Origin of the sequence: Candidatus Kuenenia sp., from assembly GCF_039794105.1 — a bacterium.
Classification (GTDB): domain Bacteria; phylum Planctomycetota; class Brocadiia; order Brocadiales; family Brocadiaceae; genus Kuenenia.
In genome coordinates, this window is sequence record NZ_JBDIWA010000008.1 from 1 (window position 1) to 57,671 (window position 57,671).

Here is a 57,671-nt window from a genome sequence, read left to right on the forward strand (position 1 = left end):
GAGATTTAAGATTCAAAATTAAAAATGAAGCGGCTCTCTTTGTCTTTACAACCGTGACTAAACATAATTTCAAAGAACAGAGTAAAAATTATGCTTACGCAAAAACCTAACCGGACAATGCTGAAAAATACCCAAAAAAACGTTTCCTTGCCTGTAAACTATTTTTTTAGGTATAATCCTGAACGACGTTAAAAAATTATTTGAACCGGATAATTCTTAATCATGAAAACAGAAAATACCTTTACTTACAGGATACGATTTCACGGAAGAGGCGGCCAGGGCGCAAAAGTTGCCAGCAGAATACTGGGGACAACAGCCTTTTTGGGAGGATTTTATGCGCAGGACTTTCCGCTTTACGGGGCGGAACGCAGGGGCGCACCGATACTCGCCTGTACACGTATTTCTTCAGAACCAATACTGGAACGGGGAGTAGTAAGCGACCCCGATGGTATCATAATAATGGATGAGACCCTTTTGGACGATACCGCAGCAAATCCTTTATCAGGATTAAAAAATGGCGGCATTGTTTTTATCAATACCACCCACACCCCTGATGAAATAAAAACAAAATACCATCTTGCCGGACAAACAATAACGCTTGACATTACAAAAATCAGCCTTGAAATGCTGGGGAAACCCATTCTAAGCACACTGGCTGGGGGTGTTGCGGCAAAGATTACCAGGATGGAAGAAGGTTTCTTAAGACAAGCCGTCGAAAAGGAAGTGTCTGAAATAATACAGGATAAGGGCCTAATCGAAAAAAATATCAAGGCCTCTCTTTATTGTTTCCATACCATTTCTCCGGTAATGATCGATGCAAAGGAAATTGTTCATAAGGATAATCCCGTCTTCTCTGTTCCTTTTGAACCCGCAACTATTTCAAGCCCTGCGGTATATTCCGTAGCAAACACTCCCCGGAGAAAAACCGGCAACTGGAGAATATTTAAACCCCAATGGAATTACGATGCCTGCACAAAATGTATGATATGCGTCAACAGATGCCCGGACGGCTGTATTTCCGTTAATGAAGAGGGTTTTCCCTTTGCCGATTATGACAACTGCAAAGGGTGTATGATCTGTGCGGAAGAATGCCCGGCAGCGGCGATAGAAAAAAAACGGGAGGTTCACGCTTGGTAAACAGCACCAAAGCCTCCCTTGCGGTAATTGGCGGCAGCCAGGCCTATGATTTGCTTCTTAACGGTTGCATTAAAGGCAAAAGGCTGGGGGAGATCAATACCCCTTACGGGCGGTCGCAGCCGGTATATTTCATCAGAGATGCTAATGCAGAAATGCTTTTTTTATCGCGTCATGGCGAAAAAGGATACAGCGTTACCGCACCCTTTGTTAACTACAGGGCAAATATCTACGCACTAAAAGAACTGGGCGCCAAACAAATAGTGTCGTGGTCAGGACCCGGCGCTATCAATGAAAACTACAAAATCGGCGAATACGTATTGATAGACGATATTATCGATGAAACGCATGGCAGGGAATCAACCTTTTATAAGCATCTGGGAATCGGATTTATACGCCAGTTTCCTGTTTTTTGCACCACCTTAAGGGAAAGTATCCTGCACACACTAAAATCTCTCGGTATTGGCGTTGCCGGCAAAGGCGTCTATGTATGCACCCAGGGGCCGCGGCTGGAAACACCCGCTGAAATAAGAAAATATAAGTTGTACGGCGGAGACCTTGTCGGCATGACGCTTGTTCCCGAAGTCTTTCTTGCCAAAGAACTAGAAATGTGTTACGCACCTATCTGTTACGTCACAAACTACGCGGAGGGAATCGCAAGCAGACCTTTTAAAGCGGGAGAATTGTTTGAGGGACTCGCAACTGACAGCGACCGCGAAGCGGTGAGAAATGCTGTCGCACTTTTTCCTCAAATTATAAAGAAAATAGCAGAAAATAGTAGCCAGCAAAAAATGATCTGCCAGTGCCAATCGTTAATGGAACGCTACAAACGCAGAGGAGATATCAGCCCTGATTGGCATAGCTGGGTAGCAATGCCTTAGTACTATCAGTAATTTCTTTGCATTTTTTGGCAAAATATTTAATAGTCCCTTTTGCAGTCTGCAATCTACAATCTACAGTCGGCAGTCGGCAAATTGCAAATTGCAGATTGTGGATTGCCGATTGTAGATTGTAGATTGCTACGGTATGACGGAAAATTCCGAGTCCCTTAACATGAACGTTAGGCACATACCTTCTGAAAGCATTTCGATTATCTTTTGCAATACAAAGCATATTATCCATGATAGTCATAAAGGCAAAATATCTTGTAAAAGACAATAACCACTACATTGAAAATGGCGCCATAGCTATCGAAGGCGCCAAAATACGTAAGGTGGGCACATTTGATGAAATCAGGAATCTGGCGGATAATGCGGCAATTATTGATTTGAAAAATACTGCGTTGTTGCCAGGGCTTATAAACGTACATACTCATCTTGACCTGACGGAAAGTAAAAACCTTATTGCCCCCACCAACAATTTCACACACTGGGTATTTCAACTAATCGCGCTAAAATCAAGGTGGAAAGCAGACGACGCCATTGCTTCAATAAAAAAAGGAATCGCATTGTGTATCGCCGGCGGCACAACTACCGTGGCAGATATTGCCAGTGCTGAACACTCGTTTTCCGTATTGGAAAAAAGCCCGATTCGCAAGGTTGTTTACAAAGAGATCATTGGCCTGAATCCTGCATATGCGCAAAAAATAATAGCAAAAACTTCCCTGGAATTGGCGAAAATAAACGCCACAGATCTTTACCATACAGGCATTTCTCCCCATGCCCCTTATTCTGTTTCGAAAGAACTGTATATGGCCGCTTCCCAACTTGCCAAAGAAAGAAACATCCTGATTTGTACCCACATAGCAGAAACAGAGGATGAAATTGAATTTCTCGCAAAAGGAACCGGGCATTTGCCTGTTTTGCTGCAAAAATTAAAGGCAATGCCCGACGGATGGCAACCTCCGGAACGTAAGCCCATACAATATTTATATGAAGCGGGGGTATTAAACGAAAAAACACTGCTCATTCATTGCAATTATCTTACAGAAGAGGAGATTCAATTACTACATGCATCAGGCGCCAGCGTAGCTTTTTGCCCAAAAAGCCACCACTTCTTCGGACACAAAAATCATCCGCTGCCAAAACTGCTGGAAAAAGGGATCAACGTAGGATTAGGCACGGACAGTTTGGCAAGTAATGATACATTAGACATACTGGAAGAGATGAAATTTTTACATACCCATTATTCATTATCGCCTAATGTACTATTTTCAATCGCCACAAAAAATGGCGCAAAGGCGCTGGGGATGGAAACAACTATCGGTCTGCTAAAAGAAGGCTTTGAAGCGGACATGTGCGGCGTCAGATTGCCCGACAACCCGACCGGCAGCGTCTATGATCAAATACTTGATTCATCGGCTAAAAATATTTTTACCATGATCGCAGGCGCTGTTTGTTATCATGCAAGTGAATGAAGAATGAGAAAGATGAAAGTATTTGGCGTAATGTTATAGAATATTTACCCTATTTATCGCAATTTAAAATGACCCCGACACGGTGTTTTCAATTTTCACTCAATATTTCTCCGGATGAATATCTGGCTTACTATAAAGGCACTGCTAAATACATACAGACAACCACCATGTCCGGCGAAACAATAAAATTCCCCGCATCGTCGTTAAAAAAATACCTCACTCACAATGGCATACATGGACATTTTGAAATAGAAATATGCGAAAACAATAAATTATTGAATATTAACAAGATAAACGTAAAATCAGATAAAAATGGCATATGGCTTTGATCTTTTATCATAAGGAAAACAGACAGACGGCTTCCCATGTATAATGATAACGGCACACAACAATTCAATCCCTCCTCATATGGATTTAAAACAACACAGGTACTCACCTGCACAGAAAGTGATTACCTGATTGAAAGCATTCGCGCAGAGATACGAAAAACCGTTCCTCCGGAACAATTTGACCAATGGTTTTCCCGCATGGAAATCTCCTCTATCACCGATAACAGCATTACGTTTGCCGTGCCAGGCGATTCCATAAAAAACCGGATATGCGGAGATTACCTGGAATTCATTTCGAATATAGTGTATAAACTGCTGCACCCCTCATTTGAAATCGACATTATTTCGGTGGAAAAACCTGCCATCACAACGCAAATGCAATTACACCCCAAAGATAATGACATCTCTCATGCAAATGCATCGTCTATGAATATTGTTTCTCCCTCATCAATAAATAAAAGATATGCCTTCGAAAACTTTGTTGTAGGCGCATGTAACCGTATGGCTCACGCAGCGGCAGTTTCGGTTGCCGGTTCTCCGGGATATGCATATAACCCTCTTTTTATCCATGGCGCCAGTGGATTGGGGAAAACGCACCTTATGCATGCCATTAATAATTTCATCATTCAGCAAGGCCGTTTGAAGACGTTCTATTTATCCTGTGAACATTTTGTAAACCACTACATTTCCGCAATACAATCCAACAACATGGAAGCATTTAGGAAGTTTTACCGGAATGTGGACGTGCTATTGATGGACGATATACAATTTTTTGAAAATTCCTGCGGAAGCAGGGAAGAGTTTTTTCATACCTTCAATGCCCTTTATAATGACGGAAAACAAATTGTAATCACAAGCGATTATCCCCCGGAATCTATTGCATACATGGAAGACCGTTTGGTATCCCGCTTTAAATGGGGGCTTGTATGCGGCATTAGTGCGCCTTCCCTTGAAACACGAGCCGCAATTGTTGAAAAAAGGGCTGCCGCCTGGAATATTAAGGTTTCCCATGAATCCGCCGTATACCTCGCGGAAAATATACCTGGCAATATCCGGGAACTGGAAGGCGCCATTGCGCGGCTGAGCAATGAAGCAAAGGCAACAAATAACGCCGTTTCTTTCGATTTCATCAGAAAGGTCTCCCGGGAAATATCGGGCAGTAAAAAAACCGTTAGTATTGAAGCGGTTCTCGGCGCTATCTCAAAAAAATTCAATGTGAGCGTTTCAGAGCTTTTATCGAAGCGCCGTACGCGTACCGTGGCGCTGCCAAGGCAAATAGCTATGCATCTTTCGAGGAAATTAACCAATATGTCCCTTTCAGAGATAGGGGGTTACCTTGGCGGGAGAGACCATTCAACCGTAATACATGGTGATGAAACTATCATCAAGAAGGCAGGGAATGATAAAAATCTTTCGTTTATTATACAAAAGCTGGAAGGTGAATTGTTGAAATAAGTAACACGTTAGTCTTTTGAAATTATTTCATATTTCGATATTCGCATTTCATATTTGGTTGCGGCCAAAGGCTGCGCCAAGTAGTCTGTTGTTTAAGTTTTTTTTACCGGCCAAAGGCTTCGCCTTACCGGCATGTGTATAGTAACAAACACGTGTTTACCCCTTTTTCACCTAAAAACCAGGAACCATAACAATGAAAATACTATTTTCAGGAGACGCTTTACATAAAGGTTTTAGCTTAACGGCAAGTGTTGTACCCTCTTCCGCCATGAAACAAATTCTGCAGGGTGTAAAGCTGGAGGTGGCGGACAACTGTGCCGAGTTAACCGCAACAGATCTGGAAGTGCTTGTTAAATACAGGATACCGGCAAAGGCATGCGAAGGCGAAGGCGGTATTGTGCTGCCTGCATCGAGGGCTAATAATATTTTTAGGGAATGGGCGGGCAACGAAGAAATTTCCGTATCGGTAGAAGCAGGCCATTGTACATTGCAATCAAAGGGGGGAAGTTTTAAGATTTTGGGGGACGACTGCCTTCAGTTCCCCAATATAACAAAAACAGACGTAACCTCATTTGTCGAAATAGACGGTGAAATACTTGGCAAGATGGTGGAAAAGGTTGCATATGCGGTATCTTCCATAAAAGCGCTCAGCATTTACAGCGGGATATCGGTTAAAATTTTTGGCGACACCATTATCATGGTAGGCTCCGATATGAACAGGCTGGCAGTGGTAAAACGAAAGGTCCGTAATCCGGAAAACGTTTCCATGTCGGGAATAGTGGGCGTAAAATGTCTGACTTTTTTGCAGCGTTTTGTATCGGAATGCAAAGGTACATTGATGGTCGGGTTGGGCGAATCACAAATACATTTCATCGGAGAAAAAGGAGAAGTAATATCGCAACTCATAGAGGGAAAATATCCAAACTATGAAGAGGTGATACCCAAAAATAACGATAAAAAGATTGAAGTAAACCGGGATGAACTATTATCCATAGTAAGAATGGCGTCATTTGTCACCAATGACGAATACCGGGTGGTCGAATTTTCATTAACAAAAAACAAACTGTCAATCTTTTCGAGCGCCGCAAATGTCGGGGAGGCTGCATTGGAAATTGCTGCGCAATATGACGGGCCTGATTATACTAATACCTTCAATCCCGATTACATTTTAGATTTTTTAAAGGCTTCAGATTGCGAAACGATCACCATTGAACTTGGCGAAATCGACGATGCAGCATTGTTTAAAACCGGGCATGAAGAAATAAACGTCATGATGCCCGTTGAATGGAAGTAATAAGTCGCATCACAAGCTTCAAACAAAAATGTTGAATTTCTAAGTTTAGTCATTGGTCAATTTAGGGTCGACCCTGCAACATTTATACAATTATGGATTTTTGCTTATGAAAGATGAATTGCGCGACCGATACTTTATTAACAAAAACAAGCCCAAACAGATTGGCGATTTACTAAAGGAACTCTTTCCTCCCAAAACCCTCTCCCGCACAAATTCCCTTCATAATAATATCAGTAACGCCTGGCGAAACATAGTCGGCGATGAAATATACCAGATCACCAGGATTGATGGGTTAAAGAACCGGATTTTGTATATAAATGTTGAATCCTCCGCCCTGATTCACCATTTGACTAACTTTGAACGGCATGCTATAATTCAAAAGATTAACGAGTTAATGGGGAAAAAATCTATAGATGACATTCGTTTTAAGGTGGGAAATATAAAATAATGACGAACAATGATATTTTGGACGCCGTTTTGGAAGCAGATGCCTATGATGCAACGTCAATAAAAACATTGGGGGGGATTGAAGCCGTCAGAAAGCGCCCGGCAATGTATATTGGAGATACCACCGCCAAGGGGTTGCACCACCTGGTTGAAGAAATCGTTTGCAACAGCGTTGATGAAGCCCTTGCCGGTTTCTGCGAAAACATTGCCGTAAAAATGAATACCGATGGCAGTGTAACCGTTGTTGATGACGGACGCGGCATCCCTGTTGACATACATAAGGAAACAAACAAATCTGCATTGGAAGTCGTTATGACAATGCTGCATGCCGGCGGTAAATTTGAACACAAGAGCTACAAGACATCAGGGGGATTACACGGCGTCGGGGTGTCTGTCGTAAATGCCTTAAGCGAGTGGCTTGAAGTGGAAGTAAAAAGGAATGATCATGTATATTTCCAGAGATATGAGAAGGGGGAAGTTATTACCCCGGTGGAAACAAGGGGTACAACTAAAAAACGGGGCACAAAAATTGTTTTTAAACCAGACCCTGAAATATTTGAAGACACCACATTTTGTTATGAGACGATCGCAAAGCGGTTGCGGGAATACGCATTTCTTAACAAAGGGCTAAAAATAACCTTTACCGACGAAAAAACGGATAAAAGCGAAACGTTTCAATACGAAGGCGGTATAAAGGCATTTGTAGAAGAACTGAATAGCGGCAAAGAAGTGATCCATAAGGATATCATCTATCTGGAAAAGGAAATTAATGATATCGTCGTGGAAGTGGCCTTTCAATACAATGAAAGCTACAACGAAAATATCTATTCGTTTGCGAACAACATAAATACGGTGGAAGGCGGCACTCATTTAAGTGGTTTCCGGGCAGCGCTCACCCGAACACTAAACAACTACCTTAAAAATAAGAAAATACAAAGCGAGGAGAGAGCCCCCACGGGAGATGATTACAAAGAGGGGCTTACGGCAGTAATCAGCATCAAATTACCCGAACCTCAATTTGAAGGGCAGACAAAAACAAAACTGGGGAACAGAGAGGTCCAGGGTATTGTAGAAACAATCATCGGGGAACAGCTTGGCATATATTTCGAGGAAACACCGGCAACGGCAAAGGCCATTATTAACAAGGGAATCGAAGCCGCAAGGGCAAGAGAAGCCGCAAAAAAAGCCAGGGACCTTACCCGAAGAAAGGGAGCGCTAAGCAGTTCTAACCTTCCCGGGAAACTGGCTGACTGCTCTTCCAGGGATTTTGAAACATCGGAGCTTTTTTTAGTGGAAGGCATCTCTGCGGGCGGTACCGCAAAGCAAGGGAGAGACAGGAGGTTTCAGGCAATCCTTCCGCTCAAGGGCGTCATATTAAATGTTGAAAAGGCGCGTATTGACAAAATGCTCAGCAATGAAGAAATCAGAACCCTCATATCCGCTTTAGGCACAGGCATCGGGATTGATGATTTCAACCTGAAAAATCTGAGATATGCAAAGATCATTATTATGACGGATGCAGATATTGACGGCGCTCATATCAGAACCCTTTTGCTCACCTTTTTTTTCCGCCAGATGATCGAATTGATAGACAAGGGACATGTTTACATAGCGCAGCCGCCGTTATTTAAAATAGTCAAAAACAAAAAACAGGAATATATCTATGACGATAAAGGACTGCAAAAAAAATTAATCACGTTCGGCATAGAAGGAACGGTAATGGAAATATGCAGTGATAAAAAAGAGACGCTCGACAGCCAAACGTTGGAAAAACTATTGCCACTCCTTGTACAGATGGAAGAGCACATTAAATTTTTAAGCAAAAAGGGTGTCTCTCTTAGAAAATTTTTGTCGCTGAGAAACAAGGAAACGGGAAGACTGCCTTATTATAAAGTAACATACAAAGACGAAATAACGTATCTTTCTTCGGAAGAGGATCTGGAAGCATACATAAAAGTGAAACAACAAAAAGAAGGAAAAGAATTGGAAATCCTGGAAGAAGATGATATGGCTGATGGGAAAGAAAAAGGAGAAGGCGGGGCAATCGAGGTAATTGAATATCACGAATGCAAGGAAATGGAAAAAACAATCAATATGATAGAGGGTTTTGGATTTACAATAGATGAATATTTTCGCGGACAAAATGATGAGAAACCAAAATTCAAATTAATAGCCGGCGAATTAGAGATTAATGCATTCTCTCTCAATGAAATACTGGAAAAAATAAGGGAAATCGCAAGAAAAGGCATGGAGATCCAGCGTTATAAAGGTTTGGGAGAAATGAACGCAGAAGAACTGGCGGAAACAACCATGAACTTCAATACAAGAACGTTGCTGAAAGTAAAAGTTGAGGATGCTGCAAAAGCAGATTCAATTTTCAGCACCTTAGCCGGCAAAGACGTTCAAAGAAGAAGGGAATTTATAGAAAAACATGCCCTGGAAGTACGAAATTTAGATATATAATATTTCATTTAGTCTCCTCCATTATTTCCCCCATTCTTTCCTCTTTACTCCCAGGAGCATGTCTGTGTATTCTCCATGCTTCCAGAATGGAGGGGCGGTATATTTGATTCCCAGCGTTTCTTCGATTTCTGCGAATCGTTTGAGTTTGCCTGCCTCGTCTTTTATCTGTACCAGCCATCTGTCCTGCGCCCATTCCCAATATCCGTAAATGGGACTATAATAGGCGTTGTGCGCCTTCGCCTTATAGATAGCACCAGTGATATCCACCAGCATCTCATATGTAAGCCTTTCAATGTTGGAGACGTTATACTTTCTCATTTCTCCTTTCCCCGGCAGGAGGCTGAAGATGTTATGTCCCCTCGAATCAGGCGCCAGGTCGCTGGGCATTGGGTCGATCAGATTGGCTTTGTAGAGCGCAATAACAATCGCCATTGCTTCCCGGTATTTTACAAAACTCAATTTCACCGCCTCGTCCATTGCCTCTAAATGGTCCCGTGCGAATCTTGGAGAATGGCAATCTTTACAAAGCACAATCCAGGCGTCTCGCGCCTCTTTATACCGGTATGTTCCCCGGTCAACCAGAGAGGTACCCATATAGGTATATACCGTTGACATGCTCCGCACATTATGGTTTCCTTCGGGCATATGGCAATACGCGCAGGTAGGTACGGTGTAGTTTTTCGCGTTAAGGGGTCTCGACCAATCCCATGTCTGTCCCTCGCCCTGATAAATCATCCCATGGAATGACTGCATGTACATTTCATACTCGTACTGTTCAGGCCCGGAATGGCATACCCCGCAGCTTGTTGGTTTCCTCGCCTCGGCGGCAGAAAACCTGTGGCGTGTATGGCAGCCATCACACCTGTTCTCCGCAATGGCATGGCAGGCAAGGCACGCGGCGGTTTCTTCCGCAGGTTTTTCCATCTGGCAGCCCTGATCAATCAACTCAAGGTGATAGGCATGGGCATGCGAACCCCTGCCTCCATCACGGTGTCCCTTCAGTTGTTTTTCATGGCATTCTCCGCATACAACATATGAGGGCATTATCAGTTTTTCGTGATTTTTCCCGTGACACCTGTCGCACCCGACAATCTCTCTTCCTTCAGAAGTAGCGGCATGTTTACTCTGCCGCCACTGGGTGACAAGCCCCGGATTTTCTAACGTATGGCAGATGATGCACTGTTCATTTTCGTATTCTCCGGTTACGGCACTGCCGGGATGAAACGCTTCGGTATTGAAGTAATAGTCAGGGTCATACCATCGTATTACCGGCAAAAATTTGTAAAAATCCTGAAGTTTCCCCTTTCCCGGAAAGAGTTTTTTAGGGCCGGTATAATAACCTGACAATCCCCCCGCATGATATACATCGCCGGAATCATCAGGCCCTACCTTTTCCCCCAAAAGCCCTGCCATTTCATGACGAAGCTGCATATTGCCCAATATTGGTTTCTTAGAAGCGGAAGTAATAATTCTCTGGCTTTTCTGGCTGGGTGGATTCAATTCGGGCACGAATGATTGCGCAAATATACGGCAGGGAACAAGCAGTAAGAAAAAGAAGAGGGCAAAAAGATACATCGGCCTTCGATAAAAAACAGGAAGATTCTTCATTATTTTACCTCCTAACATGGACAAGCCAGAACCAAACAAGCACAATTAAATATTTTAAGAAAAAGTGCATAGAAATAGGTTTTAAGGTACTAAATAACATTGCTGCAACATTTTATTTCCCGTGTAGGGTGGATTAAGGAGCGGCTTTTTCGCATCGAATCCACCAATAATAATGGAACTGTGTATTTTCTGTCACTTAATCCACATTACTGTCTAATGGATTTTACCCACACCTTATGAGTGAAAACCTATCATATTCTTGCGCAGGATGTAAGAATAAAATGTCGCTGTAGTGATAATTTGATCTATTCGCCTATCTAAAAATTCCCGACCTATGTTCTAAATGTACATTACATTGATTATATCGCTTTTGCCACAAAACGCATTTTTTGCGCCAATACCCTGAAAATGTTGCCCTCCTTAGAAACCCTTGTCTAATAATTAAGATAATGGCAAAATTTGCATCATTCATGTAACGCTCATTAAAATAAATACTTATATCATATTCATGGAGATTTTTGCCTGAAAAAAAGCGAAATTAACACCTTTTTTAAGGGGAAAAGCTTGATTCCCTCAAAAACAATCCTTAACGATTTTTATTAGCATCTCATAATAGCTTTTAAATACATAAATTGTTTTTTTGATGTACTTTATATCCCCACAGTTTCTAGTTTTTCCCGGGAAAAATGTATCCATTTTTCAACATACGCATATGAATACATTCTTCGGGCACTATAATTGCTAAAAGTGATATCAGAATTTTTATAAACATTCATCACCAATAGTTATTTAATTGAATAAAAGAGGAGTGAATTGTTCATGAAAAAATATAGCAAAAAAGATTGTTCTGTCTGCGTTGAATACCCTTATGGTTGCGATGATTGTTACAGTGAAATGAAAACTTTTATGACAACAAAAAACAAGCTGTTGCTTAATAAAAGGCAGCATACCTGCCTCACGAAAATACAAGGGGGATCGAAAATATCATCCCTGCGAAGGCAGGATTCCGGTAGTGTCAATCCATGAATTGCCGCTACACATTTCCGGATGCCCGATTACACGGGAATGAAAGATAAAGATGGTATCTTCAGTATGAAACAAACAAAAAGAATCAATGTATAATAACCAAAACAGTCAGATACTCTACTAATAATGAGTTATTTTACGGTACAGGGGTGTTTTAAAGCACATAAAGCCCCGCTAATTTCCCCATTAGATAAAGTGTGCAACTCTCCTTTGTTCAAGGAAAAAGATAAAAAGGTTTTTTGTTGATTATACGTATTAAATACTATAAAGTTTGCGGGAAATAATTTCAGGAGGGAGGAAACAATGATAGCAGAGAAAGAGTTGAAGCAGAAAATATTTGTGTGTCCTCATTGCAAAGGGACGAATTTTATTTTCCTTGGCATGCAAAGGCAAAAGGGATTATTTAAAGGCCGCGAATTGTGGAACTGCAAAACGTGCCACAGTACTTTTGCCAGAGAAGCTATCGATGTAGATAATTTGGAAGAAAATACCTCTTTTAACAGCAAGACCTTTCCATTCTATTACAAGGCGCGTTTTTCCTGCTGATGAAATCACCGGATATAATCTTTGAGACATTAGAAGTTGGCCCATTATCGGTTAATTGTTACATTATCGGTTCCAGGTCAGATAATACTGCCGCAGTAATAGATGCAGGCGGCAATGTGAAAGAAATTGTTAAAATCCTCAAAAAACAAAACCTTACCCTGAAATACATTATCAATACCCATGCGCATTTTGACCATGTGGGCGGGGTAAGCGAGCTTCATGCGCTAACAGGCGCACCGTTTTTACTTCATCAGGGAGACGTCCCGCTTCTTGACTTTCTTGACGAACAGTCAAATTATTTTGGATTACCCCCGATTCCCAAACCCAAAGTAGACCGCTACCTCATTGATAACGAAGAACTCCCCCTCGGAGATGAAATAATACGCATAATCCATACCCCCGGACATTCCCCCGGCTGCGTGTGTTTCCTTTTTAATAACGCAATTTTTGCAGGAGATACATTGTTTTCAGGTTCTGTGGGAAGGACAGACCTTTACGGAGGCTCTCACGATACGCTGATTAACTCAGTAAAAACCCGATTATTCACCTTGGAAGACCACGTATTGGTATACCCCGGACACGGCCCCGTTACCACAATTGGTAAAGAAAAGAAACATAATCCTTATTTTTAAATTCTTTGTATTTTAATTGATTCGTTGCATTTCCTTTACGATACAAACCTTGTCGTTCGTGAAATATACACGAAAGCAAGCAATGCCAGGCTTGCGGCATTCGACGCCGCCAGTATAAAACATGTGCCGTATAATCCAAGAAGCGGCAAAAAGAGCACCCCGGCCAGCATCGATCCCAAAAAGGCGCCAATATGGTCAGCGCCGTCAGTTACCCCAGCCGATACGGCAATGTTGTCATTACACTGAGCGCATATCTTATTGGCAATGGGGAATTCTATGCCGGTCAAAATGCCTGTAACCATTACCAGAAATACCAACACCGTTTCAGCAATAACGGAATAAGCAGATATTGCGGAAATCAGGAAAGGCACAATGATTGCATAACCGGCAATCATTCCTTCCATCATCATTAAGACCTTTATCCAGTCTGAATTCCTTTTCTGTATCATCTTATTCGCCGCATATCCTCCGCATGCCAGCCCTACCATGAAAAGAGCGATGATGACGCCAATCCTTTCATAAATATATCCATAAATATTCTGAAAGGCATAGAGAAGGACAATCTCAAGCGCTATGCCTGTAAAACCTGTTGTTGCAAGTGCGACAAGGGCATGGGTTTTGGTGTGAACGGTGTTGAACAACCGGCCATTCCGCCGTTTCTTTTTTGCGTACAGGAATAGTATTCTCCCGGCAAACGCAAAGACTATGGGAAGGAGAAAAAAAATCATACCGGCGTCTTTCAGTTTATAAAAGAAACCGTGCAGATACCCCCCGGCAAAGACGTCCCACAATACGAGATTAAGGAAATAGGTGACTGGTTTTGCATCGGTATTCATAACCAAATCCTTCCGCATTTGCAATTGTCTTTCAATAAACGCAACCTGTTCCGGCGGGAGTAGTGTGTAGAAAAGATATTCATTAAAATACTCTGACTGCACCCCCTGTTTTTTATATCGTTCCATAAGGGTTTCCAAATCAAGGGTAACTATGCCTTCTTTGTTGCATGCGAAATAGAAATTAGTTTGACCGGGCGTTACTTTTACCTCCCGAAAAGTTTCGTGAAGGGTTCTGTATAATGAGCCGGTGTAGCTCCCTACTTCTTTGCCGATATACGTAACCGCAGAACTTGCCGATGTTACCACTATGCCGTCAGGTTTCAGGATAGTTTGTATTTCTTCCAGAAAATTCCGGGTGTAAAACCGGTTTAGAAATGCGGTGGAAGGGTCAGGGACGTTTACAAAGACAATATCGCAACAGTGCCTTTCCGCAAGATGCTTTACGTAATATCGCCCATCCTGGTAAAAAATGTTTATTCTTTTATCAGACAATGTATTTATCTCCGTGGGAGATAAATATTGTGCGGCAATGTGCAAAAGTTCCTGATCAATTTCAACATAATCCAGCCCTTCAACGGGATAAAGAAGCATTTCCGTCAAAAGTCCCCCGAAACCGCCGCCGATTACCAATACCTTTTTTGGCGATGGATGCTGCGTCATCACCAAATGCGCAATTTGTGCGTAATCATATTCATTGGGAAAGGCGAAGGCATAGTGCCCATTGAGATAAACATTGTATTGTCCCGCCTGTTTGCCGATGTCAATATGCTGATATTTTGAATTCGCTGATGCAGTTAGTTCAATGTTATGGGCAAAGGTATTCCACCGCATTTTGGCTGACCATGCATCAATCCTTTCCGGAACCGGTGAAAACCAGAGTGTAATCATGCCCGCCGTTAATCCCAGCGCCAGAAAATAGAAAGTCACTCTTCTTCGAACCCTTTCTTTTTTTCGTTCGGCGCGCAGCATGAGGAACAAGACGAAAAACATCCCGGCATTCATCAGGACAACGATTTGCATCGAATGAAATTTTGAGACGAGATAAAAGGAAAACATCAAACCGCCAACAAGACTGCCCAGCGATTCGATTACGTAAACCGCTCCGATATCGGTAGCGGCGTCTTTGGTCGATCCCAAAACAACCTTTGCCGAAAACGGAAAGACGACGCCAATAATAAAACTAAAGGGCAAAACCATGCTTACGGTAATAAGGATAAGAGGCAAGAGGGATACATACTCGCCACTTCCGATGTTCATAAGCAAGCGCACTCCGCGTATTGCCACAATCTGGACGGGCAGGACAAGGCACATGGAGAACAAAAAGAGGATAAAAATTATCACAGGTTGTTTAAAAATGCGCTCCAGCTTTGCGCCGGAAAAGGTGCCTGAAGCTATTCCGAGGAACCATGCGCCAAATACAATGCCCAGGCAAAGCTCGTTACCGTAAAATATGTTCAGGAATTCACGCATCAATATTACCTGCGCGATGGCCGCATAACAGCCAATCGCCGCGATACACAGAAATGTTAAGAGAAATGAGTTTTTACTTTGCATGTTTTCGCTTGCAATGGAATACGAAAAAAGTAAACTGTTTCGTGTGGTGGCGATTTGGCGCATGGCTCATCGCTCATGACAATCAGCTATTAGCTATCAGCGCCTCTACAATTTATGTTTAGGACTTTCACTATTTTTGTAGAGACGCATGCAATGCGTCTCTACATTTTATACCGATACTACATAATGAAAACTACTCCTTATAATTCTACTTTGCTTTCAAACGAAGGCAAGAATATTGCCTGGTCGAAATATGACTGGTATGCCACCCTTACATTGTTGCTACTCACGTTGGCATATTTCCACAAGGTCGTTATTCCTTTCGATGCCGTTATTCTGAGTGACCAGAACACCGATACGCGGCACCAGCTCTTTTATTGGAGATATTTTGGTTTTAATACACTGGCAAAGGGTACACTGCCCCTTTGGAATCCTTATATCTACAGCGGATCACCCTTTGTTGGCGGCATACAGTCCGCACTGTTTTATCCGTTTAATCTTATTTTTCTCCTATTTCCCATTCATGTTGCAATTAATTACAGCATCATCCTGCACGTATTTTTGTCCGGAGTGTTTACCTATCTCTACATGAGATATCTTCGTTTTTCCGGAGCAGAAAGGCAGGGTGCATCTCCTTTGAAGAACAGAGAGGCAGGCGGGCTATCCCGGACCAGCTGCATAATTTCTGCCATTATCTTTATGTTTTGCGCTCCGCAGATATTCCACGTCTATCCCGGTCACCTGCCAAACCTGTGCACTATGATATGGCTGCCGCTTATTCTCTTGTTTTCTGAGTTTTTTATCCGAACCAGAAATCTTTTGTATGCCTTTGCCGGAGGCGTTGCCGTTGCCTGCAATATATTGGCAGGGCATCCCCAGTATTTCTTTTATACGGCAATTGCCGTATCGCTGTACTTTATCGTGCGTATTCTGCAGGAGTTTGCCGGACACAAAAACCGGAGGCTGGCGGGTTATTCACTTGCCGGCATTTTTGTCATTTATATTACAGGCGCCCTCCTTTCTTCGATACAGTTGCTTCCGGCCTTTGAAATGGTGAAGCACTCCACCAGGCAAACACTCACGTATGAATGGGTGGGGCAGTTTTCTTTTTTACCTGAAAACTTTATTACCCTCTTTATCCCCGATTTCTTTGGCGATTTGTTTAATGCGCCGTATTGGGGGCGATGCTATCTATGGGAAATGTCATTATATACAGGCATTCCTTCTCTAATATTATGCGGCGCAGCCTTACTTTGTTTTAAAAATAACTATACCAGGGTGTTTTTAATACTTGCACTGATAACCGCAATCCTCGCCCTGGGCAGATTTACCCCGCTTTTTAAAGCGCTTTACACTATTGTGCCTGGTTTTAACATGTTTAGGGGGAATTCCAAGTTTATATTCATCGTCGCCTTCTCTCTTTCTGCACTTGCCGGTTTCGGAATGGAACATTTACAAAACGCCCCATTTGTAAAAAAGAAGATAAAAACGTACCTCTTTATTCTCATTGGCATAGTTGCCGCAATAAGCATATTTTTCATCATATTCTTTTTATGTAATGTGGGGTTTGGCGAGTGGTATGGCATTATCCACAAAATCAACTCACTGGGCGACCGCTACACAACTCTGCCCGAACTGAACGACGCCGGTTTTCTGCAAACGACCTTTGCCGTAGCCGGCAAGAGCGCAATAAAAACCGTAATAATAGCAATACTCAGCCTGCTCATTATCGGAGTTTGGAGAAACGGAAGGGTACATAAAAAAGTGCTCATTCCCATGACTATCGCATTGCTATTCGGAGATTTGTGGATGTTTGGAAACCGCTATATGGTCACATTTGATCTTCAGGAGTGTTTTTGGAATAAAGAAGTAACCGATGTCTTGAAGAAAGACCCTCACCCGTCCCGCATAACAACGATCGGACATTTTGAGTTGAATCAGGGCATGGCGCACGATATCGCAAATATAGGAGGATACGACGCCAATGTGATAAAGGAGTACAGCGAGTTTGTTAATCTGCTAAGCGGAAAGCCCTTTGAACAGCCAAACATAGTAATGGAGGTATCTAACATTTCCAAACTGACCAACCTCCTAAATGTGAAATATCTGCTGCTTCCCTCAAACGTAAGAATAAATCATCCGGACTTTACATTATTATACACGGACACCAGATACGCCATTTTTGAAAACACCCATGCACTGCCGCGCGCTTTTATTGTCCGGAAGGCAAAGGAACTTCATAGCAGAGATGCAATATTTAAGGAACTTTCAGGCGATGCATTTCAACCGGAAGAATATATTATTGTAGAAGATCCATTGCCGCCTGTCCGCACTGCCGGGTTGCAAAACATACGAAACGAACCATTGCCGGAAATACTTGAATATACGCCAAACAGTGTAACAATTAAGGCGTCTCTTGCGGCAGATGGATACCTTGTCCTGGGCGATACTTATTATCCGGGATGGAATGCCTATGTGGACGGGAGGAAGAGCAGGATATATAAAACAAATTACGTGATACGGTCTGTCTTCCTTGAAAAAGGAGAACACATCGTCAGGTTTTTGTACGAACCAAAATCTTTTGTCATTGGCATGATAATTTCCCTCTCCGCGTTTATTCTCATAATCCCCTCATGCGTTTATTTAGCGGTATACCGAAAAAACCCTTGGGAAGTGTCCCCATATTTTATATTCCCCACAATGGTATGAAATTTTTGGAGATGTGGCTGGCTACTGTCCCCCGCTGGCGGGGGATCAAGGGGGTGGACTGGCAGAATTAGGAATTTTGGCAGGCACATAATCTGCATATCCATAACGAGCAACAGCAGCAAGCCGCCCTCAAGTGCCTCAAGTGATCCGAATCGCAAGAGAGAAAGCAAGGCGAAGGGTGAAAGGAAGGCAGGCGGGCAAAAGGGCCGTGATGGAGTAACGCTCAAAAAAGTAGACAATCCTGATGAGGTGGAAGTAATGAAAGTAGAATTGTAGCGTCATTTCCGGAAGGGGTAGCAAAGGCGGTGCAGTATGGTCCGGATTTGAAAGCGCATGCAGTCTATATGTCGCAGTATCAATTGATACCCTACAAGAGGATACAGGAGTATTTTGAAGGGCAGATTGGGATACCGGTGAGTGAAGGTTCTATTTACAACCTTAACAGGGAAGCCTACGAGTCTTTGGAACCCTTTGATGTGAGAGACAGAGAAGAACTTACAAAATCAGAGGTGATGCATGTGGATGAGGGTGATGTGCTGAGGTTTATGGACAATAAAAATGTCCCCTTTACGAACAATTTGGCAGAAAACGATATCAGGATGACGAAGGTTCAGCAGAAGATATCGGGCTGTTTTCGTTCTTTGGAGGGAGCAAAAATTTTCTGCCGCATTCGGAGTTATCTCTCGACCTGTCGAAAACAAGGGGTAAATTTGAGCCGGGCATTACAGATGCTATTCCGTGGTGAATTGCCTGCTTTTGCCAGCTCGTAGCGACAGTGGGTGAAAATACGCTGAATAGATACTCGCCCATGCTTTTTCAAAAAACTAACGCGTTACATTTCTATTCATTCCCGTACATTTCATGTAAATTAGTGTAAATTCGTGGCTAAACGCTATAAATAAATATGAAAATAGCAATCAATACAATGTCTGCCGTTGCCGGCGGAGGTGTTACTTATATAAAAAATCTTTTAACATATCTGTCAAAGTTAAATACACATCACCAATTTCTTATCCTTACAACACCCAAAGGAAAAGAAACATTTTATTTTCAACATCCGGATTTTAAATTCTTGTCTTTTAGAATACCCTCAAAAAGTTCGATACTACGCATCTTGTGGGAACAACTTATTCTCCCTTCCTTCCTGAAAAAAGAGAATGTTGATGTCCTTTTTTCTCCTGGGAATATATGTCCCCTTTTTTCAACAATACCAAATGTTGTTATGGTACAAAACGTTGAACCATTTAACAACGAGCTCGCAAAAGGGCAGGGTTTGATTCAAAAAATAAGATTGAAATTATTAAAATCATTAACAATACTATCGCTCAAGAGGGCACAGCGAATCATTTTCCCTTCTATGAAAGCATATGCTATTACAGAAAAATCCGGGACATTAGCCCGGCATGCGGAGGTCATTTATCACGGTATAGATAAAGAAGTATTTTATCCCCGTACTGAAGATAAAACATCTTATCTATTAAAGAAAAAATATGGTTTAGATAAGTTTATCCTTTATGTATCTCACATTCAGAGATACAAAAATTTCTTTGAGCTTATAAAGGCGTTTATACTACTGAAGGGTAAGATCGATGATGACGTTCAACTTGTGTTTGCGGGAAAGTGTTTTGATAGGGAATATTACGATGAAATGAAGGCTTTTATTGTAGAGCAAGGATATGAGACCCGAGTTGTATTTTTAGGCAATGTTCCCTATGAGGAATTGCCTTATCTCTATTCTAGCTGTGTGATTTTTGTTTATCCTTCAACCTGTGAATCATTTGGAATGACTTTGGTGGAGGCGATGGCTTGCGGTGCTCCGGTGCTTGCTTCTCAGATGGAACCTATGACAGAGATTTGTGCAGATGCTGCTATTTATTTTGATCCAATGAACCCGGTTGCAATTACGGATGCGATATTTAAGACACTAAATAATCAGGAGATGACCTCTGTCTTGTCAAGAAAAGCAATAGAAAGGGCAAAAGCTTTTTCATGGGAAAATAGTGTGCTCGGCGCAGTAAAGATTTTTGAAAGTAGTATTTAAAATTCTATAAATACTAGAATATCTTATTATTCTCCATATCATGCAAGTTTTCTCTACCAAATAATTATCTATCGATACGTGCGTTTTTGCCATAGATAACCTCTAAAAATTGATAAGGTCTTTCTACCAAAAATTTTTAAAATAAACTGCCTGGCTAAATAACGTGTGAAGCTGTTTGCACAAATACACGTTTCGTTAATGGTTGATGAAAGCGTGTAAGATCGGCGAATCGTCCAATCTTCGACGTTAAAGGTTGAACCACCCTTTCCACCGGCTCGCATGCGAACAAGTACATCATTGAGTATAATCCATGGAATATTGGCCTTGAGACATCTCAGCACAAAATCATAGTCAGCGCCTATTCGATAACGGGTATTAAAGAGTCCGACACGTTCATACACCTTACGTCGCACGAATGTAGCCGGGTGCTGTACAGTTAAACCTTTATGCAAATGAAGTAAGCTCGATTTTAAAATAACCTTAGCACCATCAGGAGAATCTTCCCACACTTCAATCGATCCGGAAACTATACCAACATCGGGATTACGTGAAAATGCGGATGCAACACGATCAAGTGTACCCGGCAACCATGCATCGTCACTGTTAAGAATGGCAATAATTTCACCATTTGCACGACCAATTCCTTTGTTCATGGCATCATATATGCCGTTGTCTGGTTCTGACTGCCAGCCTGTTAGAGCTGGTGGGTATTTTGCAACGATGGTTTTGGTGTCATCCGCAGATCCACCATCTTGTATAATAATTTGAAGATCAGGCCAATTCTGGCCTACGATGCTTTTAAGAGCATCTTCAATGGTCTTTGCGCTATTAAACGTTGGAATAATTACACTAATTTTCACAGGTAATTTATGCGGACCTCTCTGTCTTCTTTTAAACAATAATGTTTCATTTTATTCCTTACCGAGTCCTCAATTCCTTGCGTACTTTTCAGCTATATCATTATAATGCTGCTGGCACACAATGATTTTATTAATAAAAAACCTTTCTTTATTGATAGGCATATAGAGTATAATTTTTAAAACGTTTCAGCGGAGTAAGCATCTGCTGGACGGAATTTTGACAGATAAAAATAGTATTGTGTCCTTTTATTTGGCCTTGTTTTTCAAAACTTACGTTAAATACTTTATTTGGTAACAATGTAAGGGGAAATACCCCATCACAAAAAACAACATCATTGTTTTGAAAATTAGAAATGATATAGTTTACAATTTCATTTGGTTCATCGTAAAATTTTTCATTCGAACCCCATTTGTTCAACACGTGATAAACAAAGTCAACTTTCGACTGTTTACCTAGCAAATAATTGACATAACCAAATCTGCCAAGCTGTAAAACGCTATAGGCTATCATTAATACAGAAAAAAGACAAATTGCATACTTGTAAAGTGGTTTTTTCAAATCAACCAACAGATACAATAATAGAAGGTATGGCGGGAAAATACCAATAAGCGAACGTGCTTGTGGAATCTTTGATAACCAAATGAAATAATATAACAGAATAAACACAAAAACGAAAAAAAGAATCCTAATATGCCATAGGCGTTTTTTAACGATAAAATAGAACAAAATTGGGAAAAAAGAAAGATACAAAATACCAATATGGGCAGAACAACCTCCCTGACAATTCCGAGTCGATATTATAAATACGGCCTTTATTGGCGCTAAAAGACCAGTAAATTCATTTATTGGTATTTTACAGTCCGGTGTAAAAGGATAAAACAAATGACCCATAAAATAAGTTCTCACATAAAAAGGCAATGCATACATGAATGCCGATATGCCAGAAATAGAGATTAATGTAATATATTTTTTGTTTAATACGCTATAATTGCTAATAAACAGCGCTATAAAGAAAAAGCCTAATATGGCCAATCCTAAATGATTTACCGAAACAAGTGCCCCACCTACTAGGCTCACAAATAAAATATATAAATTGTCAGAATTTCTTTTATTGAAATTCAATAAAAGAAAATATAAAAGTGTTGTGCATAAATAACCAATAAGAATATATGGCCTTCCTGTGGAGATAATATAATTCATTAATGGATTGGCTAGAAAAATGCATAAAACCAGACAAAATGAATTAAAATTAATCCTACCTTGACTGAGAGCACTTAAGCACAACCCATACAGAGTCCCTACCATAAGAAGAACTAAATAGAAATTAAAAATCGAGGCAATATCTAAAGTTCCGAAATAAGCCAAAAAAGCGATGAGACTCGGGTACCATAAAGACTCACGGCCATGCGGAAGAAAATTCCCTGCTGAGAAATCTCCGCCCGATATATATAGCTTAGGCAGATAGAGGTACTGCCTCATTGAATCCTCATCAGCTATAGGAAAAACACACCGTATAAAATATATACTTAGTAAAAAAAATAGTATTACAAACTCCATGCAGAACAATTTATTAAAAGAACAAAGGAAGAATTGACTTCTTACCTTAAAAATAATAATTTTCTTTCGATTTATAATAGTAAACACTATTAAAGATATTAATAAGATTGCAAATATTGAACTTACCGTAAAAAAATTAATTCCAAAAACCAAGAATATGTTATAGATAGCGAACGATAAAATGGATATTCCAAATGCAATAGCAAATAGAAAATTTTTAAATACAAAACGACCCAAACCATAAGACACACCAAAAAAAAACAATAAAATAATATGATTTATAATATTTTCAAAAAGCATAGTAAATCCATTCAAAAATTGTTTTAACTTTAGTTCGGGCAGATATTAAAAACATAGATAATAAAGTTCCGTAGATCAATATAAATACAATATCAATAAACAAACTTTTTTTCTTCATCTTACATCTGCAATATCTTATAAATTTTATGAAAAGAATTCTCATCAAACAAAAATCACCGAATATATTTCTTCCAAAATATAGCTGGAATTGCCCTGTAGTAGGTTTCAATGCGTGAAAAAAACATCTCGTAGGGATGTATCAAAATCTGTTTTACAAAGGGAAGGCTTATATAAAATTTTCTGTAAGCTTTTTTTGCCATGGTCTCTAGTTCCTCTGTTAATAATTCAGGGTAATGCGGCATATTGTCCTTCAACCAGCCTTTTTCTTTTAATTCGTTATGAAACGGAGTTCCTGGGAATGGAATCATCAATTGAAATTGGGCGGTGTGCGGTCTTATCTTACAAGCCCATTTTATAGTTTCCAGAGCAGATTTTTTCGTTTCACCAGGAAAACCGATGGCAAAATCACCATGTATTCTGAGGCCGGCATTTTTTGCATCGATGGTAAATTTGGTCATTCTGTCTTTAGTCACTCCCTTTTTAATTTCTCTTAATATACCCTGATCAGCCGATTCAAAACCAACATGCAAGTTCAGGCAATTCGCTCTTTTCATTAATTTTAAGACATCGTACGACATATTACCCCTTGCATAGCACGACCACTTGAGTTTTATCCCAGCCCGCAGTTTGGCTTCAGAAAATTCCCTTGCCCTTTCTTCTGTAAATGTATCATCTTGAATCATAATAGACTTTATTTCAGACATTTCTTTTGTAATAAATTGCATTTCCTCAATAACATTCTCGATACTTCTGCAATTATAAACAGGGCCTTTAACATACGAATTTACCCACAAGCAATACGTACAATGTCCCCATTTACAACCCCTACCCGTCATAATATCCATAAAAGGGTAGGGTTCAGATATGGTTTTATACTTGTAGACATCCAGATGTTTTTTGAAAAACCGTGATAAAAAAGGGATTTGGTCTAACTGTTTAGTGTCAAGATAAGGCTTTTCTGGGTTTTGAATAATTTCATGCCCATCTTTGTACACCAAATTAGAGATCTCAGCATGTTTCTTTCCTTCGATAATCTCCTGCACAGGTAATTCGAATTCCCCAGTAATAAGATATTTTACTCTTTTTGCTTTTTTCAATGTCTCCTTTGGAAAGGTAGAAGCATACGGGCCGACAATAACTGTCTCACAACCAATTTGTTCTGTCAGCTTATCAGCGAATGCCACATCATTATCCTCACTTATTCTTCCTGTATAAACGATAAGCCATTCTGGTTTATAATCAATAACTAGCTTCTCAGTAGTTTGATGATCCAGGTTGTATGATGGGGCATCAACAAGTTTAACGTTATGTCCGCACTTCTCAAGCCATGCACCGCAATACCCTAATAAAAGCGGATACCATTGGGTTCCCGATAGAGAAACAAAATCACAACGTGCATTGCGCATGTAACCACGAAGAAATGGGGGAGAAAGCAATAAAACTTTCACGAAAACTCCTTTATTTAACAGCGAAAATCCGAACCAGGGGGGCATAGCCCCGTTTATAAGATCTTTTGCCAAACATTTTATCTGTCAACAGAGACAGTCCATACCAATGGTATTCATACCTAACATCCTTAAACCCTATGCGTTTTAGCGTTGTTTCAATCACTGGGGAAGGAATCCCGTTCTGGTGAAATTCGGAATAGTTATACATATCTTCTGATAATTGATTAAACTTTGCCATATAATCTCTGCTTGCATCATTTATTTTACGATAAATATTTAGTAACGGTTTAAAACGTCTGAAAAAGAAAGAATCCATATCATGATCTGAATAATAAATTCCACCCTTAGTCAAAACCCGATAAATTTCAGATAAAATTTTTTCATATGAATAGCAATGATGCAAAACTGCAAATGTAACAACACAGTTTAGTTTAGCATCTTTTATCGGAATCATATCTGTATCAGCGGTTACGCTATAAAGAGTTTTGTCTTCTATACTTTTGATAATTTTATGGGAAATATCCACAGCATACCTATGTTTAAAATAATCTTTTGCAATTCTGGATATAAATCCACCGCCACATCCCAGATCCAGGATTGAATTGGCATTCGTGTTATTTAATATTTTTTCAAATTGTATCTCGACATAACGAATTAAACGTTCTGATCTCCGGCCATCAATAGCTTCGTAGGAATGCCCAATAATATCATAGAAATCTTTATTGGCCCTTTTTACTTGCTGCTCTAAATCAATCATGTTTTTAGATTAAATTATTTTCCTTATAGTAATTAAATGCCTTTTGTACTGTTTCTTCAAAATTCTGTGAAGATTTCCAGCCTAATTCTTCTCTCGCCTTTTTTGAGGTAAAATATTTATATCCATAAGTCTCTTTTAAAATTTGGGGTGTCAGCAAATTGATTCCATTTCTGGTAAGAGACAAAAATGGTTCTACACACTTTATTGCTAATAAAACTGGAGAATACGTGAACTGGGGTAACTTAAAACGTACTTCTTTTAAATTTAAAGTTTTTGCGATTCTTTGAAAAAGTATTTTGTATTCCATATTTTCAGTGCAAAAAATATAACGCTCTCCAGCTTTACCTTTTTGTGCTAATAATAGCAAGCCATCTATCAGATCATCTACTGAGACGAAACTTGTTCCGCCCGGTGGGATGAGTCTCATTTTACCCTCATAAATGGATTTTATAATGGTTCCAGAATTTAAATTCCCATCTCCCTGCCCATATACTGTGGCAATATTTGCGATAGAAATATCTAACCCTTTCTGAACATATTTCTGAACCTTTTCTTCCGCTAATTTCTTGGTATATGCATAAACATTATCTTTGGTAATTTCTGGATTAGCGTTCTCGTTAATAACTTTATTTTTATCAGTAGAGAATCCAAGAACTGCACATGCACTTAGATGGACTACTTTTTTTACCCCGGTTTGATTTGCTGCTTCTAAAATATTCCTTGTCCCCTCAACATTAACCTCATAAGCTTGTTGAAAGTCTTTTTTCTTGAATGATATATAAGATGCACAGTGAAAGACGAGGTCACATTTATTCAAAACAGAAGTAAAGCTTGCAGGGTTAAGTATATCTCCCACAACAACCTCTATTCCTTTATCAAAATGCTCACCCGGTTTTCTTATAAGTGCAAATATTTTATTATTATTACTAAGACCCAGTTTGTTGACTAAATTTCTACCCACATAACCAGCAGCGCCTGTGATGAATATATTATTTTTTATATTTTTGTCCACCATTTGTCCCCAAACAAAATAATCACGCATAACTATGCTTATGTGTACTTAGGAACAAAATATCACATACTCTTCATTTTGTTTAGCATCTACAAAATAATAATTACAGATTATTCTTTAAAAATGTAATAACCGCGGACCTAAGACTTTTCATGTTCATGTTTGTTAAAATTTTTAGTGCTCTAATCGGATGTGAGATAAGAAACCCTCTATAAATACCCTTTCTTATTTTCATTAAGTTCCCATTGCTTTTATACGGTAATTTCTCACCATGTGGGTCATATAGATTCCAGTCTGTACTCATGCCACCACTTTCAACAAGCTTATCATGCATCTCTGTGCCTGGGAATGGTATAGCTATGTTGCATTGAAATGCGTCTGCTTCCAGCATATCCAGGACTAAAAGCATATTTCTTTTATACTCATTTTCATCTACATCCTGCCGCGGAAACAACATCGTAAAGGCAACTGTTGATATACCCGCCTCTTTGGTCCTTCGAAATGCATCAACGGTTAGTTCCTTTGTAGTCTTCTTCCCGGTATCTTCTAAGAGATCCTGGTCTTCTACCCCATAAAATATTCTGTTACATCCAGCTTTCTTCATAAGCCTAAGCATCTCTATTGATATAGGACTCACTCTCATGTTGCATGACCAACTTATTTGTAAATTATGACTTAATAATTCATTGCAGAAACTCTCCACCCGTTTTTTGGTGATGTTGAAAGTTGCATCAAGGAAATAGAACTCCCTTATCCCATATCTTTCGTAATCTTCTTTAATTTCAGCAACGATATTTCCCACACTTCTCAACCTGGATTTATTGCCAAAAAATACCGGATAAAGGCAATATGTACAAGAATAATGACAACCCCTGCTGCCAAGTAGTAATGTAAAAGGATTCCCTCGCTTTATATAGGGAGCGTAATACTTATGTAAGGTAAGAAGGTCTAAAGAGGGGAATGGCATGCTGTCCAGATCTTCCCAGTAACAAGGTTCTTTCCTCCTGGAATCGTATGTCAATACTCCTTGAGAGGATCCACCATTCATGTTGTTCTCTATAAGATTTAACACAGCGGCTTCAGGGTCTCCAATTAATATATAATCTACCCCTTTTTCAAAACATTCGTGGGATACTGACTGGGCATGCGTGCCGAAACATATACTCTTTATGTCATCAGGGGTATTTGCAATAATTTCATAATCATAATTTGCACTTGTTGTAGAAATGTTCAAGACAATATATTCGGGTTTGAAAACCTCAAGCTCTTTATGATATTCCTTTAAGGGATCTTTGTAACATCTTAAATCCGCAATTTTAACATCATGGTGTTTCTGCCTGATAGCAGAAGCAATACTTGCAATGTCCACCGGGGGAAGCAGGCTGCCTGCTGATGATGTCTCCTGGCAAACCCATACCTTAACCAGTTCTTTCCGTAATGAAGTAACAAGCAGAAACCTCATGGCAAGTCAGTTACCTCCAAATCTCAACCATTTTACTCTCGCCGAAAACAATCTTTTGATTATTGAAAAGTAAAACTTCCTTTCCCCTCTACTCCTAAAAAAGAATATCTCCATATACTTAAGAATATTTTTATAAAGGTTGAAAAAAAATTCTTTTAAAAGTTGTTTTTTTAATGCGATAATCTCCTTACTTGTCAAGTCTAATAATCTTAAAGGAGGTTTGTTCCCATAATATCCATAGTCATTGTAAGTAGTTATGTTGAGCATCTTGTTTTCTTTTGCATAATCGTGAAGGTCAGTGGATAAACAAGGGTTATTTTCATTTTTCTCTATATCTAATTTTTGAAAGTATTGTTTCCACTCTTGGAATAAATTTGTTTAAAGCAAAATATCTAAAAAATGAACTTCCTATGATTAAAGGCAGGCTCGGTTGATACATATTACAGCCCTTACAAAGAGCTATCTCGTGATACTTACCGGAGATATGCTTTTCTCTCAATCGAATCATTTTTTCTGAATTCCATAATTTTCCCAAAGAATTTTCTTTGATATTCCCAAGCGGGTATACCGCATTCACATCTTGGCAGCATGGCACTACTGTTCCATCCCACTTGATGTGAGGATCGCTCCATAGCCAGTAACAAGGACGTCCATTTAAACTATTTTCGAATTTATCTTTTCCGCTATAGGTAACCTGTCTTATCCTTATCCCATCAACCCCTTTAACTTTCCACATTTTAACAAAGTCGTTTATTTCACTTTCTGTATTCTCCATCTGAATACATTGTACAACTGTGAATATCCTTGTATTGCATGCCGTTTTATTAGCCAAAAAATCATTTATATTATTAGTTACCTTTTCAAAATTCGCCCCTTTTCTTATCTTTTCATACGTCTCTTTAGTCGCCCCGTCAAATGCAAATATTATGTAATCAAGCCCTGAATTTAATATATTTACTATTATATCATTGTTGAGAACTGTCGCATTGGTAGAGATTCCAGTCCTTAAGCCATGCCGCTTTGCGTATGCGATCATTTTGAAAATATTTTTATTTAGAAAAGGCTCTCCGTAATCTTGCAACCATATAAACTCTACTTTCCCCTTTATATCATTTATTATTTTCTTAAAAAGCTTTATATCCATATCCCCTGTTTGTCTTGTCATCTCCTGGCGGGGGCACATAATACAGTCAATATTGCATCTACTTGTAGTCTCTATTCCTATAACAGAAGGATAACTTAGACCTGTATTTTTACTTTTGAATAAATAATATTTCGCCAGTTTAATCCTTTCAACAATCATCGTCCTCTTAAACTCCAAAAAACGCCCTTCTAAGAATCAGATTTTTAAGTGATAGCCATATCAATCTAAAAAAATAACAAATTTTATCTATAGAGTTAACTTTTGGAAGGATTAACCTTTTAAAGCCATTTATACTTAAAAGTTGTCTTAATTTGATTTTCTGGAATTTTCTTGTAATTTCTATACGCATTTTATTAAGTTCTTTAGCAGTGAAGTTTAACGTATCATATTGAGTCTTCTCATAACCACTGGAACTTAGCATATCTTCTTTTAGAAGCCCTTCCTTAATGTAAATAGGATAAAGATCTGAACCTGCCAGTGGCTGACATATCAATAGTTTGACAAAATCAGGAGTACTTTTAAAAATAAACTCGGAGGTTTGTTCAATATCTTCCTTGGTTTCATAGGGAAAACCAATAATAAAGTTTGCGAAAGTGTATATTCCCAAACGATTACATTCGCCAATTATATTTAAAGCCTTATCCAAATTAATTCGTTTTCTAATAAATTTTTGTGTCCTCAAAGAAGCAGTCTCTATAGGAAAACCAACTCTATACATGCCACTCTTTTGCATCATTTCCAACATGCCGGGCTTGATTCCCAAAACCCTTACTCCTTGGGAAACCTGCCAGCTAATTATAATCTTTCTTTCTATTAAGCCCTTACAAATTGAATTAACTCTCTCTGGGTCAACCAGAAAACTGTCATCGTGAAAGTGGATTTCCTTTACACCATAATTTTTTATCAAAAATTCGATTTCATCTATACTCAATCAGACTGAAACCAATGGCTTCGGTTTGATTGAGTATAATCCCAATCTGAGCACAATTAAAAGGGCATGGAAGGTAATGAATGAGCACGTCAGAAACCCGTGATTCCAGTCTGATTGAGTATAGTACCTTTTCAGGAGAACGAGATCTGAACTTCTTGAAATTCTTTGTAGTGCTGCAAAATATACAATTATAGGCGCAACCACGACTTGTTATCATGTGCCCTATGGGAAAGTTCTTACTAAATGCAAAATTGTTTGATTTCTGTTTTAAATAAAGTTCCATCTTTAAAAGATGATAAGCAGGCATAGGGAGTTCATCAAGAACGCCAATTGGTTCCCTAAGCTCATTTTCTACTATAGAACTATCCTCTTTCTTCCACACAATACCTTTAATATTATTCAAAGGTTCCTTATTTGAAACAGCGTTAAGGAGTTCTTCAAACGTATATTCTCCTTCACCGCGAACAACCACATCAACAAAAGGCAATTTTATAATTTTAGGATACTCCATTGTCACATGAGCACCTCCCAAAACAAGCAGAACATCAGGAAATTTGTTCTTTATCAACTTTGATAAGGCTATCGCGTCTTTGTCATATAGTGTAAAGTTGTTTGAGATACCTACTACATTTGGCAGAAAATTTTGAACCTTTTTAATAATATCTTCTTCTGACAAGCCAATGCGCACATTATTTCCCATCTTTTTTCTGATATTAAAACCTTCTATCAGACAATCAACTATTTTTACTGAATGACCTGATTTTTCAAGCATAGCAGCAATATAAGCCAATCCAAGAGGGGGGGAAGGCTCCAAAACTACCTTCAAGATCTTTATCTACTGTAATAAGTGGCGCAAAAAGTAATAACTTCATCGCATTCCACTCTTATAATTCTTTGCAATATTAAATAACACACTAAGATTAAAAGAATACATAAGGTTAAATTCATTCTGACATGGAATATGACATGTATAACAAGGATGGTTGTTAACGTATTTAAACGCCTTTTTTATTCCATGTTCGAGACAATTTAAGGGCTTAATTACGTCAACAAGTGTTGGACAGGGATACACATCTCCATTTACATCAATTATACAAAAGAACTTGCCCGCATTACACTTTATATACTTAAAATCAGGTTTTTCCCCCATGAACTTTTCCTTTTGATAGCCCAATCTCCAGTTAAGCGCATATTCCAGGGATTTTTTCGAAAATAGAACCGGATAACCTTTCTCCTTCAATTCTATTAACCTTTTTAGTATCTGCTTATATTCATCATCTGTGGGCATATCCTGGGGCACGCTTTTCTTTCCATGAACAGTTTGGCTTATCAAAGTACTGAATCCTACTGAAAATCCGAGTTCTTTCCCCTTTTCAAGCACATATTCTATAGAATTCAGATTATTTTTTGTTATAACAGTTGCAACCTGGAAAGGAATATGATTTTCTTTGGCCAATTTTATAGCGCCTATCGCCATGTCATAAGATCCTTTGCCCCTGTTGGCATCATTCGCCTCTCTATTACCATCTAAACTTATACAGAGCAGATCAAGCTTTTTAACATCATTTATTTTTTTGGATACCATATATCCATTGCTTGTCATAACACACTCAATCCCTTTTGCTTTAATATGATCAATAATCTTTCCAATATCCTTTCTTAACAAGGGCTCTCCACCAACAAGATTAATCCTCTTGGTACCAATCTTTTTCAATTCATCTATAATATAGAAAAGATTGTCCGTAGTCAGTTCCTTGTGTGTTCTTTCAGGATAGTTTGCATAACAATAACTGCACTTCAAATTACAACGGTTAGTTACCGATAACTGCACTTGAAATGGTTTGTATTGTCCAGACATCTTTGCTTTTAAGACATCAATGCCAAAACTGATTTTGTTCCAAAATTCACTCATTTAATTACCTTTCGGCTAAACACCACCTTTTCATCAAGAGGAAGATTTTTACTTCCAAAAGTCTTCGAAAGATAAGTATCGATAAATTGTCTATCCTCAGCAACTAAACACTTGTCATGATAATTTCCAAGGTAAATATTCTCTAATGCCCTTTCTCGAATTTTTACAATTGGTTCATCAAGAACATTTCCAAAACTTATATGCATAAAGGGGCAGGCAAGAACATCACCAAAGGGGGTTATATAAAGGATCTCCTTTGCAGCACCACAACCCCAATGAACAAAATTTGCTTCAAAATCTGTCCTTATGTAAGGAGACTTTTTTGTTAATCCTTTTATATACTCCATATCTTCACCGGTAATCAAGATATCTAGATTATCCTGCCATTTCCCCGCAGGAACAGCAAGTATCAAATTGAGAATAATCCCTTTTTTAACTGTCATGTCAATGAGTTTTTGTATTCCTTCTGATCTCAAATTTGAATGCGATACAGTTGTTCCTATGGTAACATTGAATCTTTTTTTAAGCGCTGACTCTATTCCCTGCATTACCTTTGCAAAAGTTCCTTTTACACCGCGGAAGCGATCGTGTTCTTCCGGAATAGCGCTGTCTAAGCTTATTGTTAGTATATCTACACCAGTTTTTTTCAAGCGATCAAGGTTTTCGTCGGTAAGCATTGTTCCATTAGTAGTCACCGATATGATATTTTTCCATGGTTCACATGCAAGAATAATCTTTTCCCAATCCTTGTACAGGAAAAGTTCTCCGCCTTGAAATGAAAAATTTACTGCACCGAGATCCATGCATTCATTTGCTATCCGTTTGTAATCTCGTATAGAGAGCCTTCTTGTATCTTCTTTAGTTTCATCCTGTTCGAGACTTGTCTTAAAGCAGTGATTACATTTGAGGTTACAACGATAATCTATCGCAAAATCAACATATCTCAGCGGTTTCTTTTTTAATACAATAATTCCTAAAAATGTACCTATTAATCTTAAAATCAAGATTGGTTTCTTTAAATTAACTGCATACTTAAAATTAACAATGTTTTTTTTAATATATCGTTTTAAATTTATCATTAATCCATAAACCTGTATTTTATTAATGTGTATATAGCTGGGATTGCATCCCGCCATGTGATTTTTTTGCCCTCTTCATAAGTTCTCCCATAATAAGCAATGGGAACTTCAACAATACGAAGATATTTTTTTTTAAATATCTTTGCGGTTAACTCCGGTTCCACATTAAATCGATTCGATTTTATTTCAATATTTTCCAATGCCTTTTTTGTAAATATTTTATATCCTGTTTCCATATCAGAAAGCATCGTGTTATAAAGGATATTTGTTATCCACGTGAGTATTTTATTACCAAAATAGTGCCAGAACATAAAGACCCTGTGAACACCCAGGAATCTTGAACCGTAAACAACGTCTGCATAACCTTTTATGATAGGCTCAATTAAGGTGGGATATTGTTCTGGGGGATACTCTAAATCAGCATCCTGAATAATAACAACATCTCCAGTTGTTTGTTTTAAGCCGGTTCTTAACGCGGCACCTTTCCCCATGTTCTTTTCATGCAGGAAAAATTTTATAAGATTATTTTGATCAGTCTGATGCTTAATTATTTCCAGTATTAATTCTCTTGTATCGTCTGTTGAACCATCATCGACGACGATTATCTCTTTGGTCAACGAAAGGTCTGTCAGACATACCCTTTTTATTAAACTTGTGATAGTATTCCTTTCGTTATACACAGGTATGATAATGGATATTTTTGATATAGAAATGTTAATCATTGCACCTTAGAATAATTACTTGTTTGTGTGTAAAATGGATAGCTAATACCAGCTATGAAAAGGATTAAGTTGACTAATAAAAATATGGCTAGATTTGACCGTCTTTTATATCTTAAATCAATAAAATACGTGCGTCTCCTTTCAACGAGCAGATGACATACTAAGAAGGATAAGAAAAGAAATATTAATGCACCTATAACAAAATAAAAACCTATGCCAAGTTCGAAAGAACCCGTGGCAAAATCCATTTCATCAACCAAAAGGATAATTGTTGACAGAAAATAGGCAATTAATAACCAAGGCATAAATATTATTTGTAGTAACTTGCTTAAGAAAATTAATTTCCATCTGTTTCTCATCCTTGGGAGCATATAAATAAATCTCAACTGCTCAATGATAAATGCATTCGCTTTCCTAAACTTATGACTTAATAATTCTGCAAAAGTAGAAGGTGTTCTTTCTTCATACGCAGTTGCATCCTTTAAATATATGCTCCGTTTTCCTATTGTATTGGCCAAATAAGCAACATATATATCATCTGCAACACAATCTTCTGGAAATGACGACAAAAGTTGTCTTCTATACGCATAGCAAGGTGCTATAACGATAGATGCTGAATAAACTTCGCTCTCCAGTACCCGGAAGTTATTTTGGTTTTCCCAGTATTGTTTTTCGATATCAAGGCTAGTATTGGGCAGAATATACGCTCCCACAACATAAACATCTGGGTCTTCAAACTCCTTAACTAATTTTTCGACTGTATCCTTTTGTAATACTGTGTCCATATCGGTATTTATTATAAGATCTGACTGCGTGTTTTGTAGTATACAATTTATTTGCTGGATTTTACCTTTGCAGCCTGTCTGGATGACTTTCATATAAGGAATATCTTTGATTTTTGCTTCTATCTTTTCAACAGTTTGGTCTTTTGAATTACCGTCAGCAAAAACAATCTCAAGTTTATCTTTTGGATAATCAATTTCTGTTAAATTACCAACTTTTTTATCCACCCAAGATTCCTCGTTATGACAAGGAATTATGATAGTTATAAAAGGATAATTATCAATTTTCTTTATTCTTCCATTTGCTTTCGTAAATATGGAAAAAAAAAGGAGTAATAATAAGTATCCGAAAAAACCCCACCAAATTAATACTACTATCATCAAATACATGAATAAAAATATTGAATATGATAAAATATTATCCATTATCTATGATTATCTAACTCCAATTTAACATACTGGACTTCATCCTTTATAAGCTTGTTCATTAGTTGATCAAAACTCATGTCATAATTCCAACCTAATTTTCCTTTAGCCTCCGAATTATCTCCGTATATTATTTCAAGGTCTACAGGCCTATAAAGATTTTTATCTATCGTTACAAATTTCTCTAATTCTAGGTCTAATTTTTCAAAAATCTTTTGAACAAATTCTTCCAAACTATGTGCCTTCCCAGAGCAGATAATATAATCCTTAGGAGATTCCTGTTGTAACATCAACCACATTGCTTCAACATATTTCGGAGCATAACCCCAGTCCCTATTAATCTTCAGATTTCCCAAACTTAATTTTTCAGCCTCCCCCATACTTATCTTAACAGCCGTATTAAGAATCTTTTTTGTAACAAAATTATTGCCTCTTAAAATCGACTCGTGATTAAAAAGAATACCGCATGCCGAAAATATACCATAAGCCTCTCTATAGTTTACCGCTATCCAATGTGCTGCAGCTTTAGAAATTCCATAAGGACTTACAGGATGAAAAACAAAATTTTCAGTCACGGGGAGATTTTCTTTTCTGACATTTCCAAACATTTCACTGCTTGAAGCCTGATAAAATTTTATCTTTGGATTAACTATTTTTATTGCTTCTAAAATATTTGCAACACTAACTATATTAAATTCTAAGGTTCCTATTGGTTGTTCAAAAGATAAACTTACAGAGCTTTGTGCTGCTAGATTATAAAATTCATCGGGTTTGTTTTTGTCCAGGATTCTGATTATGTTTGATAAATCTAAAAGATTAGCTTCTATAAGTACGATCTTATCATAAACGCCAAGATATTTTAGGTTTTTAACATTCACTACCGATGCATTTCTTACAATACCAATAACATTATAATTTTTATTTAGTAAAAAACTTGATAAATATGCTCCGTCTTGACCCGTTATGCCCGTTATAATTGCCGTTTTCATAGTATACTTTTATATAGCATCTTTGTTTGATTTGCTGTTTTTTCCCAGGAAAAATTTTTTAACCTTTCGTATCCTTTATATTTTAATTTACACCTCAAATCATGATCATATATTACCTTCTTAACTGTACTTAAAATTGATATTTTATCGGTTGGGTCAAAGTATTCCGCTGCATCACCTGCAACCTCAGGAAGTGAACTTACATTACTGGTTACAACAGGACACCCACAAGAGAAAGCTTCTAAAATAGGAATCCCGAAGCCTTCATATAAAGATGGAAATATGAAAGCTAATGCATTTTTATAAAGCTGCGCAAGTATATTGTCATCAAATGAGCATTGATTTAGTTTCTTTATAACTCCTGACTTTTCTAAATTCGCTGTTTCTGATGGAGTAAATTTGCCCCCACCTGCACAAATTAGGTAAAGATTTTTGTCGTCTTTTAATAATGGTGAAATTGACTCTATAAATGTATCAAAATTTTTATATACCCTTCTGTTGCCTACAAAGAGTAAATATCTTTGAGGCAATTCACTACTTATTCCCGTCTCTTCTTTCATGGCATCGACACAAAGTGAATTGCCAAGATAAATGACTTCTATCTTATTCTCTTTAATGCCAAACAATTCTATTATATCATTTTTTGTATTTTCTGAGATTGCTATTATCTTCGTAGCTTTTGAAGCTAATAATTTTTTATGCACACTTGTTTTATCTCTTGGAGAGAAAATTTGAGGAAATAGTTCGTAAACCATATCGTATATGGTTAGCACAAAAGGCTTATCTCCTATGTACTTTAAAAAGTAAGGATTATAATATGTTGGATGAAAAATATCAAAACCTTTCTTGCAGAGGAATTTTTTCTCAAGGTGTTTATTTATAAAATTGAGAAGCCTGATTTTGCCTCTAAAACTTTTTGCTTCCAAAAAAGGTTTACACGTTAAAAAGCCAGTTTTTCTTACATAATGATTATTTGAATACAGAAGTGGCAAATCAAAATGAATGTCTTCTTGTTTATTAAACACATTCATGAGTTCGTAGAAATATCTTGAGATTCCTCCATAATCTTGAAAAACAAATATTTGGTGGTCATACAAAATTTTCATAAATTTTAACTTCTTCCACAAACTTTCTTGTCTTTAAATATTTCCAGCGCACGTTTATAATCATCCGGGAAAGTTACATTGAGATACTCTCCGGTGAACGGAAAGGCGCTTAAAATCTTTCCGTCATCTATCATGTTCTGGAGCACATCGGTAATTTCAACCTCGTTTCTCAATGACGAGGGTGAGGTTTTAATGATGTAATCGAACACACTACGGTCAAGAAAGTAATACCCCATTCCACAAAGGTTGTTGGGAAGCAATTTTGGTTTTTCCACAACTCGAAAGATTTTTCCTTCTGAAATTTCTACTGAATAGCTGCGCCGGATGTCGTCGGGGCAATTTGTCTCATAAACACCTACTCCAGTTTCGAAGGTGGGGGGTAATTGAAAACTTCCCTTGCAAAGGCAATCGCCCAGAACGACAATAAATTGGTCACGAACCAACTTTTCAACACAAAGAAGTCCGTTTGCAATGCCTCGCAACTCATCCGGTTCGGCGAAAGACGCATGAATTGAAAGCGAAGAAACGTATTGGATAATTTCTTCTTTTTTATATTTTACAACAAATATAAAATGGGAGACAAAGGCAGACCAATAATCGATAATGTATTGAAGAATTGGTCGTTCATAAACCGTAATCATTGCCTTCTGTTTCTCAATGGTCAGAGGATAAGCCCTGCTTCCCTTTCCTCCGCAGAGGATAACACAACTGGTCCTGGAAGGGTTCATGCTAACGCCGTTTGTCCCCACAAAATGCCATTCGGTAAATTTCGTCAAAGCCGTCAAGTATCCTCGACTCATCAAAAATGGCTTCCGCCACCTGCCGGGCGTTATTTCCCATCGCCAAACGTTTCGTTTCAGAAGAAAGCAAACTGTCCATTGCGTGCGCAAATCCATTCACGTCATTTCGCTCTACAAGAATGCCGGCGTGTCCATCGGAAATGAACTCCGGTATGCCTCCCACCTTTGAAGCAATGACCGGTTTAGCCGCATACATGGCCTCGCATAAAACCACGGGTGACATGTTTTCCCATTGTTCAGGGATAATCAAACAGTCACATCCTTTCAGAAAAGCAATAAATTCATTCCGTTTCAATCGATCAAAAAATATGACGCGTTCTTGTAAACCAAGTGCGTTGATCCTTGCCCGAATCTGAGCTTCATAGGATTCATTTGCCTTAAATTTCGCTACAACAAGACGGGCAGCAGGGTGCTTTGAAGCAATTTTCCCGAAGGCGTCAACTGCAATGTGCAGTCCCTTTTTTGTATCCATCCAGCCTGAAAATAATATAGTAGAAGACGGAAATTGAAAAGGAGGAATAGCATCAATGCGTTCGTACTCAACAATCTGGGGAAGAATCCTGATCCTGCATTCTGATATCCCGCTTTTTTGGAGGATATCCCCGGATGAACGTGAAAGTACATGAAACAGAGAAATTTGCCTGAGAGAGGTATGAAGAATCCTTCTTCGCCAGTGATGGTAGGCTTGTTTCACCCTGCTTTCCGGTTTACCATAGCAATCTGCACACATACGTCCTTCCATTGCAATACAAAACTCCCCCGATCTATCAAGCGAAACTTTTGGACACATAATCCAGTAATCATAAATAGACATAACCATGTGTCTCCGGGTTAAAAGATTTGCAACTATCGCCGGAAAGAAAAGGTACTTACAATTGTGGATATGAATAATGGAATTTGCCGGAAGCCGGGAAAACAATTTACATAATTCCAGACAGGCTATTGGGTCAAAGTGGATAAGATTGGCAAGCATCTGTCCGACTTTCGTTACCGATGAGGCGCTTTTGATAAAAAATGCATCCTGATAAATTTCTGGTGCTGAAGGGAAAAGGCAAATTATAAAATGTCTCCCTGGTGCATGTTTCTGAAGCGCAGAGATATATTTTGCCGTAAGTTGTTCGGCTCCACCCCAAACAGAATGGCTATAAGGGAGGGTGTCAGTTAGATGATAAACTCTTGGCATAAACCATTCTCATAATAGTGAGAAACTGTTTTGGAAGAAGACGGGGTCTGTATTTAATAAGAAAGATTAATCTGCACGTATACTTTAAAATTACCGGGAGTGACGATTCCCTGATCCCAATCCATTTGGCCCAACGCAACATCTGGTCTGGTTGTGAAGACGAATGGTTATCAAGAGATGTCTCTGAAGAGGCTTTGTTAAAAATTGCATCTATTTGTATGCCTTTATCGAACGGAACATATACGCTAAGATGGGCATTAATTCCATGTTTCAGTATAAAACACAAGCTCTCGATATCATCCGCCATGGTAGTTCCCGGTAAACCGAAGATAAAAAATCCATTTATAGAATCAAAACGTGGCTTGGCAATTGAGACAGCCTTCTCGATCTGGGCAATAGTTTCTCCTTTCTGTGCCATTCCCAAAATTCTATCAGAAGCAGTTTCGACACCAAAACTAAGATATCGGCACCCGGAAGCCCGTATCGCATCAGCGATTTCCTCATCAAACAAATCCGCGCGAAGCCCGTTCGAACAAATCCATTCCAGGTTAAGCGGTTTGGTCTTTGCAGCAAATTCCAAGACACGTCCTTTTTTAAGATTAAAACAGTCGTCCATGATGCAAAATTTTTTAATGTTCCATTTCACTTGGGCCTGTCGCAATTCGTCAATGCAATTATCTACCGATCTGGTTTTATAAACCCTGCAACGACTCATACAATAGGTACATTTAAACGGACAGCCAATGCTTGTCATAAGGGGGTAATACCACTCACCTGATTGCCATTTTGCCAGAAAAATCTGAAAAGAATCAAGCAATGAATAATCAGGAAACGGAAGATTATCTGAAAAAGGGATATCAATACTCAAGGTCTTACCGAACGTAATAAACGGGTAACAGCACTGGATATCCAGAATACCCTTGAGGGTCCTAACGCTAGCAGCCGGTTGTTTTAAGAATATATCTTCCTTTATCTTCTGTGCATGGCCGTAATTTCTTGATTGAACAGACAAAACATAGTCGTTTTCCTTTTCATCGTGAAAGCGGTTGCCTGGATCGGGCATCGTATTAAGATCAACCACCCTGCCGCGGTATAATGTAGCAGCGTAGGCAACGGCAAGGTTAGGAATGTCTTTGTTGGTACGACTATCCGGATTAATGAAAATCACCCTTTGTTCTCCCAGAGTTTTAGTTCTTCAGGATCCTCGTGATACGGAGAAACATGGAACGCAGGACAGAACTGACACTGAACCGGTACAACATTATTGTGAACTTTCTTACGGAACCAGGCATAACGGGGAGAACACCATATTTGCTTAAAAGGAGTTTGAAAAATATTTCCCATGGCATATTTACGCTGGAACTCGCGACGACAGTTTAATACAAACCCCCTCTTCATGTTCTTTTTAATAACTCACTTCTTATTTCAGAATTCCTAGAATCATAAAAAAGTATCCTGTCAGAAAAACGTGTTGCATATACTCCATCGGAAAAACCCCTTATCTTCTCAATCCCTTTCCAAGGATACAGCCTATCTTCATTGTATACAGACGAAATAACAGCCTTTATAAAACGATTTCCCCATTTAGGGAGCGCAGCGGTGTATCCTTTACCAAATTCATTAACCTCTGATTTTTCTGTAAATATCTGATAAATACCTCTTTCTTCACTACAAAAGGGAATTATTGGGAAATACCTGCTCTTGATAAGAACTCCTCCATTTTTTATCCATTCCAAAACATTTTTTAAAGTCTTTTCACGGAGAATATTATCCCCCAGAAAAATCAAAAATCTATATTTATTCAAAGCTCGGTCATCTATCATATTTTCATCAACCAAATCAATATCTACAAATGATCGTAGTATTGAACATTTTTTGTAGAGCTCGTATAAAAAAACCGGTGTTACTGCAATAGTTGTATTGGGAAAAATGACGGCTGCTTCAATTATAGGATCATCAAGCTTATAATAACAAATGTTTCGTTTTAAATTACTAGCTCCGGTTGTTGGCTCTCCCATAGTAAAGGTCTTTCCCGAACATATATCAACACCTAATCCTATTATACTTTTAAAATATGCGCCTTTAGCACCCGAAGTAGCAGCATCAAAAATACGCATAGTCACCCCTTTGGGGTTGTTAACCAATTCTTCTTCTGTGGTAAAATAAGACCCATAATACCTGCATGCTGATGAAACCAGACGGGTATAGATAAAACTGTCCGAATAATTGTCTGTCTGATTTGTTATCCTTATACCCGCATTATATTTTTTGGACACCTTAGCTTGTGCAGAAAAATCAGCACCTGCTTGAGGTAAACCATAGCCACCTGTTACCAAATAAATTTCAGCATCTGCAAAATATTTTCTTGCCGTGCTGAGCCAAAAATCAGACCATCCATTCATTGATTCCATGTACCAAGTAACAAAATCTACCCTCCTTTGTTGCTCATGTATCGAACGTGTTTTTCTAAGATCAGATTTTAGCCTCTTAATATAAAGACTTACAACATCATCCCAAAAACTCTTCGTAGTCTTATACAAAGGGCGTAATAGTTGTTTCACCTGATAAGGTAATATCTCTTTTATCCTTAGCTTTGAGTTATCTAAGCTCGTTTGTTTTTCTCTTGGGAAAGTAACATCTTGGAAATCAGTGAAGCAGGTTTTGTATGATTCATTAATTTGGTTAATATCCTTATATTTTTCAAGAAGATGCTGTCTATAACTATCGAGGGCATATTTATCACCACACCACCAGCCACTATGAGTGTGAAAATCCGTTCCAAAACCTCCACCGACTGGATACATAGCCTCTCCCCAGTTTCCACTTATTCCAAGCGAAATGCTTTCAAACAAATCAGACGATTGATAATGTTTCGCAAAAACACCAAGAAAACGGTCAACATATTCTGGCAAATATGGATTCCAAATAGATTGAATCTTGGAATCAACGCCATGCTCAAGGCATCTCGCAAAAACGCTTTCAGCAGAAACTTGAAACCATGCGGGAGTTGCATAGCTAGGACCTAAAATCAGAAATGGTACCCATTTTAATTTGTGCTTTATTATCTTCTCCACCATAGGGTCATAGGAAGAGAAATCAATTTTGCCGTGTTCTTTTTCTATTTCTGCCCAGTAAACATAGGACTGAAGACTGGTTAGACCAGATTCCTTAACGTGTTTAAAGGATTTGTCTTCTAAAAGAGCAGGATTAACCGTACCGGTATACTGCCATTGTTGAATCAATTCAATAGCATTTTCCTTATAATGGATCATATCTGCGTATTTTCTCAAAAAGCTTTAATATTTTGAGCACTCTGCGACCATATAATCATGCACACCATATTTTTTCTCTCTACAACTCGTATTAGCGCCGCGACAGCCTTTACAGTAAAGAGGTACTGGTTTGTTTTTTTGGTTTACGCTATGCCTTACTCTTTTGTAGCCGTTACCATACCAAATATCTTTAAAATTCTTTTCAAGCAAAGAACCCGGGCTGATAGACTTGAGATATTCTCTATTGTTGGCCATCACAAGAGCACAGTCTAACACAGTATATCCACCCATCATTATGTAAGGTTGTATCCATTTAGCACAATAGTCTATTGAATACATATTATTATTTGTATGTGACCAAATTATGGTGACACCAAATTTTTTCGCGTTCTTTTGTGTTTGTTCTATAATATCTACTGGGATACATGCAACATTGTATTTTTCAATTTCTTTAAAATTCAGCAGACCAACAAATTCAATGCTTACTTTTCTACCACAATTCAAATCCAGATCGTGTATTAAGGCTGGCATAGCGGGTATTTCATTCACATTCTCAGATGTCACTATAAACCTTACAAAAAGATAAGGGAATGGAGTTCCCCTGCGTTTTTTCTCTGCTACCAAATATTTTAAATTATCCATAACACGTTCCCAATTAGCGCCCACTTTTAATTTTTCGTATGTCTCTTTTGTGGTAGCATCAAGTGACAATTCTATTCTATTTACATCGGTTTCAAATATCTTATCAACTCTTTCTTTCGTAAAAAGATCAAAACTTTCCACCATCAAAATATAAATATTTCTTTTATGTAAATATTCCAATATTTTGTTAAAATCTTTGTTTAACCAACAAGTACCTTCCCCCGTTACATTGATAAAAGACAGTTTCGGAAACTGCTCACATATTTTTACAAAATCCCCATAGTTTATATCTTGTTTTGAATATTTCGAATCTGACCAATAAGTATGTTCACAAACGAGGCACTTTAAATGACAGCGTGTGGTTATTTCTACCTCTATCTCACGAGGATACCGTGTCAGATTTGGATATCTCATATAAATCGGGTCCATTAACCCAATTCCGATGTCCCTCACATTAAATCTTGACCACACATAATTTTTGAGTTTAGAAAACTTTCTATTCTTGAAATAATACCACCAATAATCAAAATCATTTTTGAAACACAATTTACATCCTTGAAGAAACATTTTTAATACTTTTATCAATACCATCGTATATTTCCAATAGTGATAATTTTACTCGGTTAATTAGTTAAACCAACAATACGAATTCCTTGATATACTTTTTCCTAGTGTTGTCTGTGTTTCATATGTGACAACAAAAATAAACATTCTAGGTTTTTCTTTCATAAAAGATACTTAATTTTCCTACAAACATATGTTTAAAATATCGTACGAAAAACATCGCCTCGGCTTGGAAAAAAAATATCGGACGTGATTTATGATTAAAGAAATTTGATAAAAATGTAGAAAATGCATAGGAGACTACTGCAGAAATTGCAGCACCAATACTTGAATACAGAGGTATGAATATAATATTGAGTATAATATTTACAACTGCACCAATAAGTGTTCTTTTTAATGATAGTAGCATAAGATTTTCTGCTGCATCCCATGCTCTCTGCGTCGCTGCTAAGAACATAAAAAACACTGCCCAAATGTGTATTGCCAAAACCGGTCCAGCAGATACATAATTTACTCCAAATAGCATTAAAACTAGTTGTTTTGAGAAAAGTGTTATAGGAATAGCAATTGTAAACGCTAATCCTGCCATAAGATTAAAAAGTTTTTGCAGCCTCTGATAGTAAAGAGTTTCACTAATCCTCTTTGCTTCAACGATCGAAGGTGTAACCGAGGATACAATCACCGCAGGAACAAAAAACCAAACCTCAGAAATACGCGTTGCTGCTGAATAAATTCCTACGGATTCACTCCCGACCATTTCTCTCAGCATAACTTGATCGATTTTCATAAAAAGCCCAACTGCCAGACCTGCGAGTATCAGTGGCCAACTATCTGTAAGTAACTCTTTCGCGCACCGAAGACTAATTCGCCATTTTTTAAGATAGTATCCATTTAATCGATAGGCAATGACAAGTCCAATCGTACCTAAAACGATCTCTGCAAGCCCTGCACAGGCAAAGAGAATGAGCGACGACCGGGTCATAATGAGTATAATCTTGACGAAGGTAATGATTAAAAATGCCGCATTCCTGACATAGACCGTATATTTGGATTTTACCTGAGATTGAAACCAGAAATCTATGGTATCAAATGCTTGGAAAATTGCTCCAATTGCAGTAATCCCTACCAACCAGCAGGTTACGCTGTCGCTGGAGCGTAATAACAAAATCGCTCCAATGGATACTATTAAGGTTATAATTCCCCCAGCAAATTTCAGGAAGAAAGCCGTACCCAAGATCTCATCTTTGGATGTGGGATCACGAACTATGTTGCGCACAACGATGCCATCTAATCCCAAATTGGATAGAGCAGAAAACATGGCGACAAATACGATGGCATAATTGTAGACGCCAAACTGTTCAGGACCCATATAACGGGCAATCCACACGCCTACAAACAGCCCAACACCCATACGGAGGATACGGTCCGCAAAGAGCCATCCTGTGTTTGCCAGGATATTTTGCAGGTTACTACGCCCTTCTAACCGAACGCGGATAAACGAAGGGAGAAGTTTAGTTAAGGTATAATTCATTTCTTGCTTTGGAAGCGTCTGGTTTTTGAAGGTTGAGGTTGAGGTTTTTTCTAAAGAGTAGACATTAAGCAGTAGGCAGAAAACGGACAAAGAGATTAAAGCAAAGGCGAAACCGTTCAAGCTGATGCAAACGGGTAGTAATCATGGACTAAGTCCCTCTCGGTTACATGGGTATTATATATGTAACTTACAATATTTAATAACTTATGATCAATTTGTTTGCCGGTGGAATAGGATTACACATCCATATTTGGCGCCACACTCATAAGTTGTACGACTATAAACAACAAAAGAGAGGATTGTTTGAAATAATAAACGTTTATAATTTCAAACGTTTAGCATAGTAAACATTTATCCAGGGATTGTCAATTGGAAAATTCGTTAAATAGTTGCGGTCGGAAGTCGGAGATCAGAAGTCAGATGTCAGAGATCAGAGATCAGAAACGGCTTTGGATTATTAATCATACTCCCGAGCATTTTTCCAACTTCTAAGCAAACAGACGTCAGCTCCTTATGATGTTTGTCCGTAATGTAGTTGCTGTCTCGTACAAAGTCTAACCATGTATCTGTTTCACTGTTTTCTCCATCACAGTCTGTAAGTTTGCTTACAAAATGTGCAGGATAACGCCTTTTTGCCCAAGCTTCCCTCAGGTTGGCGCAGACTGATCTTGATGATCGGCGTATTTGATCTGTAAGAGCAAAACGCTCTTCACAGGGGAATTCTTTCGAAAGTTCAAACAGTTCCATAGCAAGTGCATAAGCTTTCTGATACACCCGCAAATCCTTAGCTGATTCAATTTTCATATTATCCAGAGGGCGGAGGTCGAAAGTCAAAAGTCAGAGGTCAGAGGTCTGCGGTCGAGTCTTTTTTTCTAATGAGTTGACCAGTGAATTTAGTTCTTTTCCATATTTCATGGACAAGATATGAGGTAATAGTTCACCGTAAAGGGCGCGGATAACACGGAGAAAACAAATACCCGTGGGCGCCTGCATAATTTTCTGTTTTTATCTCCTAAAAACCTCTGCGATTGTTCGACGGAGCTCACGACAAAGTCCCAGCGTTCTCTGCGGCAAGCTAAATTGTTACGATATGAGTTTTTCATGTTAGAGCAATTTTTCAATTTCTTCCATATTCTTTGATATTTTCACCGCTTCTTTTATTGCCTCCAGCTTTTCTATTACTACTATTTTATTGATACGTTCCTGAAGCCTTAAACCTTCAACGCCATACTTTAGCTCCAAACCAATCTCTATCGCTTCTTTTAGGCCTTCTATCCGGCCTTCTACTCTACCTTCTACCCTACCTTCTACTTTACCTTCCGCCCTACCAGCCATTTTGCCTTTTTCTATTAATTTAGCCGCTATTGTCATACTTAATTTACCTCCTTCTTCCGATATCTCTTTTAGGGTTTCTATTACCCGTTCTTCCTCTATATCCGACGCATAGTACAAATACCTGATCACACTTTCCAGAAATTTTAACCCTTCATCCTCTTCAAAATATTTCCGCCCTATTTCAAAGAATCCCTTTAGCTTGGCGTCAAGAACTCTATCACTATATATGTTCCTCATTAATAACATGGTTATTTGAAGGGATACCCTTCTAAATGCCCTGTCCTTTATTTCCTCATTACTGTAGCAACTCAGGTCCGTCAGCAGATATTCAAATTCCGGTATAAACCTGTGGAATACCTCGTCTATCCCTTCAAAATAGTCTCTGAACCTTCTGACTTTCCACGCATCTTTGCCATGATACAATATCACCGGAATTACCGGTATTAGCCTTTGCGCCTGCTTGCTATTTGCTTCCCATATCTTTAAAAGGTATTTCATCAACTGTAGATATGGACATGCTACGGCATAACTCTTATGCTCGAATAAAAGGGTTATCCGGAGTTCTTTGTCTTTACAGAAACAGGTATATACAATGTCTGAAAAATGTTCTTTGAGTTCTTCGTCGATATATGAGTTATTATCCTGTGTTAAAGTGGATAAATCCAGCTTTTTCAAAATTTCAGGGGGAAATGTTCCCTGGAGAAAATCAATTACATTTTTCTTTATGGAAAAGATCTCTTTGAAGAATTTGTCGTGTGGATTGATAATTTCCATTGATGCTCTTTCTGTTTTGATTCGTTAATTGGTTTTAATCTGAGGTCCGAAGTCTGAACAGTTTAGTCTCCTAGTGGTTAAATGGTTATACCTTACGGGTTCACAAATTGTGATTTCTTAAAGGTTGCAGTTGTAGAGCGAAGAGTCTCTTCGCGTGCTCTATATTGGGATTAGCGAAGTGGCACTTCGCTCTACATTTCATATTTTGTGAACCCGTAAGGTATAATTGGTTAGCTCGTGTATCGACGTTCAATTAGTTCAAACTGTTCAAGCGGGTAGTATTCATGGACTGCATCCCTCTCAGTTACATGGGTGTTATATATGTAACTTACAATATTTAATGACTTATGATCAATTTGTTTGCCGGTGGAATAGGATTACACATCCATATTTGGCGCCACACTCACAAGTTGTACGACTATAAACAACAAAGGAGAGGATTGTTTGAAATTATAAACGTTTATAATTTCAAACGTTTGGCATACTAAACATTTATCCAGGGATTGTCAATTGGAAAATTCGTTAAATAGTTGCGGTCGGAGGGCAGCGGGCGGACTTTAGACCTCCTGAATCAGAAAAGGACCGGGATTGTTAATCATTTTTCCAGGCATGCTACCTATAAAAGCACACTCGCCTGTTAATTTTTTATGTCGCTCTGCTGTTAAATATCCGCAACCCATATCTGTAATCAGAGACTAGAAGTCAGAGGTCAGAGCTCAAAGCGGAAGGAGATTTAATCTTTCTTTTGATCTCCAACTTCTTAAAGAAAAATCTTAAAAGTGCAAGATTGAACTCTGCTAAAAGTAGATAAATCCTTATTATAAATATCTTTAAACTCATTCCAATAACTTTTAATTAGAAAGGTTACTCATTTCAAACAGTAACTTCTCCTAAAAATACTTCTTTTTCTTCAATAGGTTCTAATCTTCCGTGTTTCCGTTCTACCTCCAACCAACCATTAATTGCATCTTTTATATTAGCTAATGCCTCATCAATTGTCTTACCTTGACTCATACATCCAACAAGCTCAGGGACATCAACTACATAACCTTTATAATCAGAATCATAAGTTATTACCACCTTAAACTTCATATTGCTTCCTCCTAACTCTTTAAAATTTATAAGCTATATTTTATATAAAAAATCAATGCCACGGCATATGTTCAGAAATAGTTCAAAGCTCAAAACTCAAAGCTGAAAGCAAGAAATAACGCAAAGGTTATATAAATTCATTAAGTTTATCCACTATAAGTCCCCAGGCATAACAGATGATTATCGCAAGAGATAATATATTTGGCTTTTGCAGGCACCGCACATTCCAGGACTTTATTATCTTCGGGATCCTCTTTTATCACGTCGATCACAATATTTGGTTCTATAAGTGTAGAGATTAATGCAATCTTTGCCACAGCCTTTTCAACAGTATATTCTCTGCTTTCAAGTCTTTTTATAAATTTCTCCCGCTTTAAAACACCCTCTAACTCTTCTAATATTTCCTGCGATATGAATAGATGTATTTTCTTTTTCTCTGCTTTTTCAACAATCTTAGCTTCATTACCGTCCCACAGAAGGGCTGAAATAAGTGTATTCGTATCTAAGACAACTTTTTCCAAGATTATCCTGCTACCCCTTCTTTCTGTATTTTCTTATCTCCTCAGCCACGTCTTCCGGCTTTAACCCTTCTTTTTTTGTCATTTCTATAAATGACTTGGCAACCTCACTAAAAGGTACATCTTTAAGGGTTTTAAATACCCCCTTGAGATATCAAGAAAACTATTTACATTTTTCAAATACCTGTGGAGTTTAGTGGGGCCATGTCATTTTGAAAGATTTGACCGCAGTTGTCCTTTTTTTGGTGTTTTGGATGCCTTTCAGAGTACTAACACATGCAAGGACACTGTTTCTTCAATTAATATTTCTGCAACAGCTATATTAGATGTGTCGCATTGGACTTTTCCATGGTCTATATTTTCACTCTATCCATCCAAGAACGATCCACTGAGCAAGAAAGCGTGGGCACAAAGCCCGGCGCCAAAGGCTACCATGACACACCAATCTCCAGGCGCAATACCTTTATCTAAAATTTTTTGGAGTACAAAGAATGCTGTCGGAGAAGACATATTGCCATACTCTGCCAAAACATTGCGGGTTGCCCGTAGTTGAACCTCCGAAAGTCCTATTTCATCCCTGACTGCGTTTATCACCTTTTCACCCCCTGGATGAAATGCCCAGTGTTTGATGTCCCCGACCTTTAGTCCGCCTGGATTTAAAAGGTCCATCACTACCTTTGCGACTGTTTTACCTGCAATTCCCGGTAAGGAAACGGAAAGCTGGTTGTGGAGTTGTCCGCTCTTATATATGTAGCGTATATGATCACGCGATTTCGGGTCGTAGCGGCTAGCTGAGGCGATGAGCGCTAATCCCTCAGGACGAAGCCAAAGCACAGAGGCTGCCGCACCATCTCCAAATAGTGCGTTTGAAATTATTAGGCTCATATCGTCTGCCATCTGAAATGTAGCGCTGCAAATCTCTACCGAAACACTAACTACCACGCCATCACCTGCTCCAGGTAACATATCCTTACATATCTGTAGGTTTGGAACTGCCCCTCCGCAACCGCTGCCGACAAGGTCATGGGCGCGTATCTGCTCAGAAAATCCAAGTTTTTCTATGAGATAAGTTGATATGCCCGGACAAATATATCCCGTGCAGGTATTGACCACCAGTCCGGATACATCATCAACAGTCAATCCAACCTGATCGAGCGCTTTGATAATTGCCTGTGACGAAAGGTCAACCGCCCATTGTGTGTAGCGGGCAATGCGGCTGTCCGGATGTTCATTGACAAGGCATTCAAGGTTATCAACAGCGAGATGACGGTGACGTACACCGGGATGGGTAAATATTTTGTGCATGATTGCCAGACTTTTTGGACTCAATTTATCCGAATAGTGTTTGACGAGAAATGCCTCAGCCTGTGCCTGATTTATTACATAAGGCGGCGTTGCGGTCGCTATTGAAGCTATGTAGACTTTTTCATTCATGGAGATCGGGGGTAAATCTTTTATTATTCGTTATTAAAGTCTTGCAGGAGCAGGTTTTAAACCTTGCCCCTACTGATGTGCGTTTCATACATCCTCTGCTGTTTCAATCGTTCCCGGTTGAACCGAAATGTTTCGGTTCGGGATACACGCCCTGAACCAGCACAGAGGGCATGCTTCGTTAGGTTTTTCTTTGTGACTTTGTGTCTTGGTGGTCTGTACTATACTCTATACTCATACATCCATTCCCAATGTCCTGAGTCCACGCCGAATGAAGCGCGTGTGTCTCCAGAGAGGGGATTTAACGCCTAATCTGTATCCCAAACGATTTATTGCAGGTAAAAACGATAGACCAAGGGTATTTGAGTTGATATAGTTCATGTGGGCAGCCATAGTTTGGCGCATTGTTTCTGTTAACCAATTCAGATCGAGGGCGGGAGAGAAGTAAAATACCGGTTCCAGCATTCCATATGGGGAAGTTGCCAAAACTCCTTCTTCCCGCGCCTTTTGTTCAAGTTCCGTTTCCGGATATACACGTATCCCGATATTGAAAAATGCTACGTCTTCCGGACGTATGCATTGTTCTGCAAAACGCAGTGTTTCTCTGACGGTAACCGCTGATTCACCCGGACCGCCAAGCATAAATATCCATAGGCAAGGTAAATGATGGCGTTTGATTACCTGGGCAGCATGGTAAACATCTTTTGCCGTAAAACCTTTTTGCAATCCATCCAAAACGATATCAGATGCACTTTCAACGGTGATACCGATACCAATGAAACCAGCCAGTTCCATTGCCGTAAGGAGGGTGTCATCTATGAAAAGCGGGTTCAGTTCCAGGCTCTGGAAACGAGCGCCGGATTGCGATCTGGCAAGTCCTTCACAGATAGTCAATGCGTGATCATAGGGTGAATTAAATACATTGTCAACGAACTCTATGTCGTGTAATCCTGCAGTAACAAGGGTTTGGATAGCATCGATTACGGCCTCCGGGTCGCACAAACGATAATCGTGTCCCTCGATTTTCCGGTACGTACAGTAAATACACTTAAAGTGACATCCAAGTTTCGTTTGAATTGGCACGGTAGATAATCTCGAAAGATAAGCATATACATTAATCCAGCGATGGAAATTGGGGAACAGACCGCCATTCGAAAAACGGTCGACAGGTCCTGTATTTTTTATAAAGATATCGTCCTCAAGCCATGCGATACCAGACAGCTTGTCAGGTATTTCACCCAGTGAAAGCGCTGATAATAATTTGGGGAAGACAACTTCCCCGTCTCCCAGTACTGCCCAGTCTGCGCCTGTGTATCGAAGCAGTTCTTCTGGCATTACAGAGACCGCAGCACCGCCAAGAATAACTGGCGCCGGAGTCTTGCTGCGAATAGTATTCATCAGTGGCTTTAAATCCTTGAAAAACGACACTGGATTCTGCATATCATTATTGTCTATATTTCGGACGGAAAGACCTATGAAGTCCGGATTTGATGCGTTCAGTTCCAACGCCAGGGTATTCAGGGAATTTTGCTCAAACATCAAATCCAATACCCTGACCCTGTGGCCCGCCCGTTCTGCAGCCTCAGCGGCCATGCAAGCGCCAACAGGCATAACAGGCACCGGGCTGCTATAATGATTTGTTGCAACAATAAGGATGTTCACCACTTTCCCTCGTTAATTTATGATTCTTAAATCCCTTGTTCCTTATCTGTGTTTTCAGTGGGACGGCATATTTCTTTTCTATTTCTGGTTGGGCATTATCCCCGCACTCTCCGGCATTTCCTATCTGGCAAAAGCCCGATACAACTTCTTAATAATAAAGCAAAGGTTTTTGTGGGCATATTTTTGATTGGAATATCAAGCGTAATCGTAAAATTGGCGGGCATGGACTCCAACTGTTGCCATTAAAAATGGATGCATCCGTTGTTGCACCTTTTTCTCTTCGCTATCTAAAGCGTTAGGCATACTGCCTTGTTCTTCATGAAAGGCAATATCACAGGAGGTGGCTAAATTAACAGAACACTCGCATAATGCCCCTATTCGTGCCAATTCTCAGTGCTGCATACTTTCTTCATTGAGATATGCCCGTTATTTTTCAATAAGCGGCAATTGGTAAATGGAAGGTACAAAAAAAGCGTTTTTATTTTTTGAAGGCGTGTATTAATAAACTAGCTTAACAATTCGAAATTAAGTGCTGATTATACAAATGCTTATGAATTTTCATCATTTCAGGGTATTTCACTTGCTATATGACGACTGTTGAAAAAATTCACCCCATTAGAGTCCGCTAATATTCATCGTCATCAGAAATTCTGCATTTGTTTTTGTTTTTGCAAGCCTGTTCTTTAATAATTCCATAGCCTCTATAGGATTCATTTCATTAAGCACCTTTCTGAGGAGCCAGATGCGTTTAATTTCGTCTGCATTAACAATTAACTCTTCTTTGCGGGTACCTGAACGGGTAATATCAATTGCGGGAAACAATCTGCGGTCTGCCAGCTTCCTGTCAAGATGAAGCTCCATATTGCCAGTGCCCTTGAACTCTTCAAAAATTACTTCATCCATCCTGCTTCCCGTATCAACAAGTGCGGTTGCAATGATGGTAAGGCTGCCGCCTTCTTCAATGTTTCTTGCAGCCCCGAAAAACCTTTTCGGTTTCTGAAGGGCGCTTGCATCCACGCCTCCCGACAGTATTTTGCCGCTGTGGGGAATCTCTGTATTGTATGCCCTTGCCAGTCTTGTTATGGAATCGAGCAGCACAACAACGTCTTTGCCATATTCCACCATGCGTTTTGCCTTTTCTATTACCATTTCCGCAACCTGAATATGCCTGCTTGCTGGCTCATCGAAGGTAGATCCTATAACCTCCGCATCAACCGACCTGTCCATATCCGTAACTTCTTCCGGCCTTTCATCAATGAGCAGGATAATCAAAAACGCCTCGGGATGGTTTTTTGTAATACTATTCGCTATTTTTTGAAGCAACACTGTTTTCCCTGTACGTGGAGGCGCTACGATTAAACCCCTCTGGCCTTTGCCGATAGGCGTAACAAAATCCATAATTCTTGTCTCAAGTTCAGCAGGATCTTTTTCTAAAAAAAGCCTTTCAGTCGGGTGAAGGGGAGTCAGGTCATCGAAAACAATCTTATCTCCCATAATTTCCGGATTTTCAAAATTTATTGCCTCAACACGCAACAATGCAAAATACCGTTCGGAATCCTTCGGGGGCCTTATTTGCCCGGATACAACAGCGCCGGTACGAATACCAAAACGGCGTATTTGCGAAGGCGAAATGTAGATATCGTCCGGGCAAGGCAGGTAATTATAGTCAGGTGAACGGAGAAAACCAAAACCTTCCGGAAGCACCTCCACTACGCCTTCTCCGTACATCAGGCCGTTTTGATTGACTCTTTCCTTCAGGATTTTAAAGATCAGTTCCTGCTTCTTTAATCCCGTGTATTCTTTGAGTCCTTCTTTCTTGGCAATATCCTGTAATTCCTTGATTGTTTTCTTTTGCAGTTCTGTTATGTGCATTTTGCCGCGTTTGATTTCCTCATATTTTTCATTTGTTTCTTTATCTATTACTTCTATTTCTTTTTTACTGTCTAAGACCATATCCATTGTCTCCTTACCTTTCATAACTATTTTTCCTCTATATAAAGTTGCCAGAATTTTTTGACTTGCAGAAATGTATTATCGACCGAAAAATTATTATCAATAATATAATCCGCCTTGTTTTTCTTCTCTTGCAGATCCATCTGAAAAGATTCTCTTTTTTCCAATTCTCCTTCGCTCCAGTGCCTGCTGATTTGACTTCGCTTTGCCCGTTGGCCTTTCCCGGTATTTACAAATACCACATAATCACATACCATTGAAAGCCCCGATTCTTCTAATAAAGCAGCATCGATAACGATAGCATGCTTCTTGCCGTGATGTATTATGTCGTCAATTTTTGCATAGATTTGTTTTATAATAATGGGATGCAATATCGAGCATAAAGTATCCAAACCGGCCTTATCCCTGAATACGATCTCTGCCAGTTGTCTGCGGTCTATTCCGCCATAGCCATTTTTCACCGTATTGCCAAATGTTTCTATTATATTTTTTTTAATCTCATCTCTTAAAAGTAGTGTATGGCACATCTCATCGGCATCGATGTGTGCCGCTCCCAGCGAAGCCAGCATACGGGCAATGGCGCTTTTTCCGCTGGCGATGCCCCCCGTTATGCCAATAATTTTTGGTCTGTTGTGCACTATGTTTCCATCCAGTTTTTCCCCGTCTTGATATTCACCTTAACGGGAACCCTAAGCGTTACGGCATGCCCCATTTCTTCCTGCACCATTATACGAGTCTGCTCCAGCGCCTGTACTTCTACTTCAAAAAGCAGTTCATCATGTATTTGCAGCAGCATGCGTGCTTCATAATCCCCGCCTTTCAATTTTGAATAAATATTGTTCATTGCAACCTTTATCAAATCGGCGGCGGAGCCTTGAATTATCGTGTTTATGGCAATACGCTCCGCCAGGTTTCTGAACCGTTTATTCTTTGCATTAATATCGGGAATGGTACGTTTTCTATTAAAAAGCGTTTTTACATATCCCATTTCTTTCGCTTCTTCGACCACCTTATCCCTGAATTCCCGCACCCCCAGATACAAAGTAAAATATGCATCGATAAAATCTTTTGCATCCTTTAATGAAAGGCCGGTATCCCGCGAAAGCCCATATTCATTAAGTCCGTAAATAATGCCAAAATTAATCGCTTTCGCATTGCGCCGCATTTCTGTCGTTACGTTCTCCAGAGGAATATGGTAAATGGAGGACGCGACCGCAGAGTGGATATCCAAATCTTCCCTGAACGCCTCCATCAGCGCCGTATCTTCAGAAAAATGTGCAAGTATCCTTAACTCGATTTGCGAATAATCCGCCGACAAGAACACTGCGTTTTTTCCGGAAGGAATAAACGCCCTGCGAATTTGTTTGCCAATATCTGTTTTAACCGGGATATTCTGAAGATTCGGATTACTGCTGCTGAGGCGGCCAGTTGACGTCACTGTTTGATTAAAGGTCGTATGAATTTTCCCTGTATCCTGATTTAAGAGATTCGGCAAGGCGTCTGCATAGGTGCTTTTAAGCTTCGTAAGCTGCCGGTATTCCAGCGCCAGTTTTGGCAATGGATGACGCCATGCAAGGGAAGCCAGCACGTTTGCATCTGTTGATGCACCAGTTTTTGTGCGCCGTAATTTTGGTAATTGGAATTTATCAAAAAGGATCGTCCCCAATTGTTTGTGAGAACTGATATTAAACTCCTGCTCTGCAACACGATAAATTTCCTTTTCCAGATACTGCAATTGTGCCGATAAATCACCGGACATCTGCCGGAGAAAGCCTGCATCAATACAGATGCCATTCCCCTCCATTTCCGCCAACACATAAATCAGAGGAATCTCTATTTCCTGGAATAGCAGCCATAATCCTTCTTTTTTTAATAACGGCGACATTGTTTCCGCCAGGCGAAATGTTATGTCGGCGTCCTGGCAGGCATACTGGCATACCTTATCTACCGGCACTTTATCCATCGTTATCTGCTGTTTGCCGGAACCGATTAATTCAGCGATCATTATTGTTTTGTAAGATAAGTATTCAAAGGCAATGTCATCAAGATTATGGTTTCTTTTCGCCGGATTGAGCAGATAAGAAGCAATCATTGAATCAAAATAAATGCCTTTTAACTCAATGTTGTGTTTTTTCAGCACAAGCAAATCATATTTGATATTTTGTCCTATTTTCTTTTTACTTTCGTCTTCCAGGATTTTTCTGATTTCAGGAAGAACAATATCCGCCGTTAAATGCCTTGTGTTTTCAGGCGCCATCAAAGGCAAATAATATGCTTCCTTCTGTTCCCATGAAAAAGAAAGTCCTACAATGTGTGCTTTAAGGGGATCAGTACCGGTTGTTTCCAAATCTATTGCAAAGGCGTCTTTTTTGCTAATCTGTTCAAGAAACCCGTGAAATTGTTCAATAGTATTTATGAGATAATAATGGGTCTCCTCTGTATTTGCAGTAGCTACCATATCGGAGAGAAGGGTATTGAATCCAAATGATCGAAATAATTTCCGGAGTTTTATGTTCTCTCCGGTGGACAGCCTGCAGGATTCCATATCCACCGTAAGGGGGATATCGTTATAAAGCTCCAGCAGTTCCCTGGAGAACCTGGCCCGGTCGGCAAACATCCGTAGGTTTTCCTGTCTCTTTTTCCCGGAAATATGATCAACATTGGCAAGTACGGATTCCAACGACCCCCATTTTTTAATTAGATCGAGGGCGGTTTTATTACCGATACCAGGAACACCGGGAATATTATCAGAAGCATCTCCCGCAAGTGCCAGCACATCAACCACCTGATTCGGCTTTATGCCCTTTTGCAGGAATAGCACGTCTGAATCAATAATCTCCCCTTTTTTTGCGTGCAGTATTTTTACCTTCGGCCCAATTAATTGCTCCAAATCCTTGTCCGAGGTAACAATTACCACTTCTATTTCTTTTTTTTCCAGTACGGCCACTAACGACCCAATCACATCGTCCGCTTCATACCCCTTTGCCGCGTAAACCGGAATGCCAAGCGCCCTGACAACTTTATAAATCAAAGGGATCTGAACTTGCAAATCTTCCGGTGTTTCCTTGCGGGTGGCTTTGTATTCACTATATTTTTGATGTCGGTTTGTAGTATATTTTGTGTCAAATACCAGCGCCAAATAGTCAGGACGTTGTTCCCGCAGCAATTTCAGCAGCATCCTTGTAAAACCATATACGGCGTTTGCCGGTGTGCCGTCAGGCGTTGTCAGCTTTGCCGTAATAGCATAAAACGCCTGATAACAATGCGAATGTCCATCGATGATAAAAAACCGTTCCGGCATTTTTGGGTTAGTCTTGTAATTCAGTCATACTTTGCAAAACCACGTGTGTCATATTACGTAGAAAGAATGCTATTGGCATTTTGCAACTATATGACAGACAAGGGTGATTGCGCTGGTAAGATAAATAAAGAGGATATGTTGTATGTTATTTACAATCAGGTCTCTAAAAAGTGGAAAAAGAACATCTTGCTCAATAAAACGACTGTGGTATTAAAAAACAGTTTTGTATGGAAAAAAACGGAAAATGCACAGACTGGGAAAAAGGATTTGATTTACCGCTATGCAAAAATTGGATGGAATACTTTCTTAAATGCAATTACGAAAAATGTTACCATGTATAAATGTATTGTCAAGTCAAATATGAAAAATCAATACCGCATTTACCAAGGTTTTTTGGATTTTTGCTATACACGCTAATTTTTAAAAAAACGGCCATTGATTTACCTACAGAGGTTTTTTTCATTTTCTCTGCAAGGTTTGTTTTAAAAATATATATGTTCATCCATGCGGGGCGTAAACAAGTAAATATTGTGCTAATATAGCAGGGACGAAGTATTTTCCTGTGTACAGTTATA

The 57,671-nt window shown here is 39.1% G+C and carries 47 protein-coding genes and 1 pseudogene; 16 read left to right on the forward strand and 32 right to left on the reverse strand.

Features of this window, described 5'->3' with window-relative positions; translation table 11 throughout:
• The first annotated feature begins 222 nt into the window (after nucleotides 1-222).
• The 8 genes from ABJL82_RS06055 to gyrB all read left to right on the forward strand — a co-directional run bounded on the left by ABJL82_RS06055 (nucleotide 223) and on the right by gyrB (nucleotide 9,478).
• The gene (locus ABJL82_RS06055; RefSeq protein WP_347273833.1) at nucleotides 223-1,137 is read left to right on the forward strand and encodes a 2-oxoacid:acceptor oxidoreductase family protein; all 915 of its coding nucleotides are present in this window, start codon (nucleotides 223-225) and stop codon (nucleotides 1,135-1,137) included.
• Nucleotides 1,131-2,015: an MTAP family purine nucleoside phosphorylase gene (locus tag ABJL82_RS06060; protein ID WP_347273834.1), complete on the forward strand. Its 885-nt coding sequence runs from the start codon at nucleotides 1,131-1,133 to the stop codon at nucleotides 2,013-2,015. Before ABJL82_RS06055 ends, ABJL82_RS06060 begins: the two co-directional genes overlap by 7 nt.
• Before the next feature lie 239 nt (nucleotides 2,016-2,254).
• Nucleotides 2,255-3,490: an amidohydrolase family protein gene (locus tag ABJL82_RS06065; protein WP_347273835.1), complete on the forward strand. Its 1,236-nt coding sequence runs from the start codon at nucleotides 2,255-2,257 to the stop codon at nucleotides 3,488-3,490.
• Complete coding sequence (locus ABJL82_RS06070) at nucleotides 3,487-3,819, forward strand: DUF2835 domain-containing protein (RefSeq protein WP_347273836.1); 333 nt, start codon at nucleotides 3,487-3,489, stop codon at nucleotides 3,817-3,819. The genes ABJL82_RS06065 and ABJL82_RS06070 overlap by 4 nt, the downstream gene beginning before the upstream one ends.
• 36 nt (nucleotides 3,820-3,855) lie before the next feature.
• Nucleotides 3,856-5,274, forward strand: coding sequence for a chromosomal replication initiator protein DnaA (gene dnaA / locus ABJL82_RS06075; RefSeq protein WP_347273837.1), 1,419 nt, complete (start codon nucleotides 3,856-3,858; stop codon nucleotides 5,272-5,274).
• 193 nt (nucleotides 5,275-5,467) lie between these two features.
• Entirely contained in the window at nucleotides 5,468-6,568 is a 1,101-nt protein-coding gene (gene dnaN / locus ABJL82_RS06080; protein ID WP_347273838.1) for a DNA polymerase III subunit beta, read from the forward strand.
• Nucleotides 6,569-6,674: 106 nt separating this feature from the next.
• Entirely contained in the window at nucleotides 6,675-7,016 is a 342-nt protein-coding gene (locus ABJL82_RS06085) for a DUF721 domain-containing protein (protein ID WP_347273839.1), read from the forward strand.
• Nucleotides 7,016-9,478, forward strand: a complete 2,463-nt coding sequence (gyrB, locus tag ABJL82_RS06090) for a DNA topoisomerase (ATP-hydrolyzing) subunit B (protein WP_347273840.1) — start codon at nucleotides 7,016-7,018, stop codon at nucleotides 9,476-9,478. Before ABJL82_RS06085 ends, gyrB begins: the two co-directional genes overlap by 1 nt.
• A 21-nt stretch (nucleotides 9,479-9,499) precedes the next feature.
• Here the strand turns inward: gyrB and ABJL82_RS06095 are convergent, their stop codons facing one another.
• Nucleotides 9,500-11,086 carry a multiheme c-type cytochrome gene (locus tag ABJL82_RS06095; RefSeq protein WP_347273841.1) on the reverse strand — a complete coding sequence of 529 codons (1,587 nt, stop codon included), beginning with the start codon at nucleotides 11,084-11,086 and terminating at the stop codon, nucleotides 9,500-9,502.
• 819 nt (nucleotides 11,087-11,905) lie between these two features.
• Here ABJL82_RS06095 and ABJL82_RS06100 point away from each other — a divergent pair.
• The 3 genes from ABJL82_RS06100 to ABJL82_RS06110 all read left to right on the forward strand — a co-directional run bounded on the left by ABJL82_RS06100 (nucleotide 11,906) and on the right by ABJL82_RS06110 (nucleotide 13,290).
• Nucleotides 11,906-12,112, forward strand: coding sequence for a hypothetical protein (locus ABJL82_RS06100; protein WP_347273842.1), 207 nt, complete (start codon nucleotides 11,906-11,908; stop codon nucleotides 12,110-12,112).
• A gap of 303 nt (nucleotides 12,113-12,415) precedes the next feature.
• A complete protein-coding gene (locus ABJL82_RS06105) occupies nucleotides 12,416-12,658 on the forward strand; it encodes a hypothetical protein (RefSeq protein WP_347273843.1) in 243 nt (80 codons plus the stop codon).
• Nucleotides 12,658-13,290, forward strand: a complete 633-nt coding sequence (locus ABJL82_RS06110) for an MBL fold metallo-hydrolase (RefSeq protein WP_347273844.1) — start codon at nucleotides 12,658-12,660, stop codon at nucleotides 13,288-13,290. The genes ABJL82_RS06105 and ABJL82_RS06110 overlap by 1 nt, the downstream gene beginning before the upstream one ends.
• A 35-nt stretch (nucleotides 13,291-13,325) precedes the next feature.
• On the opposite strand, the gene ABJL82_RS06115 is transcribed toward ABJL82_RS06110, so the two are convergent.
• Entirely contained in the window at nucleotides 13,326-15,680 is a 2,355-nt protein-coding gene (locus tag ABJL82_RS06115; RefSeq protein WP_347273845.1) for a fused MFS/spermidine synthase, read from the reverse strand.
• Nucleotides 15,681-15,866: 186 nt separating this feature from the next.
• Here ABJL82_RS06115 and ABJL82_RS06120 point away from each other — a divergent pair, with 186 nt between their 5' ends.
• The 3 genes and pseudogenes from ABJL82_RS06120 to ABJL82_RS06130 all read left to right on the forward strand — a co-directional run bounded on the left by ABJL82_RS06120 (nucleotide 15,867) and on the right by ABJL82_RS06130 (nucleotide 20,430).
• A complete protein-coding gene (locus ABJL82_RS06120) occupies nucleotides 15,867-18,389 on the forward strand; it encodes a YfhO family protein (protein WP_347273846.1) in 2,523 nt (840 codons plus the stop codon).
• 66 nt (nucleotides 18,390-18,455) lie between these two features.
• Nucleotides 18,456-19,159, forward strand: a pseudogene (locus tag ABJL82_RS06125) (transposase).
• A 134-nt stretch (nucleotides 19,160-19,293) separates the two neighbouring features.
• On the forward strand, nucleotides 19,294-20,430 hold the full coding sequence (locus ABJL82_RS06130) for a glycosyltransferase family 1 protein (RefSeq protein WP_347273847.1): 1,137 nt from the start codon (nucleotides 19,294-19,296) through the stop codon (nucleotides 20,428-20,430).
• A 68-nt stretch (nucleotides 20,431-20,498) separates the two neighbouring features.
• Here the strand turns inward: ABJL82_RS06130 and ABJL82_RS06135 are convergent, their stop codons facing one another.
• The 18 genes from ABJL82_RS06135 to ABJL82_RS06220 form a co-directional block, all read right to left on the reverse strand.
• On the reverse strand, nucleotides 20,499-21,329 hold the full coding sequence (locus tag ABJL82_RS06135; protein WP_347273848.1) for a glycosyltransferase family 2 protein: 831 nt from the start codon (nucleotides 21,327-21,329) through the stop codon (nucleotides 20,499-20,501).
• 109 nt (nucleotides 21,330-21,438) lie between these two features.
• Nucleotides 21,439-22,770, reverse strand: coding sequence for a hypothetical protein (locus tag ABJL82_RS06140; protein ID WP_347273849.1), 1,332 nt, complete (start codon nucleotides 22,768-22,770; stop codon nucleotides 21,439-21,441).
• A 551-nt stretch (nucleotides 22,771-23,321) separates the two neighbouring features.
• On the reverse strand, nucleotides 23,322-24,716 hold the full coding sequence (locus ABJL82_RS06145; RefSeq protein ID WP_347273850.1) for a radical SAM protein: 1,395 nt from the start codon (nucleotides 24,714-24,716) through the stop codon (nucleotides 23,322-23,324).
• 10 nt (nucleotides 24,717-24,726) lie between these two features.
• Nucleotides 24,727-25,473 carry a methyltransferase domain-containing protein gene (locus ABJL82_RS06150; protein ID WP_347273851.1) on the reverse strand — a complete coding sequence of 249 codons (747 nt, stop codon included), beginning with the start codon at nucleotides 25,471-25,473 and terminating at the stop codon, nucleotides 24,727-24,729.
• A 4-nt stretch (nucleotides 25,474-25,477) separates the two neighbouring features.
• On the reverse strand, nucleotides 25,478-26,515 hold the full coding sequence (locus ABJL82_RS06155; RefSeq protein WP_347273852.1) for an NAD-dependent epimerase/dehydratase family protein: 1,038 nt from the start codon (nucleotides 26,513-26,515) through the stop codon (nucleotides 25,478-25,480).
• Between the two features lie 73 nt (nucleotides 26,516-26,588).
• A complete protein-coding gene (locus ABJL82_RS06160) occupies nucleotides 26,589-27,947 on the reverse strand; it encodes a radical SAM protein (RefSeq protein WP_347273853.1) in 1,359 nt (452 codons plus the stop codon).
• Nucleotides 27,948-28,266: 319 nt separating this feature from the next.
• A complete protein-coding gene (locus tag ABJL82_RS06165; protein WP_347273854.1) occupies nucleotides 28,267-29,250 on the reverse strand; it encodes a radical SAM protein in 984 nt (327 codons plus the stop codon).
• Between the two features lie 7 nt (nucleotides 29,251-29,257).
• Nucleotides 29,258-30,022, reverse strand: a complete 765-nt coding sequence (locus tag ABJL82_RS06170) for a radical SAM protein (protein WP_347273855.1) — start codon at nucleotides 30,020-30,022, stop codon at nucleotides 29,258-29,260.
• The gene (locus ABJL82_RS06175) at nucleotides 30,009-30,848 is read right to left on the reverse strand and encodes a radical SAM protein (RefSeq protein WP_347273856.1); all 840 of its coding nucleotides are present in this window, start codon (nucleotides 30,846-30,848) and stop codon (nucleotides 30,009-30,011) included. The genes ABJL82_RS06170 and ABJL82_RS06175 overlap by 14 nt, the downstream gene beginning before the upstream one ends.
• A 42-nt stretch (nucleotides 30,849-30,890) precedes the next feature.
• Complete coding sequence (locus ABJL82_RS06180) at nucleotides 30,891-31,934, reverse strand: radical SAM protein (protein WP_347273857.1); 1,044 nt, start codon at nucleotides 31,932-31,934, stop codon at nucleotides 30,891-30,893.
• Nucleotides 31,931-33,013, reverse strand: a complete 1,083-nt coding sequence (locus ABJL82_RS06185; RefSeq protein WP_347273858.1) for a radical SAM protein — start codon at nucleotides 33,011-33,013, stop codon at nucleotides 31,931-31,933. Before ABJL82_RS06185 ends, ABJL82_RS06180 begins: the two co-directional genes overlap by 4 nt.
• Complete coding sequence (locus ABJL82_RS06190) at nucleotides 33,013-33,735, reverse strand: glycosyltransferase family 2 protein (protein WP_347273859.1); 723 nt, start codon at nucleotides 33,733-33,735, stop codon at nucleotides 33,013-33,015. The genes ABJL82_RS06185 and ABJL82_RS06190 overlap by 1 nt, the downstream gene beginning before the upstream one ends.
• Nucleotides 33,732-34,943, reverse strand: a complete 1,212-nt coding sequence (locus ABJL82_RS06195; RefSeq protein ID WP_347273860.1) for a glycosyltransferase — start codon at nucleotides 34,941-34,943, stop codon at nucleotides 33,732-33,734. Before ABJL82_RS06195 ends, ABJL82_RS06190 begins: the two co-directional genes overlap by 4 nt.
• Nucleotides 34,943-35,932 (reverse strand): GDP-mannose 4,6-dehydratase, encoded by a 990-nt coding sequence (locus tag ABJL82_RS06200; RefSeq protein WP_347273861.1) that lies wholly within the window; start codon nucleotides 35,930-35,932, stop codon nucleotides 34,943-34,945. The genes ABJL82_RS06195 and ABJL82_RS06200 overlap by 1 nt, the downstream gene beginning before the upstream one ends.
• Nucleotides 35,929-37,038: a glycosyltransferase family 1 protein gene (locus ABJL82_RS06205; RefSeq protein ID WP_347273862.1), complete on the reverse strand. Its 1,110-nt coding sequence runs from the start codon at nucleotides 37,036-37,038 to the stop codon at nucleotides 35,929-35,931. Before ABJL82_RS06205 ends, ABJL82_RS06200 begins: the two co-directional genes overlap by 4 nt.
• 5 nt (nucleotides 37,039-37,043) lie before the next feature.
• The gene (locus tag ABJL82_RS06210) at nucleotides 37,044-37,814 is read right to left on the reverse strand and encodes a nucleotidyltransferase family protein (RefSeq protein WP_347273863.1); all 771 of its coding nucleotides are present in this window, start codon (nucleotides 37,812-37,814) and stop codon (nucleotides 37,044-37,046) included.
• Nucleotides 37,768-39,021 (reverse strand): glycosyltransferase family 4 protein, encoded by a 1,254-nt coding sequence (locus ABJL82_RS06215; RefSeq protein WP_347273864.1) that lies wholly within the window; start codon nucleotides 39,019-39,021, stop codon nucleotides 37,768-37,770. Before ABJL82_RS06215 ends, ABJL82_RS06210 begins: the two co-directional genes overlap by 47 nt.
• A complete protein-coding gene (locus tag ABJL82_RS06220; RefSeq protein ID WP_347273865.1) occupies nucleotides 38,996-40,189 on the reverse strand; it encodes a radical SAM protein in 1,194 nt (397 codons plus the stop codon). Before ABJL82_RS06220 ends, ABJL82_RS06215 begins: the two co-directional genes overlap by 26 nt.
• 53 nt (nucleotides 40,190-40,242) lie before the next feature.
• Between ABJL82_RS06220 and ABJL82_RS06225 the strand changes: the two genes are divergently transcribed.
• A complete protein-coding gene (locus ABJL82_RS06225) occupies nucleotides 40,243-40,401 on the forward strand; it encodes a hypothetical protein (protein WP_347273866.1) in 159 nt (52 codons plus the stop codon).
• A gap of 14 nt (nucleotides 40,402-40,415) precedes the next feature.
• Here the strand turns inward: ABJL82_RS06225 and ABJL82_RS06230 are convergent, their stop codons facing one another.
• The 12 genes from ABJL82_RS06230 to polA all read right to left on the reverse strand — a co-directional run bounded on the left by ABJL82_RS06230 (nucleotide 40,416) and on the right by polA (nucleotide 57,096).
• On the reverse strand, nucleotides 40,416-42,293 hold the full coding sequence (locus tag ABJL82_RS06230) for a hypothetical protein (RefSeq protein WP_347273867.1): 1,878 nt from the start codon (nucleotides 42,291-42,293) through the stop codon (nucleotides 40,416-40,418).
• A 24-nt stretch (nucleotides 42,294-42,317) separates the two neighbouring features.
• Complete coding sequence (locus ABJL82_RS06235) at nucleotides 42,318-43,364, reverse strand: radical SAM protein (RefSeq protein WP_347273868.1); 1,047 nt, start codon at nucleotides 43,362-43,364, stop codon at nucleotides 42,318-42,320.
• A gap of 283 nt (nucleotides 43,365-43,647) precedes the next feature.
• Entirely contained in the window at nucleotides 43,648-45,030 is a 1,383-nt protein-coding gene (locus ABJL82_RS06240) for a flippase (protein ID WP_347273869.1), read from the reverse strand.
• 423 nt (nucleotides 45,031-45,453) lie between these two features.
• Nucleotides 45,454-45,834 carry a four helix bundle protein gene (locus ABJL82_RS06245; RefSeq protein WP_347273870.1) on the reverse strand — a complete coding sequence of 127 codons (381 nt, stop codon included), beginning with the start codon at nucleotides 45,832-45,834 and terminating at the stop codon, nucleotides 45,454-45,456.
• A gap of 300 nt (nucleotides 45,835-46,134) precedes the next feature.
• Nucleotides 46,135-47,139, reverse strand: coding sequence for an Rpn family recombination-promoting nuclease/putative transposase (locus ABJL82_RS06250; protein WP_347273871.1), 1,005 nt, complete (start codon nucleotides 47,137-47,139; stop codon nucleotides 46,135-46,137).
• Nucleotides 47,140-48,012: 873 nt separating this feature from the next.
• Nucleotides 48,013-48,231 carry a type II toxin-antitoxin system HicB family antitoxin gene (locus tag ABJL82_RS06255; protein ID WP_347273872.1) on the reverse strand — a complete coding sequence of 73 codons (219 nt, stop codon included), beginning with the start codon at nucleotides 48,229-48,231 and terminating at the stop codon, nucleotides 48,013-48,015.
• 146 nt (nucleotides 48,232-48,377) lie between these two features.
• Nucleotides 48,378-48,752: a putative toxin-antitoxin system toxin component, PIN family gene (locus ABJL82_RS06260; protein ID WP_347273873.1), complete on the reverse strand. Its 375-nt coding sequence runs from the start codon at nucleotides 48,750-48,752 to the stop codon at nucleotides 48,378-48,380.
• A gap of 363 nt (nucleotides 48,753-49,115) precedes the next feature.
• Nucleotides 49,116-50,183: a type III polyketide synthase gene (locus ABJL82_RS06265; protein WP_347273874.1), complete on the reverse strand. Its 1,068-nt coding sequence runs from the start codon at nucleotides 50,181-50,183 to the stop codon at nucleotides 49,116-49,118.
• 231 nt (nucleotides 50,184-50,414) lie between these two features.
• The gene (locus ABJL82_RS06270; protein WP_347273875.1) at nucleotides 50,415-51,842 is read right to left on the reverse strand and encodes a cobalamin-dependent protein; all 1,428 of its coding nucleotides are present in this window, start codon (nucleotides 51,840-51,842) and stop codon (nucleotides 50,415-50,417) included.
• 615 nt (nucleotides 51,843-52,457) lie between these two features.
• Complete coding sequence (rho, locus tag ABJL82_RS06275; RefSeq protein WP_347273876.1) at nucleotides 52,458-53,819, reverse strand: transcription termination factor Rho; 1,362 nt, start codon at nucleotides 53,817-53,819, stop codon at nucleotides 52,458-52,460.
• A 2-nt stretch (nucleotides 53,820-53,821) separates the two neighbouring features.
• Nucleotides 53,822-54,433 carry a dephospho-CoA kinase gene (gene coaE, locus ABJL82_RS06280; RefSeq protein ID WP_347273877.1) on the reverse strand — a complete coding sequence of 204 codons (612 nt, stop codon included), beginning with the start codon at nucleotides 54,431-54,433 and terminating at the stop codon, nucleotides 53,822-53,824.
• On the reverse strand, nucleotides 54,433-57,096 hold the full coding sequence (polA, locus tag ABJL82_RS06285) for a DNA polymerase I (protein ID WP_347273878.1): 2,664 nt from the start codon (nucleotides 57,094-57,096) through the stop codon (nucleotides 54,433-54,435). The genes coaE and polA overlap by 1 nt, the downstream gene beginning before the upstream one ends.
• 45 nt (nucleotides 57,097-57,141) lie before the next feature.
• Here polA and ABJL82_RS06290 point away from each other — a divergent pair, with 45 nt between their 5' ends.
• The gene (locus tag ABJL82_RS06290; RefSeq protein WP_347273879.1) at nucleotides 57,142-57,513 is read left to right on the forward strand and encodes a hypothetical protein; all 372 of its coding nucleotides are present in this window, start codon (nucleotides 57,142-57,144) and stop codon (nucleotides 57,511-57,513) included.
• Nucleotides 57,514-57,671 lie beyond the last annotated feature (158 nt).

Coding starts and splice junctions, on each gene's coding strand:
- ABJL82_RS06115 (WP_347273845.1), bottom strand. CDS start 15,680: ATGCAAAGTAAAAACTCATTTCTCTTAACATTTCTGTGTATCGCGGCG.
- ABJL82_RS06140 (WP_347273849.1), bottom strand. CDS start 22,770: ATGAGGCAGTACCTCTATCTGCCTAAGCTATATATATCGGGCGGAGAT.
- ABJL82_RS06100 (WP_347273842.1), top strand. CDS start 11,906: ATGAAAAAATATAGCAAAAAAGATTGTTCTGTCTGCGTTGAATACCCT.
- ABJL82_RS06190 (WP_347273859.1), bottom strand. CDS start 33,735: ATGATTAACATTTCTATATCAAAAATATCCATTATCATACCTGTGTAT.
- gyrB (WP_347273840.1), top strand. CDS start 7,016: ATGACGAACAATGATATTTTGGACGCCGTTTTGGAAGCAGATGCCTAT.
- dnaN (WP_347273838.1), top strand. CDS start 5,468: ATGAAAATACTATTTTCAGGAGACGCTTTACATAAAGGTTTTAGCTTA.
- ABJL82_RS06155 (WP_347273852.1), bottom strand. CDS start 26,515: ATGCGTGATTATTTTGTTTGGGGACAAATGGTGGACAAAAATATAAAA.
- ABJL82_RS06110 (WP_347273844.1), top strand. CDS start 12,658: ATGAAATCACCGGATATAATCTTTGAGACATTAGAAGTTGGCCCATTA.
- ABJL82_RS06085 (WP_347273839.1), top strand. CDS start 6,675: ATGAAAGATGAATTGCGCGACCGATACTTTATTAACAAAAACAAGCCC.
- ABJL82_RS06105 (WP_347273843.1), top strand. CDS start 12,416: ATGATAGCAGAGAAAGAGTTGAAGCAGAAAATATTTGTGTGTCCTCAT.
- ABJL82_RS06235 (WP_347273868.1), bottom strand. CDS start 43,364: ATGGACCCGATTTATATGAGATATCCAAATCTGACACGGTATCCTCGT.
- dnaA (WP_347273837.1), top strand. CDS start 3,856: ATGTATAATGATAACGGCACACAACAATTCAATCCCTCCTCATATGGA.
- ABJL82_RS06065 (WP_347273835.1), top strand. CDS start 2,255: ATGATAGTCATAAAGGCAAAATATCTTGTAAAAGACAATAACCACTAC.
- ABJL82_RS06215 (WP_347273864.1), bottom strand. CDS start 39,021: ATGCCAAGAGTTTATCATCTAACTGACACCCTCCCTTATAGCCATTCT.
- ABJL82_RS06195 (WP_347273860.1), bottom strand. CDS start 34,943: ATGGATAATATTTTATCATATTCAATATTTTTATTCATGTATTTGATG.
- ABJL82_RS06265 (WP_347273874.1), bottom strand. CDS start 50,183: ATGAATGAAAAAGTCTACATAGCTTCAATAGCGACCGCAACGCCGCCT.
- ABJL82_RS06150 (WP_347273851.1), bottom strand. CDS start 25,473: ATGATTGATTTAGAGCAGCAAGTAAAAAGGGCCAATAAAGATTTCTAT.
- ABJL82_RS06095 (WP_347273841.1), bottom strand. CDS start 11,086: ATGAAGAATCTTCCTGTTTTTTATCGAAGGCCGATGTATCTTTTTGCC.
- ABJL82_RS06255 (WP_347273872.1), bottom strand. CDS start 48,231: ATGAAGTTTAAGGTGGTAATAACTTATGATTCTGATTATAAAGGTTAT.
- rho (WP_347273876.1), bottom strand. CDS start 53,819: ATGAAAGGTAAGGAGACAATGGATATGGTCTTAGACAGTAAAAAAGAA.
- ABJL82_RS06185 (WP_347273858.1), bottom strand. CDS start 33,013: ATGATAAATTTAAAACGATATATTAAAAAAAACATTGTTAATTTTAAG.
- ABJL82_RS06130 (WP_347273847.1), top strand. CDS start 19,294: ATGAAAATAGCAATCAATACAATGTCTGCCGTTGCCGGCGGAGGTGTT.
- ABJL82_RS06165 (WP_347273854.1), bottom strand. CDS start 29,250: ATGATTGTTGAAAGGATTAAACTGGCGAAATATTATTTATTCAAAAGT.
- ABJL82_RS06200 (WP_347273861.1), bottom strand. CDS start 35,932: ATGAAAACGGCAATTATAACGGGCATAACGGGTCAAGACGGAGCATAT.
- ABJL82_RS06055 (WP_347273833.1), top strand. CDS start 223: ATGAAAACAGAAAATACCTTTACTTACAGGATACGATTTCACGGAAGA.
- ABJL82_RS06240 (WP_347273869.1), bottom strand. CDS start 45,030: ATGAATTATACCTTAACTAAACTTCTCCCTTCGTTTATCCGCGTTCGG.
- ABJL82_RS06070 (WP_347273836.1), top strand. CDS start 3,487: ATGAAGAATGAGAAAGATGAAAGTATTTGGCGTAATGTTATAGAATAT.
- ABJL82_RS06245 (WP_347273870.1), bottom strand. CDS start 45,834: ATGAAAATTGAATCAGCTAAGGATTTGCGGGTGTATCAGAAAGCTTAT.
- ABJL82_RS06230 (WP_347273867.1), bottom strand. CDS start 42,293: ATGATCCATTATAAGGAAAATGCTATTGAATTGATTCAACAATGGCAG.
- ABJL82_RS06225 (WP_347273866.1), top strand. CDS start 40,243: ATGGAACGCAGGACAGAACTGACACTGAACCGGTACAACATTATTGTG.
- ABJL82_RS06120 (WP_347273846.1), top strand. CDS start 15,867: ATGAAAACTACTCCTTATAATTCTACTTTGCTTTCAAACGAAGGCAAG.
- ABJL82_RS06180 (WP_347273857.1), bottom strand. CDS start 31,934: ATGAGTGAATTTTGGAACAAAATCAGTTTTGGCATTGATGTCTTAAAA.
- ABJL82_RS06205 (WP_347273862.1), bottom strand. CDS start 37,038: ATGAAAATTTTGTATGACCACCAAATATTTGTTTTTCAAGATTATGGA.
- ABJL82_RS06160 (WP_347273853.1), bottom strand. CDS start 27,947: ATGAGGTTTCTGCTTGTTACTTCATTACGGAAAGAACTGGTTAAGGTA.
- polA (WP_347273878.1), bottom strand. CDS start 57,096: ATGCCGGAACGGTTTTTTATCATCGATGGACATTCGCATTGTTATCAG.
- ABJL82_RS06250 (WP_347273871.1), bottom strand. CDS start 47,139: ATGGAAATTATCAATCCACACGACAAATTCTTCAAAGAGATCTTTTCC.